General features: G+C 68.5%; 46 protein-coding genes, 1 tRNA gene, 2 pseudogenes and 2 riboswitches. Of the genes and pseudogenes, 30 read left to right on the top strand and 19 right to left on the bottom strand.

The genetic code is table 11. The annotated features are described in order from the left end of the window. Positions 1–99: 99 nt before the first annotated feature. Together Q3A80_RS16145 and Q3A80_RS16140 are read right to left on the bottom strand one after the other, a co-directional pair. Complete coding sequence (locus Q3A80_RS16145) at positions 100–1,194, bottom strand: ADP-heptose--LPS heptosyltransferase (protein ID WP_446329958.1); 1,095 nt, start codon at positions 1,192–1,194, stop codon at positions 100–102. Next, positions 1,191–2,894, bottom strand: coding sequence for a thiamine pyrophosphate-binding protein (locus Q3A80_RS16140; RefSeq protein WP_446329957.1), 1,704 nt, complete (start codon positions 2,892–2,894; stop codon positions 1,191–1,193). The genes Q3A80_RS16145 and Q3A80_RS16140 overlap by 4 nt, the downstream gene beginning before the upstream one ends. 170 nt (positions 2,895–3,064) lie before the next feature. Between Q3A80_RS16140 and Q3A80_RS16135 the strand changes: the two are divergent. Together Q3A80_RS16135 and Q3A80_RS16130 are read left to right on the top strand one after the other, a co-directional pair. Then, positions 3,065–3,321: pseudogene (locus Q3A80_RS16135) on the top strand (antitoxin PaaA2 family protein); the annotation flags it as partial. Next, positions 3,318–3,482: pseudogene (locus Q3A80_RS16130) on the top strand (type II toxin-antitoxin system mRNA interferase toxin, RelE/StbE family); the annotation flags it as partial. The pseudogenes Q3A80_RS16135 and Q3A80_RS16130, both read left to right, overlap by 4 nt. A 36-nt stretch (positions 3,483–3,518) precedes the next feature. On the opposite strand, the gene Q3A80_RS16125 reads toward Q3A80_RS16130, so the two are convergent. The 7 genes from Q3A80_RS16125 to Q3A80_RS16095 form a co-directional block, all read right to left on the bottom strand. Further along, entirely contained in the window at positions 3,519–4,907 is a 1,389-nt protein-coding gene (locus Q3A80_RS16125; protein WP_446329956.1) for an L-serine ammonia-lyase, read from the bottom strand. Positions 4,908–4,937: 30 nt separating this feature from the next. Further along, positions 4,938–6,074, bottom strand: a complete 1,137-nt coding sequence (locus Q3A80_RS16120; protein ID WP_446329955.1) for an alginate lyase family protein — start codon at positions 6,072–6,074, stop codon at positions 4,938–4,940. A gap of 153 nt (positions 6,075–6,227) precedes the next feature. Beyond that, positions 6,228–9,155, bottom strand: coding sequence for an aminomethyl-transferring glycine dehydrogenase (gcvP, locus tag Q3A80_RS16115; RefSeq protein WP_446329954.1), 2,928 nt, complete (start codon positions 9,153–9,155; stop codon positions 6,228–6,230). 61 nt (positions 9,156–9,216) lie between these two features. Further along, positions 9,217–9,597 (bottom strand): glycine cleavage system protein GcvH, encoded by a 381-nt coding sequence (gene gcvH / locus Q3A80_RS16110; protein WP_446329953.1) that lies wholly within the window; start codon positions 9,595–9,597, stop codon positions 9,217–9,219. A 138-nt stretch (positions 9,598–9,735) separates the two neighbouring features. After that, positions 9,736–10,854, bottom strand: coding sequence for a glycine cleavage system aminomethyltransferase GcvT (gcvT, locus tag Q3A80_RS16105; protein WP_446329952.1), 1,119 nt, complete (start codon positions 10,852–10,854; stop codon positions 9,736–9,738). Positions 10,855–10,940: 86 nt separating this feature from the next. Beyond that, positions 10,941–11,074, bottom strand: a riboswitch (glycine riboswitch). 32 nt (positions 11,075–11,106) lie between these two features. Beyond that, positions 11,107–11,212: riboswitch (glycine riboswitch) on the bottom strand. A 132-nt stretch (positions 11,213–11,344) separates the two neighbouring features. Beyond that, positions 11,345–11,707 carry a hypothetical protein gene (locus Q3A80_RS16100; RefSeq protein WP_040142834.1) on the bottom strand — a complete coding sequence of 121 codons (363 nt, stop codon included), beginning with the start codon at positions 11,705–11,707 and terminating at the stop codon, positions 11,345–11,347. A gap of 211 nt (positions 11,708–11,918) precedes the next feature. Continuing rightward, a complete protein-coding gene (locus tag Q3A80_RS16095; RefSeq protein WP_446329951.1) occupies positions 11,919–12,971 on the bottom strand; it encodes an oxidoreductase in 1,053 nt (350 codons plus the stop codon). Between the two features lie 246 nt (positions 12,972–13,217). Between Q3A80_RS16095 and Q3A80_RS16090 the strand changes: the two genes are divergently transcribed. Further along, on the top strand, positions 13,218–13,925 hold the full coding sequence (locus Q3A80_RS16090; protein ID WP_446329950.1) for an SGNH/GDSL hydrolase family protein: 708 nt from the start codon (positions 13,218–13,220) through the stop codon (positions 13,923–13,925). A gap of 18 nt (positions 13,926–13,943) precedes the next feature. Here Q3A80_RS16090 and Q3A80_RS16085 read toward each other — a convergent pair whose 3' ends face one another. Together Q3A80_RS16085 and Q3A80_RS16080 are read right to left on the bottom strand one after the other, a co-directional pair. Continuing rightward, positions 13,944–14,738, bottom strand: a complete 795-nt coding sequence (locus Q3A80_RS16085) for an FkbM family methyltransferase (protein ID WP_446329949.1) — start codon at positions 14,736–14,738, stop codon at positions 13,944–13,946. A gap of 48 nt (positions 14,739–14,786) precedes the next feature. Next, positions 14,787–16,226 (bottom strand): tetratricopeptide repeat protein, encoded by a 1,440-nt coding sequence (locus tag Q3A80_RS16080; protein WP_446329948.1) that lies wholly within the window; start codon positions 16,224–16,226, stop codon positions 14,787–14,789. A 404-nt stretch (positions 16,227–16,630) separates the two neighbouring features. Here Q3A80_RS16080 and Q3A80_RS16075 point away from each other — a divergent pair, with 404 nt between their 5' ends. Continuing rightward, a complete protein-coding gene (locus Q3A80_RS16075) occupies positions 16,631–18,718 on the top strand; it encodes a UvrD-helicase domain-containing protein (protein WP_446329947.1) in 2,088 nt (695 codons plus the stop codon). Positions 18,719–18,818: 100 nt separating this feature from the next. Here Q3A80_RS16075 and Q3A80_RS16070 read toward each other — a convergent pair whose 3' ends face one another. Further along, positions 18,819–19,718, bottom strand: coding sequence for a c-type cytochrome (locus Q3A80_RS16070; RefSeq protein ID WP_446329946.1), 900 nt, complete (start codon positions 19,716–19,718; stop codon positions 18,819–18,821). Between the two features lie 252 nt (positions 19,719–19,970). On the opposite strand from Q3A80_RS16070, the gene Q3A80_RS16065 reads away from it, so the two are divergent. The 4 genes from Q3A80_RS16065 (at position 19,971) to Q3A80_RS16050 (ending at position 27,465) form a co-directional block, all read left to right on the top strand. Next, positions 19,971–20,046, top strand: a tRNA-Arg gene (locus tag Q3A80_RS16065). A 517-nt stretch (positions 20,047–20,563) separates the two neighbouring features. Next, complete coding sequence (locus tag Q3A80_RS16060) at positions 20,564–22,396, top strand: O-linked N-acetylglucosamine transferase, SPINDLY family protein (protein ID WP_446329945.1); 1,833 nt, start codon at positions 20,564–20,566, stop codon at positions 22,394–22,396. A gap of 33 nt (positions 22,397–22,429) precedes the next feature. Then, positions 22,430–24,934: a tetratricopeptide repeat protein gene (locus Q3A80_RS16055; RefSeq protein WP_446329944.1), complete on the top strand. Its 2,505-nt coding sequence runs from the start codon at positions 22,430–22,432 to the stop codon at positions 24,932–24,934. Positions 24,935–24,975: 41 nt separating this feature from the next. Next, complete coding sequence (locus Q3A80_RS16050; protein WP_446329943.1) at positions 24,976–27,465, top strand: tetratricopeptide repeat protein; 2,490 nt, start codon at positions 24,976–24,978, stop codon at positions 27,463–27,465. A gap of 127 nt (positions 27,466–27,592) precedes the next feature. Here the strand turns inward: Q3A80_RS16050 and Q3A80_RS16045 are convergent, their stop codons facing one another. The 3 genes from Q3A80_RS16045 to Q3A80_RS16035 form a co-directional block, all read right to left on the bottom strand. Further along, positions 27,593–27,892 (bottom strand): flagellar protein FliT, encoded by a 300-nt coding sequence (locus Q3A80_RS16045; RefSeq protein ID WP_446329942.1) that lies wholly within the window; start codon positions 27,890–27,892, stop codon positions 27,593–27,595. A 40-nt stretch (positions 27,893–27,932) separates the two neighbouring features. After that, entirely contained in the window at positions 27,933–29,366 is a 1,434-nt protein-coding gene (fliD, locus tag Q3A80_RS16040) for a flagellar filament capping protein FliD (protein ID WP_446329941.1), read from the bottom strand. 183 nt (positions 29,367–29,549) lie between these two features. Next, complete coding sequence (locus tag Q3A80_RS16035; protein ID WP_446329940.1) at positions 29,550–30,368, bottom strand: flagellin domain-containing protein; 819 nt, start codon at positions 30,366–30,368, stop codon at positions 29,550–29,552. Between the two features lie 547 nt (positions 30,369–30,915). Here Q3A80_RS16035 and rpsU point away from each other — a divergent pair. Next, on the top strand, positions 30,916–31,128 hold the full coding sequence (gene rpsU, locus Q3A80_RS16030; RefSeq protein WP_006401410.1) for a 30S ribosomal protein S21: 213 nt from the start codon (positions 30,916–30,918) through the stop codon (positions 31,126–31,128). Positions 31,129–31,363: 235 nt separating this feature from the next. On the opposite strand, the gene Q3A80_RS16025 is transcribed toward rpsU, so the two are convergent. Continuing rightward, entirely contained in the window at positions 31,364–33,487 is a 2,124-nt protein-coding gene (locus Q3A80_RS16025) for a TonB-dependent siderophore receptor (protein WP_446329939.1), read from the bottom strand. 229 nt (positions 33,488–33,716) lie between these two features. Here Q3A80_RS16025 and Q3A80_RS16020 point away from each other — a divergent pair, with 229 nt between their 5' ends. Then, on the top strand, positions 33,717–34,952 hold the full coding sequence (locus tag Q3A80_RS16020) for a PepSY-associated TM helix domain-containing protein (RefSeq protein WP_446329938.1): 1,236 nt from the start codon (positions 33,717–33,719) through the stop codon (positions 34,950–34,952). A gap of 103 nt (positions 34,953–35,055) precedes the next feature. Here Q3A80_RS16020 and Q3A80_RS16015 read toward each other — a convergent pair whose 3' ends face one another. Continuing rightward, positions 35,056–35,658: a DNA-3-methyladenine glycosylase I gene (locus Q3A80_RS16015; protein ID WP_446329937.1), complete on the bottom strand. Its 603-nt coding sequence runs from the start codon at positions 35,656–35,658 to the stop codon at positions 35,056–35,058. A gap of 142 nt (positions 35,659–35,800) precedes the next feature. Between Q3A80_RS16015 and Q3A80_RS16010 the strand changes: the two genes are divergently transcribed. Together Q3A80_RS16010 and Q3A80_RS16005 are read left to right on the top strand one after the other, a co-directional pair. Continuing rightward, positions 35,801–36,682, top strand: coding sequence for a BadF/BadG/BcrA/BcrD ATPase family protein (locus Q3A80_RS16010; protein WP_446329936.1), 882 nt, complete (start codon positions 35,801–35,803; stop codon positions 36,680–36,682). Between the two features lie 97 nt (positions 36,683–36,779). Next, complete coding sequence (locus Q3A80_RS16005) at positions 36,780–37,613, top strand: Cof-type HAD-IIB family hydrolase (protein ID WP_446329935.1); 834 nt, start codon at positions 36,780–36,782, stop codon at positions 37,611–37,613. A gap of 119 nt (positions 37,614–37,732) precedes the next feature. Here Q3A80_RS16005 and aqpZ read toward each other — a convergent pair whose 3' ends face one another. Then, positions 37,733–38,473: an aquaporin Z gene (aqpZ, locus tag Q3A80_RS16000; protein ID WP_446329934.1), complete on the bottom strand. Its 741-nt coding sequence runs from the start codon at positions 38,471–38,473 to the stop codon at positions 37,733–37,735. A 301-nt stretch (positions 38,474–38,774) separates the two neighbouring features. On the opposite strand from aqpZ, the gene Q3A80_RS15995 reads away from it, so the two are divergent. Further along, on the top strand, positions 38,775–39,071 hold the full coding sequence (locus Q3A80_RS15995; protein WP_006489320.1) for an H-NS histone family protein: 297 nt from the start codon (positions 38,775–38,777) through the stop codon (positions 39,069–39,071). Between the two features lie 101 nt (positions 39,072–39,172). Here Q3A80_RS15995 and Q3A80_RS15990 read toward each other — a convergent pair whose 3' ends face one another. Beyond that, a complete protein-coding gene (locus tag Q3A80_RS15990) occupies positions 39,173–40,237 on the bottom strand; it encodes a glycosyltransferase family 4 protein (RefSeq protein WP_446329933.1) in 1,065 nt (354 codons plus the stop codon). Positions 40,238–40,901: 664 nt separating this feature from the next. Here Q3A80_RS15990 and flhD point away from each other — a divergent pair. The 17 genes from flhD to Q3A80_RS15905 all read left to right on the top strand — a co-directional run bounded on the left by flhD (position 40,902) and on the right by Q3A80_RS15905 (position 56,723). Then, the gene (gene flhD / locus Q3A80_RS15985; protein ID WP_014895554.1) at positions 40,902–41,222 is read left to right on the top strand and encodes a flagellar transcriptional regulator FlhD; all 321 of its coding nucleotides are present in this window, start codon (positions 40,902–40,904) and stop codon (positions 41,220–41,222) included. 96 nt (positions 41,223–41,318) lie between these two features. After that, positions 41,319–41,873 (top strand): flagellar transcriptional regulator FlhC, encoded by a 555-nt coding sequence (gene flhC, locus Q3A80_RS15980; RefSeq protein ID WP_034209584.1) that lies wholly within the window; start codon positions 41,319–41,321, stop codon positions 41,871–41,873. A 191-nt stretch (positions 41,874–42,064) separates the two neighbouring features. After that, positions 42,065–42,925, top strand: coding sequence for a flagellar motor stator protein MotA (gene motA, locus Q3A80_RS15975; RefSeq protein WP_059452624.1), 861 nt, complete (start codon positions 42,065–42,067; stop codon positions 42,923–42,925). 13 nt (positions 42,926–42,938) lie between these two features. Further along, positions 42,939–43,958 carry a flagellar motor protein MotB gene (gene motB, locus Q3A80_RS15970; protein ID WP_446329932.1) on the top strand — a complete coding sequence of 340 codons (1,020 nt, stop codon included), beginning with the start codon at positions 42,939–42,941 and terminating at the stop codon, positions 43,956–43,958. A gap of 24 nt (positions 43,959–43,982) precedes the next feature. Continuing rightward, positions 43,983–44,360, top strand: coding sequence for a response regulator (locus Q3A80_RS15965; protein ID WP_059533493.1), 378 nt, complete (start codon positions 43,983–43,985; stop codon positions 44,358–44,360). Between the two features lie 33 nt (positions 44,361–44,393). After that, positions 44,394–46,658, top strand: a complete 2,265-nt coding sequence (cheA, locus tag Q3A80_RS15960; protein ID WP_446329931.1) for a chemotaxis protein CheA — start codon at positions 44,394–44,396, stop codon at positions 46,656–46,658. 48 nt (positions 46,659–46,706) lie between these two features. Beyond that, complete coding sequence (cheW, locus tag Q3A80_RS15955) at positions 46,707–47,222, top strand: chemotaxis protein CheW (protein WP_035971390.1); 516 nt, start codon at positions 46,707–46,709, stop codon at positions 47,220–47,222. 37 nt (positions 47,223–47,259) lie between these two features. After that, a complete protein-coding gene (locus tag Q3A80_RS15950) occupies positions 47,260–49,215 on the top strand; it encodes a methyl-accepting chemotaxis protein (RefSeq protein ID WP_446329930.1) in 1,956 nt (651 codons plus the stop codon). A gap of 3 nt (positions 49,216–49,218) precedes the next feature. Beyond that, positions 49,219–50,205: a CheR family methyltransferase gene (locus Q3A80_RS15945; RefSeq protein WP_446329929.1), complete on the top strand. Its 987-nt coding sequence runs from the start codon at positions 49,219–49,221 to the stop codon at positions 50,203–50,205. Then, complete coding sequence (cheD, locus tag Q3A80_RS15940; protein ID WP_446329928.1) at positions 50,202–50,948, top strand: chemoreceptor glutamine deamidase CheD; 747 nt, start codon at positions 50,202–50,204, stop codon at positions 50,946–50,948. Before Q3A80_RS15945 ends, cheD begins: the two co-directional genes overlap by 4 nt. Continuing rightward, positions 50,945–52,036 carry a protein-glutamate methylesterase/protein-glutamine glutaminase gene (locus Q3A80_RS15935; RefSeq protein WP_446329927.1) on the top strand — a complete coding sequence of 364 codons (1,092 nt, stop codon included), beginning with the start codon at positions 50,945–50,947 and terminating at the stop codon, positions 52,034–52,036. The genes cheD and Q3A80_RS15935 overlap by 4 nt, the downstream gene beginning before the upstream one ends. Positions 52,037–52,103: 67 nt before the next feature. Next, a complete protein-coding gene (gene cheY / locus Q3A80_RS15930; RefSeq protein WP_006754880.1) occupies positions 52,104–52,499 on the top strand; it encodes a chemotaxis response regulator CheY in 396 nt (131 codons plus the stop codon). A gap of 2 nt (positions 52,500–52,501) precedes the next feature. Then, a complete protein-coding gene (gene cheZ / locus Q3A80_RS15925) occupies positions 52,502–53,233 on the top strand; it encodes a protein phosphatase CheZ (RefSeq protein ID WP_446329926.1) in 732 nt (243 codons plus the stop codon). Positions 53,234–53,514: 281 nt separating this feature from the next. Further along, positions 53,515–54,030, top strand: a complete 516-nt coding sequence (locus tag Q3A80_RS15920) for a DUF2844 domain-containing protein (protein WP_446329925.1) — start codon at positions 53,515–53,517, stop codon at positions 54,028–54,030. 16 nt (positions 54,031–54,046) lie between these two features. Further along, entirely contained in the window at positions 54,047–55,297 is a 1,251-nt protein-coding gene (locus Q3A80_RS15915; protein WP_446329924.1) for a DUF3443 domain-containing protein, read from the top strand. A gap of 162 nt (positions 55,298–55,459) precedes the next feature. Further along, positions 55,460–55,957 carry a VOC family protein gene (locus Q3A80_RS15910; RefSeq protein ID WP_446329923.1) on the top strand — a complete coding sequence of 166 codons (498 nt, stop codon included), beginning with the start codon at positions 55,460–55,462 and terminating at the stop codon, positions 55,955–55,957. Between the two features lie 385 nt (positions 55,958–56,342). Next, a complete protein-coding gene (locus Q3A80_RS15905; protein WP_446329922.1) occupies positions 56,343–56,723 on the top strand; it encodes a DUF805 domain-containing protein in 381 nt (126 codons plus the stop codon). The last annotated feature ends 179 nt before the right edge of the window (positions 56,724–56,902 follow it).

Here is a 56,902-nt window from a genome sequence, read left to right as displayed (position 1 = left end):
ATCTTTCGGGCGACACGCCGTTTTTCTGCCCGCCGTACTGAGCGCTGGCGGCGCGTCGACGCCGCCGCGCGCCCCCATCTTTCGGCGACTGCCGCGTTTCTATCCGGCTGTCGCCGCCGCGTCGCGCGGCGCCGGCCACGGCAATGCATCCCAGTCGATCGCGCGGTACGCGGCTTCGACCGCCGCGAGATCGTCCGGCCGTTCGCTGCGATGCAGCCCGTGCAAGTCCGCCGGCACGTCGAGCGGGACCGGCACGCAGTGCGGATAGTCGCGCACGCGCAGGGCCGGTTCGATCGTGGTGAAGCAGCCGAGCGTCGGCACGTCGAAGCCGTCGGCGACATGCAGCGCCGCCGTGTCGGGCGCGAACAGCACGCTCGCGCCCTTGACCCACGCAATGAAGCGCGCGGTGTCCGTCGCGTCGTCGCTCACGTCGACGTACGCGGCGTGCGCGACGGGGCCGAAGCCGACCACCGGCAGCCCGTAATGCTGCGCGAGCCGCTCGACGCACGCCGCGCGCAGCGCCGGCGGCACGCTGCGCACCGGCGTGCTCGCGTTCGGGCAGAACAGCAGGTACGGCCGCTGCCAGTCGGCCGGCAGCGCGGGCAGCGGCAGCCGCGCGAGCCAGCGATTGCGCTTCGCGGCGGCCGGCACCGCGGCCGGGTCCGCGCCGAGCGCGTCGAGGAAGAAATCGATCATCGGCAGCCGCGCGAATGCGGGCCAGTACAGGTGATTGCCGAGATCGATGCACGGCGTGCCGGCGGGCAACGCATCGGCCGCGTACGGCAGCGCGCGGGACGGCGCGACGACGTCGGCCGCGAGCGCATACAGCGCGGCGACGTAGCGCGGCGCGCGGGCCGGCCGGTACAGCGTGAAGCGCACGCGCGGATGCATCGCGCGCAGCGCGGCGAGCGCGCTCAGCCCGATCACCGAGTCGCCGAGCGCGACGCCCATGCCGTTGATCACGTGTACGTCCGTCGCGCGGTCGTAGTCGAGCCGGAACGGTCGGGAGGCGGCATGCAGCAGGCCGAGCGCCGGCGCGGCCCGCACGTGACCTTCGGCGCGCGCGCTGCCGTGCTCGATGTCGTACGGCGCGACGAGCGTGCCGTCGGGCGCGAGCAGTGTGCCGGGATGGACGAGCGCGTCGTCGTGCGACAGCACGAGGCCGGCCGGCGCGCCGTGCAGCGTCACGGTCATGCGCCGCGGGCGCGGCGGCCCTGTTCGCGGATCTGCTCGAGCGTCGCGGCCGGCGTGCTGGCCTCCTGCGGGATGCGGATCTCGATCACCGCCGGCAGCCCGCAGCTCAGCGCGCGCTCCAGTGCCGGCGCGAAATCGGCGGTGCGCTCGACCGTCTCGCCATGCGCGCCGAACGCGCGCGCATACGCGGCGAAATCGGGATTCGTGAGCCCCGTGCCATGCACGCGGCCCGGATAGTTGCGCTCCTGATGCATGCGGATCGTGCCGAAATGCCCGTTGTTGACGACGATCGCGACGATGTTCAGCCCGTACTGCATCGCGGTCGCGAGTTCGTTGCCGGCCATCATGAAGCAGCCGTCGCCGGCGAGCGCGACGACCGCGCGCGACGGATACAGCGACTTCGCGGCGAGCGCGGCGGGCAGCCCGTAGCCCATTGCGCCGCTGGTCGGCGCGAGCTGCGACCGGAAGTGCCGGTACGCGAAGTGGCGGTGCAGCCAGATCGCATAGTTGCCGGCGCCGTTGGTGACGATCGCATCGTGCGGCAGACGCTCGCGCAGCTGCACCATCACGTCGCCGAGCTGGACGTCGCCGGGCATCGGCAGCGGCGCATGCCATTCGCGGTACGCGCGGTGCGCGTCGGCGGCCGCGCCTGCCCACGCCGGTTGCGCCGGCGGTTCGAGCGCGGCGAGCGGCGCCGCGATCTCCGGCATCCCGGACACGATCGGCAGGTCGGCCGCATACACGCGGCCCAGTTCGTCCGCGCCCTGGTGCACGTGAATCAACGTCTGGCGCGTCTTCGGGATGTCGAGCAGCGTATAGCCGCCTGTCGTTGCTTCGCCGAGACGCGGGCCGAGCACCAGCAGCAGGTCCACATCGCGGATCCGCTTGCCGAGGGCCGGATTGATCCCGAGGCCGACGTCGCCCGCGTAGTTCGGATGCGCGTTGTCGAACGTGTCCTGGAAGCGGAACGCGCATGCGACCGGCAGTTGCCAGCGCTCGACGAAGGTGCGCAGGTTCGCGCACGCGTCGGGCGTCCAGCCGCTGCCGCCGACGATCGCGAACGGCCGCGCCGCGCGGGCGAGCCGCTCGCGCAGCTCGTCGAGCTGCGCGGCCGACGGCGACGCCGCGACGCGTTTCGCGGCCGGCACGACCGGCTGCGGCGCGCAGGCTTCCGACAGCACGTCCTCCGGCAGCGCGAGCACGACCGGGCCGGGGCGGCCGGACGTGGCGACGTGGAACGCATGGCTCAGGTATTCGGGAAGGCGGCGCGGATCGTCGATCTGCGCGACCCATTTGGCCATCTGGCCGAACATCCGGCGGTAGTCGATTTCCTGGAAGGCTTCGCGATCGAGGTGTTCGCGTGCGCACTGGCCGACGAACAGGATCATCGGCGTCGAATCCTGGAATGCGGTGTGCACGCCGATCGACGCGTGCGTGGCGCCGGGGCCGCGCGTGACGAACGCGATGCCCGGGCGGCCGGTCAGCTTGCCGACCGCCTCGGCCATGTTCGCGGCCGCCGCTTCGTGGCGGCAGACGACCGTCTGGATGCGCGCGGTGTCGTCCGCGAGTGCATCGAGCACGGCGAGAAAGCTCTCGCCCGGCACGCAGAACACGCGTTCGACGTGATTGGCGAGCAACGCATCGACGAGCAGTCGCGCGCCGGTGGCGGCGCGCGGCTCGAGATCCTTGGAATGCGACATGGGCTGCCGTCTCCCTGGGTAGCGGGACGTACAGCTTACGCTCGTTGGCGGGGCGCCGGTATGCCGGGCGGTGAAAAGTGTCGGAACGCGGTCAGGAGTCGGGGGCGCGCCGGGTTTGCATTGGCCGAACGGCAGGCTTGCGCGCGCTTGCGCGACCGTGAAAAGCGAGCGGTGCGGAACGGTTCGATGTGGACGCGTCGCCGTTCGATCCGGATGCGGCCGGCCGGGTGGCGCGGTCCGATCGCGCGGCGGCGTTGAAGGCCGCGCACGAGGCAGTCGCCCGCGACCGCTGGTTTCGCGAGTACGTGCAGCAGGCGCTGGACGACCCGCGTGCGTCGATTCCCGATGCCGAAGTCAGCGCCGGTTTCGCGTCACGCCGTGCGGCGCTGCGTGATCGGCTCGCGGCAGGCGCGGGGACGTTTCCTGACCCCCGCGCTGCACTGGAACCCGAACGCGTACGAAGATCGCGCCGCAATCATGGACGACATCGGCGCGCACGATCCGCAGGCCGCGCTCGAACTGGACGAACTGCTCGAACAAAGGGCCGCGGCGTTGCCGGCGCATGCCGAGCTGTATCGGCAAGGGCGGGCGACCTGTCCGCCCGCGCTGCCGCCGGATTGCGCATCAGCACTCGACGATATTCACCGCCAGCCCGCCGCGCGACGTTTCCTTGTACTTGGTCTTCATGTCGGCGCCCGTCTCGCGCATCGTCTTGATCACCGAGTCGAGCGACACGTAATGCGAGCCGTCGCCGCGCAGCGCCATGCGCGCCGCGTTGACGGCCTTCACCGACGCCATCGCGTTGCGCTCGATGCACGGAATCTGCACCATCCCGCCGACCGGGTCGCAGGTGAGGCCGAGGTTGTGCTCCATCCCGATCTCGGCTGCGTTCTCGACCTGACGCGGCGTGCCGCCGAGCACGGCCGCGAGCGCGCCGGCCGCCATCGAGCACGCGACGCCTACTTCGCCCTGGCAGCCCACTTCCGCGCCCGAAATCGACGCGTTGAGCTTGTACAGGATGCCGATCGCGGCGGCCGTCAGCAGGAAGTCGATCACGCCCTGTTCGTTCGCGCCCGGCGTGAAGCGGGTGTAGTAGTGCAGCACGGCCGGGATGATGCCGGCCGCACCGTTGGTCGGCGCGGTGACGACGCGGCCGCCGGCTGCGTTTTCCTCGTTGACCGCGATCGCATACAGGTTGATCCAGTCGACCATCGACAGCGGATCCTGCAGCGCGCGCTCGGGGTTGGCGGTCAGCGCGCGATACAGCTGCGGCGCGCGGCGCTTGACCTGGAACGGGCCGGGCAGGTTGCCGTCGGCGTCCGGGTTGCCGATCCCGCAACCGCGCGACACGCACGACTGCATCACCGCCCAGATCTTCAGCAGCCCGTCGCGCGTCTCTTCCTCGGTGTGCCACGCGCGCTCGTTTTCCCACATCAGCTGCGCGATCGACTTGCCGGTCGACTCGGTCAGCGCGAGCAGTTCGGCGCCGGTGCGGAACGGATGCGTCATCTGCTCGGCCGCGCTCAGCACCTTCGTGTTCGGCGCGCCGGCCGTCACGACGAAGCCGCCGCCGACCGACAGGTACGTGCGCTCGACCAGCACGTTGCCGTTCGCGTCGGACGCACGCAGTTTCATCCCGTTCGGATGCTCGGGCAGCGCCTGCCGGTAGAACGCGATGTTCTCCTTCAGCACGAACGGCACCGGATGCGTGCCGAGCAACGCGAGCTTTTTCGACGTGCGGACGTCTTCGAGCCGCGCATCGATCGTGTCGGGATCGACGGTGTCGGGCGCGTCGCCGAGCAGGCCGAGCATCACGCCGCGGTCGGTGCCGTGGCCCTTGCCGGTCGCGCCGAGCGAGCCGTACAGCTCGACCTTCACGGTGGCCGTCGCCTCGAGCAGCCCGTCGCGCTCGAGGCCCTGGACGAACATCAGCGCCGCGCGCATCGGTCCGACCGTATGCGAACTCGACGGGCCGATGCCGATCTTGAAGAGGTCAAACACGCTGACTGCCATTTCGATTCCTGCCTTGCTTTGAGAGTAGTGCTAGCGCGCCTGCAAGGGCAGGCACGCGGCCAGCCATGCGGGCGGCATGACGGATAGCTGGCGCGCGACGCGGGCATAGCGCCCGTCGAGCCGCGCGGCCAGATGAAAGAGTTCGGTGGCGTTTTTCGGGTCCCACTGCCCCGTGTAGCCCGGCAAGCCGGCTTCGCGGCGCTTCGCGTCGAACGGCACCGGCGAATTCACGAATTCCTCGTGCGTCTTCTCGCCGAGCGCGTACGGCACGAGCCAGTCGAGCGCGGCCGCGAGCGTCGCGCCGTTCGCGCCGCGCTCGCGCAGCCAGTTGCGGTTGAAGCGGCGCGCGGCGAGCGCGGCCGTCACCAGCGGCTGCAGGTCGTACACCGCGTAGTGCAGCGCATCGCGTTCGTCGAAATCCCAGGTCTTGCCGTCCGCGCCGATGTTGTCGGCGAGATGCTCGACGAACAGCCGCTGCGCGGCGTTCATCATCTTGCGGTCGCCGAGCGTGAACGCGGACAGCGCGATCAGCTTGATCCGATGGCTCTGCCAGTTGTTGCGCCACGTGCCGGTGAGCGGCCGCTTCTGCGCGTCGATCTGCGCGACGTAGCCGGCGCCGAGCTTCGCGATGAATGCCGCGGTCGCATTGCGGGTCTTGACCGGCAGCGCGCTCGCCGTCATGTCGTACGCGATGATCAGGCTGTCGAAGCGCGTCTCGTCGATCGGGTTGAAGCTCGGCCGATAGGTCGATACCCACGCGGACAGGAAGCGGTCGACGAGCTGCAGATAGCGCGGCGCGTTGGTCACGCGCCACGCGAGCGCCGCGTCGCGCATCAGCTCCATGTCCTTCAGCGCGTCGGCGCTCTGGTCGTAGATGCCTTCATGCGGCAGCGTGCCCTCGGTGTGCACGCGCGGCATCGCCTTCGGCTGCTCGCCGATGCGCGCGTCGACGCTGTGGATCAGCGCCTGCACGCCCGGCTCGGCTTGCGTCGTCTCGCTCGCCTGCAATGCGGGCGCCGCGCAGAAATTCATCGCCGCGCGCGCGCTGCCGGCTGCGCCGAGGCCGGCGGCGGCAAACGACAACGACGCGACGAACAGCGGCACGAAGCGGCGCGTGCGCGGCCGCGCCTGCGTTGCGCCATGGCCCGGAAACATCGGACGCACCATGCGGAACTCCTTGATTGGCTGGATCGCGTTGATGTTAGCCGGATTGGCGGGCAAGCGTGAACCGATTGGCCGGGCGGCGAACGCCAACACCGCACGCAACCGGCGGCTGCGTGCGGTGTGGTCGCGCTCGAACGCTCCGGTGCGAAACGAGCGTTACGCGTAGTCCGACATCGGCACGCACGAGCAGAACAGGTTGCGGTCGCCGTACGCGTTGTCCGCGCGGCCGACCGGCGGCCAGTACTTGTTCGTGCCGAGCGACGCGACCGGGTACGCAGCCTGCTCGCGCGAGTACGCGTGCGGCCATTCGTTCGCGGTGACGACGGCAGCCGTGTGCGGCGCGTGACGCAGCGGGTTGTCCTCGCGATCGGCGCGGCCTTCCTCGACCGCGCGGATTTCCTCGCGGATCGCGATCATCGCGGCGATGAAGCGGTCGAGTTCTTCCTGCGATTCCGATTCGGTCGGCTCGACCATCAGCGTGCCGGGCACCGGGAAGCTCATCGTCGGCGCGTGGAAGCCGTAGTCCATCAGGCGTTTCGCGACGTCGTCGACGCTGATGCCGCTCGTTTCCTTGATCGGACGCAGGTCGAGAATGCACTCGTGCGCGACCAGCCCGCCCGGGCCCGAATACAGCACCGGGTAGTGCGGCGCGAGACGCTTCGCGATGTAGTTCGCGTTGAGGATCGCGGTTTCGGTGGCAGCGGTCAGGTTCTTCGCGCCCATCATCGCGATGTACATCCACGAGATCGGCAGGATCGATGCCGAGCCGTACGGCGCGGCCGACACTGCACCGATGCCTTCCTCGCCGCGCGCGTAGCCGGTCGAGCGCTGGTTCGGCAGGAACTTCGCGAGGTGCGCGCCGACCGCGACCGGGCCGACGCCCGGGCCGCCGCCGCCGTGCGGGATGCAGAAGGTCTTGTGCAGGTTCAGGTGCGACACGTCGCCGCCGAACTGGCCCGGCGCGGTCAGGCCGACCATCGCGTTCATGTTCGCGCCGTCGACGTACACCTGGCCGCCGTGCGCATGGACGATCTCGCAGATCTCGCGGACGTTCTGCTCGAACACGCCGTGCGTCGACGGATACGTGATCATGATCGCCGCGAGATTCTTCGAGTGCTGCTCGGCCTTCGCCTTCAGATCGGCGATGTCGACGTTGCCCTGCGCGTCGCACGCGACCACCACGACCTTCATGCCGGCCATGTGCGCGGACGCCGGGTTCGTGCCGTGCGCGGACGCCGGGATCAGGCACACGTCGCGATGCGCTTCGCCGCGCGACGCGTGGTACGCGTGGATGATCAGCAGGCCCGCGTACTCGCCCTGCGAGCCGGCGTTCGGCTGCAGCGACACCGCCGCGTAGCCGGTGGCCGCGACGAGCATCGCTTCGAGCTGGTCGATCATCTCGCGGTAGCCGACGGTCTGCTCGGCCGGTGCGAACGGATGGATCCGGCCGAATTCGGGCCACGTGACCGGCAGCATTTCCGACGTCGCGTTCAGCTTCATCGTGCACGAGCCGAGCGGGATCATCGAGCGGTCGAGCGCGAGATCCTTGTCCGACAGGCTGCGCAGGTAGCGCAGCATTTCGGTCTCGGAATGGTGGCGGTTGAACACGTGGTGCGTGAGGTACGCGCTCGTGCGCTCGAGGCCGGCCGGCAGCGCGGCGACGCCGGCGAGGCCTGCGTCCAGCGCATCGACGGCCGGCGCGGTGCCGCCCGCGGCCTGCGCGAACACGGCAAGCAGGTCGGCGAGGTCGTCGCGGGTCGTCGTTTCGTCGACCGACACGCCGACTTGCGTGTCGCTCACGCGGCGCAGGTTGATGCGCTTGGCCTTCGCGAGCTCGTGGACCTGCGCGGTGCGCGCGCCGGTGTCGATCGTCAGCGTGTCGAAGAACGTGTCGTTGACGGTCGCGAAGCCGAGCTGCTTCACGCCGGCGGCGAGGAGCGCCGCGATGCGGTTCACGCGCAGCGCGATCGTCTTCAGGCCGTGCGGGCCGTGATACACCGCGTACATGCTCGCCATGATCGCGAGCAGCGCCTGCGCGGTACACACGTTCGACGTCGCCTTCTCGCGGCGGATGTGCTGTTCGCGCGTCTGCAGCGCGAGGCGCAGCGCGGGCTTGCCCTGCGCGTCGACCGTCACGCCGACGAGGCGGCCGGGCATCTGGCGCTTGAATTCGTCGCGCACGGCCATGTACGCGGCGTGCGGGCCGCCGAAGCCCATCGGCACGCCGAAGCGCTGCGTGTTGCCGACCGCGACGTCCGCGCCCCATTCGCCGGGCGGCGTCAGTACCGTCAGCGCGAGCAGGTCGGCCGCGACGACGACATGGCCGCCGGCCGCGTGGATCGCGTCGGTGAGCGCGCGGTAGTCGCGCACGTCGCCGTTCACGCCCGGATACTGGAGCAGCACGCCGAATGCGTCGGCCTGCGCGGCGTCGGCCGCCGGGCCCGTCTTGATCTCGATGCCGACCGGCAGCGCGCGCGTGCGGATCACTTCGAGCGTTTGCGGCAGCACGTCGTCGGCGACGTAGAACACGTTCGACTTCGGCTTGCCGGTGCGCTGCAGCAGCGTCATCGCTTCGGCCGCGGCCGTCGCTTCATCGAGCAGCGATGCGTTCGAGATCGCGAGGCCCGTCAGGTCGGCGACCATCTGCTGGAAGTTCAGGAGCGCCTCGAGGCGGCCCTGGGAAATTTCGGGCTGGTACGGCGTATAAGCCGTGTACCACGCCGGGTTTTCGAGCACGTTGCGCAGGATCACGGCCGGCGTGTGCGAGTCGTAATAGCCCTGGCCGATATACGAGCGGAACACCTGGTTCTTGTCCGCGAGCGCGCGCAGCGCGGCGAGCGCTTCGGCCTCGCTCTTCGGTTGCGCGAACGGGCCGAGCGGCAGCGTTTCGGCGCGGCGGATCGAGGCCGGGATCACGGCGTCGATCAGCGCGGCGCGCGACGCGAAGCCGAGCGTGTCGAGCATGGCCTGCTGGCTGGCGGCATCGGGGCCGATGTGGCGTTCTGCGAACGCGTCGTGCGTTTCGAGCGCGGCGAGCGAGAGGGGCGTGCGGTTCATCAGGCGGTCCGGGTGTTCGAGCTTCATGGCGTGACTCTGGTCCCGCGCGGGCCGGCTGCCCGGCCGCGCGCGGTTCGGGTAAGGAAAGTTAGTCGATCAGCTTGCTGTATGCGTCGGCGTCGATCAGCTTGTCGGTCGATGCGCCGTCCGCGAGCTTGATCTTGAAGAGCCACACGCCGTACGCGTCGCTATTCACTTCTTCCGGCGAGTCGGCGGCTGCTTCGTTGATGGCGACGATCTCGCCCGATACCGGCGAGTAGATGTCGGAGGCGGCCTTCACCGATTCGACGACGCCGACGGCGTCGCCCGCGCTCACCGACTTGCCGACTTGCGGCAGTTCGAGGAAGACGATGTCGCCGAGCGTGCTCTGCGCGTGATCGGTGATGCCGACCGTCAGCGTGCCGTCGGCTTCGGTGCGGATCCACTCGTGTTCGTCGGTGTACTTCAGATCGGCCGGGACGTTGCTCATCGGATGCTCCTGGATAAAAGGTGTGTTCGTTATGCTGGCGCGCCGCCGGGGCGCGCCGGGGTGTGGTTGCGCCGGGCGCCATTTCCCGGCTTCACCGGGAGGCGGCCGTGCGGTTGCTTCCCGGTCGCTTCCTGGTCGTTACGCAGCGAGGACCTTGCCGTTGCGCACGAACGGCAGTTTTACCACGCGCGCGGGAAGTTGCTTGTCTCGAATCTGCACGTGCACGGTGTCGCCGACCTGGACGGCCGCTGGCACGCGCGCGAACGCGATCGATTCCTGCATCGACGGCGAGAACGTGCCGCTCGTGATCTCGCCTTCGCCGTGCGGCGTGACGACTTTCTGGTGCGCGCGCAGCACGCCGCCCGCCTTGCCGTTTTCCTTCTGCAGGATCAGGCCGACGAACGCGGCGCGCGAACCGTCGCGCTCGAGCGCGGCACGGCCGACGAATTCGCGCGGCGCCGACAGGTCGACCGTCCACGCGAGGCCCGCGTCGAGCGGCGACACGGTTTCGTCCATGTCCTGGCCATACAGGTTCATGCCGGCCTCGAGGCGCAGCGTGTCGCGCGCGCCGAGCCCGCACGGGCGCACGCCGTTTTGCTGCAGCGCGTTCCACAGCGCTTCGACGTGCACGGCCGGGACGATGATTTCGAAACCGTCTTCGCCGGTGTAGCCGGTGCGGGCAATGGTGAGATCGCCGAACGGCGTGCCGGCGACCTGCGCGGCGTTGAACGGCTTCAGTTCGCTGGTGGCGGCGCGCGCGGCGGGCACCGTGGTCCAGACCTTTTCACGGGCGTTCGGGCCCTGCACGGCGACGATCGCGAAATCGCGGCGCGGCGCGATGGTCAGCCCGAAGCCGCCTTGGTCGTTGAGCCGGTTGAACCACGCGATGTCCTTCTCGGCCGTGCCGGCGTTGACCACCACGCGGAAGAAGTCTTCGGTGAAGTAATAGACGATCAGGTCGTCGATGACGCCGCCTTCCGGATTGAGCAGGCACGAGTAGAGCGCCTTGCCGGGCGTCTTGAGCTTGCCGACGTTGTTCGCGATTGCGTGTTCGAAGAAGGCGCGCACGCGGCTGCCGGTGAAATCGACGACGCACATGTGCGATACGTCGAACATGCCGGCGTCGGTGCGCACGGCTTCGTGTTCTTCGATCTGCGAGCCGTAGTTGACGGGCATGTCCCAGCCGCCGAAGTCGACCATGCGGGCGTTGAGCGCGCGGTGCGCGGCGTTGAGCGGGGTGTGATTCAGTGCAGTCATCGAGGCCTCAGGCAAGGCGCTTGCGCGCGGGTCAGAACGGCCATGTGCCGACCGTCGCGGCCCTGCGGCCTGCGAAGCGATCCGGTACATGCCCCTCTGTCCTCGATACCTGAGAGATTGCGCTGCGGCGACGAGCCGGCGAACGCGCGCCCCTTCGGTGGGCAGCCTGCCCGCGCCGCGTGTGCGCAGCGGGCTACTGCCGCTCTCCAGAGTGCGGGGACTGCGGCCCGCGCAATGCGCGGACGGGAATCCCCGACGCGGTCGGTCCTTTTGCCTGAGAGTTTGCGGGTGTGCCCCTTCGGCGGCGCGACCGGCGTTGCAAACGCCACGCGGTCACGCGCTCTCCCGACGCGTGCGGGCGACTGTACGCGAGCGGGTGGGCATTGTCAATTTGGGCAAAAGAATGTCGCTTCGCGACAAGCGGCGGCAAGCGATGCCGCCGTTTTTCGGGCCTGAACCGGCGCGCTGCGGGCACCGGCACGGCCCGCACTTACTCGCCGATCGCGCGCGCGGCCGTGTCGAGTTCCTGGTTCAGCACGCGCTGCTCGTCGCCGGACAGGCCGCCGTTGTGCTGCGCGGACATGTCGTTCGCTTCCTGGCGGATCACGTCGAGGCGGTGGTGCAGTTGCGCGCCGTACGGCGGCGGATAGTAGCCGCCGTTCACGCGTGCGTCGATCCGGCGGTGCAGGTTGTCGATCCGCCCCTGGACCTCCTGCAAGCGGTCGTTGGCGACGACCTGAGGATTCGGCCGGGGCGGCGGCGCCTGCCGGGCCGGCCGCTGCGGCTGCACGACACAGGCCGCGAGCGAGGAAACCAGGACGCAGCATGCCGCCGCGCGAATCAACCGTTGCATCACATTCTCCTGACGGTTTGGTGTCGGATCGACTTTTCGAGAAACGCGTCAGACCGGACGAGCGCTGACTTTCGTTCCCGCACCATTTGTAACGGAATGTTCGGGCCCGCGCCGTCGCGGCGGCCGGCGCCGTGGGCGCAGCCGCGGCCGCGACGCACGGACAGGGCGGCCGCGCTGGACCGGCACCGATCCGGCGGGCGCCCGTCGAGCGTCAGACGGTGCGGCGCACGAACGGTACCCGGCGGCCTTCGTGCTCGCTCTGCGCGGCGAGCTCGATGATCGTCATCACGTCGACCGCGTCCTGCGGCGTGACCGGGAACGGCGCGCCGTCGTGGACCGACGCGGCGAGCGCGCGGTAGAACTCCGCGTACTGGCCGTCGAGCGTCGGCACCGGGCGTTCGACCTCGACCTCGCCGTCGAGCACGCGCAGCACGCCGGGCGGGTTGCCGCCGCCGAACTCGACGTGGTCGGGCGTGAGGCCGGCCTTCAACTGGTCTTCCTGCGTGTCGAGCCCGAATTTCTGATAGCTGCCGCGCGTGCCGTGCAGCGTGAAGCGCGCGGGCTCGATCGCCGACAGCGCGCTCGCGTGCAGCGCGACGTCCTTGTCCGGATAGCCGAGCAGCAGGTGCACGAGATCGGGCGCCGTGCCGTTGTCGCGGCGCGTCTTCACCGTGGCGCTGACCGTCTGCGGCAGCCCGAACAGCGCGAGCGCCTGGTCGATCAAGTGCGGGCCGAGGTCGAGCAGCAGGCCGCCGCCGCGTGCGGGCTCCTCGCGCCAGCGCGTGCGCGGGGTCGGGCGGAAGCGGTCGAAGTGCGACTCGAACCACGTGAGCCGGCCGAGCTCGCCGGATTCGACGATGCGGCGCACGGTGAGGAAGTCGCCGTCCCAGCGGCGATTGTGGAACGGCGCGAACAGGCGGCTGCGCGCGTTCGCGAGCCGCGCGAGCGCGAGCGCTTCGTCGGCGGTGAGCGTGACGGGCTTGTCGACGACGACGTGGCGGCCGGCCTCCAGCACCTGCCGCGCGAGCGCGAAGTGCGTGTCGTTCGGCGTGGCGATCACCACGCAGTCGATGTCGTCGAGGCCGAGCAGCGTGTCGAGATCCGGGACGATGCGCGCGCCCGGATACGCGGCGCGCGCGCGATCGGACTGACCCGTCGCGATCGCGGCGACCTCGGTGCGGCCGCTCGTGGCGATCACGGGCGCGTGGAACGTCGCGCCGGCGAAACCGAAACCCATCAAACCAATCCTGAGCAATGACGACATGGCAATCCTTGGCTGCGTACGAGTGGGCAAAGCGGCGCGGCCACGGGCCGCGCGGACGGCTATTGTGGCACGACCCCACGGGCGCGAGCGGGCGTTGGCCGAACGGACGACGAAACCGGGCGCCGACGCGCAGGATCCTTGTCCGAACGGCCAACATGACCGCGCCCGGCGCGCAAATCGGCCACAATGGACCATCCCGGCGCGGCGTCCCGCGCTGCCTGTTTGCTTCGTTACCGGATCGATACCATGGGATATCCGCTTGCCACCGCCGCCCTGGGCCCGCTGCTGTTCATGCAGGGGCGGCGCGTTCGCCGCGTCACGCCGCGGCTCGCCGAGGCGGCCGGCCCGCGCGAGGGCACGGCCGGCGCGGGTGCGCCGCTGCGTGTGCTGGTGCTGGGCGATTCGGCGGCGGCGGGCGTCGGTGTCGCGGCGCAGCGCGACGCGCTGGCGGGTCAGCTCGCCCGTGCGCTCGCGGCCTCGCACCGCGTGAGCTGGAAATTGCTGGCGCGCACCGGGCTGACCGCCGAGGCGCTCGTCGACTGGCTGGCGGCCGAACCGGCGCAGCCGTTCGATGCGGCCGTGACGTCGCTTGGCGTGAACGACGTGACGGACGGCGTGTCGCCGGCGCGCTGGCGTGCCGCGCAGGCGGCGCTCGTCGATCTGCTCGCCACGCGGTTCGGGGTCGCGCACGTGATCCTGTCTGCCGTGCCGCCGATCGAGCGCTTTCCGGCGCTGCCGCAGCCGCTGGCGTGGTATCTCGGCATGCGCGCGAAGCGGCTCAACGCGACACTGGCCGAGTGGGCCGCGACGCAGCCGCGCTGTACGTTCCTGCGCGTCGCGCTGCCGCTTGAGCCGCACCTGATGGCCGCGGACGGATTTCATCCCGGCGAGGCTGCGTGCGCGACGTGGGCCGCCCGGGCCGCCGGCGCGCTCAGGGAACGCCTGCGCGCGTGACGCGGCGCGCAGCGGCCGTCAGCGCGTGCGGTTCATCCGGATCACGCCGTCGGCGCCGGTCTCGAAGCTGACTTGCCGCGCGAACGCCGGATGTTGGGCGACGAGTTCGTCGCCCATCGCGAACCACGAGTAGCCGAGCGTCTTCAGGTAGTCGAGCAGCGCGGCGCGCTTTTCCGAGAACCATTCGAGGTTCCACGCCTCGAGCAGCAGCGGCGGAAAGCCGTGCCGTTCGAGAAACGCCGTCCCGCCTTTGAGCACGTCGAGTTCGAGGCCTTCGACGTCGATCTTGATCAGCGCCGGCGACTTCGGGAAGTTCAGCGTATCGAGCCGCGCGATCGGCACGTCGTTCGGTTGCTGGCTCGCGACAGTCTCGACCGAGTTGCGGCGCAGGTTGAACTGCTCGTCGAGCGAGAAGCCGCCGATGTTGATCGAGCGCGAATAGTCGATCGCGGGCAGCGGGACGACGCCGTCCTGGTTGCCGATCGCGACGTTGAACGCGTGCACGTTGTCGAGCCGGTTCAGGAACACGTTGCCGCACAGCTGGTAATAGACGATCCGCTGCGGTTCGAACGCGTAGACCATCCCGCCCTGCGCGGCGACGCTCTTCGCGACCGGTACCGCGTACGCGCCGAGGTTCGCGCCGATGTCGAGGATCAGCGGCGCTTCCTCGTTCGCGTAGAACATCTGGCTGATGGTCAGCAGCGACGCGTCCCAGGAACCGTTGTAATAGAGGTTCGCCGAAATCGCGTCGCGGGTCGCGAACAGCAGGTAATCGGCGTTGTCGGTCTTGACGAGGTTGACTCTGGGTAGCATGGCGCGAGGTGTCAGGGTTGTCGGGCGAAGCGGGGGGCGCGGCGCGCGTCAGCGCAGATAGTTCGACCACTTCTGGTGGGCGCGGTAGTACTGCTCCTCCGTCTCCGGCAGGCCCGTTTCCTTGTACCAGGGCACGTGCTTGCAGGTGTAGCGGCCCGCGAACCGGACGCCGCAGATATGCGCGTCGCGGCGGAAGTAGCGCTTGTTGTAGACGGCGAACGTCGTATCGATCGGCGCGTTGTAGATCGGGTCGCCGCCGGCCGTCTGGCCGATGGCGTGGCGCCAGAAGTTCGCTTCCCATTCGAGGATCGTGTAGGTCCTGTCGCCGTAGCCGACCTGCGTGTCCTTCATCAGCTCCGGTTGCGAGATGTCGAGCGCGAAGCCGGCCTTGCCGGTCTGGAACGCTTCGGTCGCGTCGATCAGCTCGAACAGGAATTCGGGCGGCAGCGCGTCGTTCAGTTCGAGGTCGGGGTCCGTGACGCAGAAGAGGTCCGGCAGCCGCGCGTAGTTCTCGTCCGACAGGAACAGCGCGCGCGGCCCCGCGTTGTGCTCGAGCCGCACGACGGTCGCGTCGTCCTGTACGGCTTCCAGGAACGCGAGCATGTCCGGTGCGCTCGACGCGTTGTCGACGATCACGATGTTGCGCAGCCCGCGCGCCTTCAACTGCTCCACCATCCGGCGCGAGTACGTCGGATTGTTGAAGGTCGGGATCAGCACGGGCACCGTGGCGACGAGGCCGCCCGCGAAATGCCGGAACTGGCGGCTGCCGGGCAGCGTCGCGCAGAGCGCCGCATTTGCCGGGAGCGGCGTCGCGATCTGCACCGGTGCCGGCGCGGCCTGCGTCACGTGCGCTTCGAGTTCGGCGAGATCCCGCTGCGTGTCGGCGTCGTCGGACATCAGCGCGGCGGCCTTGCGCATCGGCGCGAGTGCTTCCGCGTGACGTTCCTGCTGAATCAGCGTGACGGCGAGCGCCTTCCAGCCGAACCCGATGTCGGGCATCCATTCGGTCAGCTGGCTCGCGATGCTTTCCGCCTGCGCGAATTGCCGCTTGTCGAGCAGCGCCGCGAGCGTGTTCATGAATTCGGTGAGGACGGCTGCCAGTTCGTCGGCGGAGGCGGACGGCGCATCGGCCGCCGCGAGCTCGAGCGACAGCGCATCGATGCCGTGTTCGCGGGCCTGCGCGACCATCGAGCGTGCCGCGTCGGTCTGCTCGTCGCGGGTCAGCGCGTCGATGCACGCGATCCAGTAGCGTCGCTGCGACGGATCGCTCGCCACCGCCGCGCGAAAGTGCCGCAGTGCGGCGTCGCGCCGGTCGAGCTGTTCGAGCACCGTCGCGAGCCGGAGGTGCGTGTCGGCGTGTTCGGGATGCGCTTGCAGGATCTGGCGGTACGCCTGCTCCGCGTCCTGAAGCGATCCGGCGGCGTGAAGCGCGGCGGCGCGGGCCAGCTCGGCCTCGGAAACGGGAGCGGCGATGGCTGTGTCGTTCATGGCGGCGGAAGTCGATGACGGCGAATGAAGGGCGGCGGCGCGCGCAGGCGCCGACGTTTCGCGTATGGTGCCGGTTCGGCCGCGCGGCCATGGTTCAAACAGAGGGGAAATTTGCTGCCTGTTCCGATGTTCGCCGTGGGTGCGCCGGCGCGCGGGCAGCGCACGGATGCGGCGCGGGGCACCGGCGCCGGAAGACGCACCGCGGGGCACCGGCAAGGACGCACGGAAAAGGGGCGCGAAGCCCGGCCGCCGCGCGATCCGCCGCGCGGCGGCATCGTCCCGCGCCGGCCGCCGCCGGCGTGTTAACATGCGCGTCCTGCCCCGCGTATCCGCCTGCATCCCGGGCCTGCCGCGCGCGGCATCCTCCCGGCGTTCCGCCGTCAACCGCAACATCATCCGTCATCATGTCCGCAGGCCTCAACCCCGCTCAGAACGAAGCGGTGCGCTACCTCGACGGTCCCTGCCTCGTGCTCGCCGGCGCGGGCAGCGGCAAGACCCGCGTGATCACGCAGAAGATCGCGCACCTGATCGAAGCGAAAGGTTTCGAGCCGCGCCACATCGCGGCCGTCACGTTCACGAACAAGGCCGCCGCCGAAATGCGCGAGCGCGTGTCGAAGCTGCTCGAAGGCAAGACGCTCACCACGCCCGGCAAGGAAGGCCGCAAGGTGCCCGTCAACCAGCTCACCGTGTGCACGTTCCATTCGCTCGGCGTGCAGATCCTGCGCCAGGAGGCCGAGCACGTCGGCCTGAAGCCGCAGTTCTCGATCATGGATTCGGACGACTGCTTCGGGATGATCCAGGAGCAGATCGGCACCACCGACAAGGGCCTGATCCGCAAGATCCAGAGCATCATTTCGCTGTGGAAGAACGGCCTGATCATGCCCGAGGAGGCGATGACGATCGCGGCCAACGAGGACGAACACCAGGCGGCGCTCGTCTATCGCAACTACGTCGCGACGCTGCACGCGTACCAGGCCGTCGACTTCGACGATCTGATCCGGCTGCCGGCCGAGCTGTTCGCGAAGAACGAGCAGGTGCGCGACCGCTGGCAGAACAAGCTGCGCTACCTGCTGATCGACGAATACCAGGACACCAACGCGTGCCAGTACGAGCTGCTGAAGCTGCTCGCCGGCCCGCGCGCCGCGTTCACGGCCGTCGGCGACGACGACCAGGCGATCTACGGCTGGCGCGGCGCGACGCTCGAGAACCTCGCGCAGCTCGGCAAGGATTTTCCGAAGCTGCACGTGATCAAGCTCGAGCAGAACTACCGGTCGACGGTGCGGATCCTGACCGCCGCGAACAACGTGATCGCGAACAATCCGAAGCTGTTCGAGAAGAAGCTGTGGTCCGAGCACGGGATGGGCGACTCGATCACCGTCACGCCGTGCAACGACGAGGAGCATGAAGCCGAATCCGTGGTGTTCCGGCTGTCCGCGCACAAGTTCGAGCGGCGCGCGCAGTTCCGCGACTACGCGATCCTGTATCGCGGCAACTTCCAGGCGCGGATCTTCGAGCAGGTGCTGCGGCGCGAGCGGATCCCGTACGTGCTGTCCGGCGGGCAGTCGTTCTTCGACAAGGCCGAGATCAAGGATCTGTGCGCGTACCTGCGCCTGATCGCGAACGCCGACGACGATCCCGCCTTCATCCGCGCCGTCACGACGCCGCGCCGCGGGATCGGCAACACGACGCTCGAGGCGCTCGGCTCGTTCGCGGGCCAGGCGAAGGTGTCGCTGTTCGAGGCCGTCTACATGGGCGGGATCGAGGCGCGGCTGTCCGCGCGGCAGCTCGAGCCGCTCAGGATGTTCTGCGACTTCATCCAGCGCCTGACCGACCGCGCCGACAAGGAGCCCGCGACCGTCGTGCTCGACGACATGATGGAAGCCATCCACTACGAGGCCTACCTGTACGACGCGTTCGACGAGCGGCAGGCGCAGTCGAAGTGGCAGAACGTGCTCGAATTCCTCGAATGGCTGAAGCGCAAGGGCACCAAGCCGGAGACGGAAGCCGTCGACGGCGAGGCCGAAGGCTTCCACAACGCGGACGGGCTCGCGGACACCGGCAAGAACCTGCTCGGCCTGATTCAGACCGTCGCGCTGATGTCGATGCTCGAGGGCAAGGACGAGGATCCGGACGCCGTGCGGCTGTCGACCGTCCATGCGTCGAAGGGGCTCGAGTATCCGCACGTGTTCCTGGTCGGCGTCGAGGAGGGCATCATGCCGCACCGCGGCGGCAGCGAGGACGACGGCCCGATCGACAGCGAGCGGATCGAGGAAGAGCGCCGGCTGATGTACGTGGCGATCACGCGGGCGCAGCGCAGCCTGCATCTGAACTGGTGCAAGAAGCGCAAGCGGGCGCGCGAGACGGTCGTGTGCGAACCGTCTCGCTTCATCCCGGAGATGGGTCTCGACGATGCGCCGCCGCCGACGCCGGAGGAGGCGCCGATGTCGCCGAAGGACCGGCTCGCGAGCCTGAAGGCGCTGCTGCAGAAGTGAGCGGCGCGGCGGCTTCCGGCCCGGCGCCCGCTCCGGCAAAACGAAACCCCCGCGATGCGCTTGCATCGCGGGGGCTTTTTCTGGCGGGACGGCGTTGCCGTTACTTCGCCGCGTTGACCATGTAGTCGACGGCCGCCTTCACGTCGGCGTCGGACGCGTTCGACCCGCCCTTCGGCGGCATCGCGCCCTTGCCGTGCAGCGCGTAGTTGTAGACGGTGTCCATCGAGTCCTTCAGGCGCGGCGCCCAGTCCTCCTTGCTGCCGAACTTCGGCGCGCCGAGCACGCCGGCTGCGTGACACGCCTGGCACACCTGCGTGTACAGCGCCTTGCCGGCCGACGCGGCGTCGGCGCTCGTCGGCGCGGCCGCGGGCTTCTCGCCCGTCTTCGGAATCGCGGCGATCGCTGCGATCGCGGCGGCGGCCTGCGCGTTCGACGCGTCGGCGCCGGATGCGCCTGCTGCACCCGCTGCGCCGCTCGCTGCCTGCGCCGCATTGGCGGCCTGCGCGGCCGGTTCGGGGAAGTTCGCGCCGTCGTTGTTCGCCATGTAGACGATCGCACGCGCGATTTCATAGTCGCTGACGTCGTCGGGGCTCGTGCCGCCGCGCGGCGGCATCGCGCCCTTGCCCGACAGCGCCGTCTTCAGCAGCGTGTCGAAGCCCTGCGAGATGCGCGGCGCCCAGTCGTCCTTGTTGCCGAACTTCGGCGCGCCGGCAGCGCCCGTGCCGTGACAGGTCACGCATACGGCCTTGTAGACTTCCTCGCCGGTCTTGTACGTGCGCGGCGCGTTGGCGTCCTTTACTTCGACCTGTGCGATCGGCGCGATCCGCGCGGCGACCTGTTGGTCGGATAGCGCGTCGGTGCCAGCGCCGGAACGGAACGCATGATTGGCATAGGTGGCAAACAGGACGATCAGTGCGATCGGGATCGCGAACGACGCGATGATGACGGCAATCAGCTGCCCGGGAGTTTTGACGGGAGATTCGTGGGGTGCTTCGCTCATGCTTGCCTCGTCTCCGTGAATAGGAATTGTGAGCGCGGTGCAACGGCAAAATGGCAGTCCAATGAAGCACGGACGATTATAGACGGAACGTTTACATCACGGCGAGCGGTGCGAAGGCGCGTGTTTACCCGCACAAATGAGGGCCGGACGCCGATTCGGCCGGCAAGGTGGACGCGTCATGGGAAACCGGGTATCCTTGCCGTCTTGCCAATGGTGGGCGGCCGGTTTATCGGGGTCGTTTCACTGTCACAGGCGCCCGTAGCTCAATGGATAGAGTACTGCCCTCCGAAGGCAGGGGTTGCTGGTTCGATCCCAGCCGGGCGCGCCAAATGGCCTGATTCCAGGCATCGTTTTTCCCGATCCGTTTTCCCGTTTCCCCGAATTCGCTGAAGCGTCGCGCACGCGCGTGATGTCGTCCGGCAGCCGTCACTGCGGAAAGCGACGTGTTCAACGCGTTCAGCATCAACTCACCGGCCACCGCGCGCGCCGGCGAACCCGAGACCCGGATCGACCGGCTACCCTCTGCCAAGCCCCCTTGTCGCCCCGCGGCGCCGACGCCCCATCCCGCGATGCGACGAATTACGGGCGTTTTGCTCGACTGATCGGCCGTTCGAAACCTCGTCGACGTCGCGACAATATCCGCCAGTTTCCTGCCGTCGGCGCCGCAGCGCCGGCCTGTCCGCGGCCGCCTTTCATGCGACCCGACGCACGCGCCCGCTGGCGCGGGCCGCGTCCGTTGCATGCCGGAAGTGCCGGCCGGGCATCGACCGGGGCAGTTTCCCCGGGCGGCCGGTTCGTCATTCACGCGTATAGCGGACCCAGCGGATCCAGCGGAAGCCCGGCCCATGAACGAACACCTCCTCGAACGCGGACCCGCAGCCGACAGCCCGTCGCGCCACGACACGCCGGCCGACGCGTTGCTGGCCACCGCGCTCGAGCATTACGACGCGGGCCGGCTCGACGCCGCCGCGCGTCTGTGCGGGCAAGCGCTGCAGCGCGAGCCTGGCTGCGCGGAGGCGCTGCACGTTCACGGACTGGTCGCGTTTCGCCGCGGCAACTTCGACGAGGCGGTGGCGGCGATCGCGGACGCGATCCGGCGCGACCCGCACGCGCGCTACTACTACAACCTCGGCACCGTGATGGCCGCGCACAACCGGCCCGCGGCGGCGGCCGAATGCTTCCGGCACGCGCTGGCGCTGCGACCGGACGATGCGGACGCGTACAACAATCTCGGCAACGCATTGCGGGCACTGAAGGACTGCGAAGGCGCGGTGGACGCGCTGGGCACCGCAATCCGGCTGCGGCCGGACCATGCGCAGGCGTACAACAACCTCGCGAACGCGATGCTCGATGCGGGCGAACTGGAGGCCGCGCTCGAAGGCTACCGGGCCGCGATCGCCTTGCGGCCGGACATCCTCGAGCCTCACGACAACCTGCTGTTCGCGCTGAACTACAGCGCCGCCGCGCCGCACGTCCATTTCGATGCAGCGCGGGCGTACGGTGCGCAGGCGGCCGCGCGCGCCGTGCCGTACCGGTCGTGGCTGACGGCCGACGGCGTGCGGCCGCTGCGGGTCGGCATCGTATCGGGCGACCTCAAGCATCACCCGATCGGCTATTTCCTCGAAAGCGTGCTGCGCGCAACCGACCGCACGCGCGTCGTGTTCGTCGCGTATCCGACCCGCGACGTCGAGGACGAACTGACGCAGCGGCTGCGCCCGCTGTTCGCAAGCTGGACGAGCATCGCCGCGCTGGGCGACGAGGCCGCGGCGCGGCGGATCCGCGACGATGCGATCGACATCCTGGTCGACGCGGCCGGCCACACGATCTTCAACCGGCTGGCGCTGTTCGCGTGGAAACCTGCGCCGGTGCAGGTCGCGTGGATCGGCTATGTCGCGACGACCGGGCTCGATGCGATCGATTACGTGCTCGGCGACCGTCACGTGCTGCCGCCCGGCGAGGAAGCGCATTTCGTCGAGCGGCCGTGGCGGCTGCCGGACAGCTACCTGTGCTACACGCCGCCGCGCGACGCGATCGTGCCGGGCCCGCTGCCGCAACTGGCCGATGGCGCGGTGACGTTCGGCTATTTCGGCAAGCTCGGGAAGATCAGCGACGCGGTGGTGCGCGTCTGGTCGAAGGTGCTCGCGGCGGTGCCCCGAGCGCGGCTGCTGCTCAAGGCGAGCGAGCTGGCCGGCGCGTACGCGGTGCGCCGCACGCGCGAGCGGTTCGCGCAGCACGGCATCGACCCGGCGCGGCTGCTGCTCGAGCCGAACGCGCCGCGCGGCGAATACCTGGCGTCGTACCGCCGCGTCGACATGATGTTGAGCCCGTTCCCGTACTCGGGCGGCACGACGACCGCCGATGCATTGTGGATGGGCGTGCCGGTGCTCGGGATCCGCGGCGACCGGTTCGTCACGCACATCTGCGAAAGCCTGCTGCAGACGGTCGGACTGGCCGACTGGGTCGCGCGCGACGAAGACGACTACGTGGCAAGAGCCGCGGCCTTCGCGACCGATCCGGCGCACCTGCGGCTGCTGCGCTCGGGCCTGCGCATGCAGCTGATCGCATCGCCGCTGTGCAACGCGCCGCGCTTCGCGCGGCATCTCGAGGACGCGTTTCACGGGATGTGGGCCGCGCGCGCGGGTCAGGCGGCGGCATCGCCCGCGCGAACGACCGACTGATCGACCGGGGCGCGCGAACGACGAAACGACGACATGCAACAGACCACCGACATACTCGGCGCCGCACTGGCGCATCATCAGGCAGGGCGGCTCGGCGACGCGAGGGCGGCTTACGAGCAGCTGCTCGCCCGTGAGCCCGCGCATCCGGACGCGCTGCATTTCCTCGGGCTGCTGACTTGCCAGAGCGGGCAGCCGGACGAAGGCATCGCGCTGATGCGGCGCTCGATCGAAGCGTATCCGAGCGCGATCTATCACAACAACCTGGGCAATGCGCTGCGCGAGCGCGGCCGGCTCGACGATGCGATCGCGCAGTACCGCGAAGCGGTCGCGCGGCAGCCGGACTACGCGGACGCGCACAACAACCTGGGCGACGCATTGCGCGAAGCGCGGCAGCTCGATGCGTCGATGCAGCACTGCGCGCAGGCGATCGCGCTGCGTCCGGACTATGCGCAGGCGTACAACAACCTGGGCAACGCGCTGAAGGATCTCGGGCAGCCGGATGCGGCGGTGCTCGCGTACGGCAAGGCGATCGAACACGCGCCGGGCTACGCGGACGCGTACAACAACCTCGGCAACGTGCTGACGACGCAGCGCAAGTTCGACGCGGCGGTGGACAGCTACCGCGCGGCCGCCGCGCTGGACCCGTCCAACCCGATCGTGCACGGCAATCTCGGCGCCGCGCTGCTCGCGCGCGGCGATCGCGACGCGGCGATCGCGGCGTTGCACCGTCGCGTCGAACTGGCACCCGCCGATGCGCAGGCGCGTGTCGATCTCGGCGGCGCGCTGCGTGACGCGGGCCGCAGCGACGCGGCGATCGAGCAGTTCGAGCGGGCGGCGGCATTGTCGCCGCTGCGCGCGGACGCGCACGCCGGTCTCGCCGACGTGCTGTACCGCCAGCGGCAGACGGCGCGCGCGGCCGAATGCATGACGCGCGCGCTCGAACTGACGCCGCGTCACGGGCCCGGCTACCGGATGCTCGGCGACATGTACCACGATCTGGGCAAGTACGACGCGTCCGTCATGTGCTATGAGACCGCGATCGAGCTCGATCCGAACGACATCGACGCGCATCATCGCTGCGCGATCGTGCTGCTGAAGCAAAACCGTCCGGACGACGCGCTGCCGCATGCGCGTGCGGCGCTCGCACTGAACGAGCGCGCGGCGCCCGCGCACATGACGCTCGGCGACGTGCTCGGCATGCTCGGCGATGTGGACGGCGAATTCGCGCATTACCGCCGCGCGGTCGAACTCGACGTGACGAATGCGACCCTGCACGACCGGCTGATCTTCGCGCTGGCCACGCATCCGTCGCTCGACCAGACGGAAACGCGGCGGGCCGCACGGCGTTTCGGCGCGTACGTCGAAGCGCATGCGCGGCCGTTCGCGCACGCCGGCTCGCGGCGAGCGGCTGACCGGCTGCGCATCGGCTGGGTGTCGGGCGACCTGGTCACGCATCCGGTCGGCATTTTCCTCGAAGGCGTGCTCGAGCATCTCGACCGGCACCGGTTCGAGCTGATCGCGTATCCGACCTCGGCGGTCGAAGACGAGACGACCGCGCGCCTGAAGCCGCACTTCGCGGCGTGGCATCCGCTCGTCGACCTGTCGGACGAACAGGCCGCGCAGTGTATCCGCGCGGACGGCATCGACATCCTCGTCGACCTGTCGGGCCACACGGCGCAAAACCGGCTCGGCGTATTCGCGTGGAAGCCCGCGCCGGTGCAGGTCACGTGGATCGGCTTCTTCGCGTCGACGGGGCTGCGTGCGATCGATTACGTGCTGGGTGACCGCCACGTGCTGCCGCCCGGCGAGGAAGCGCATTTCGTCGAGCGGCCGTGGCGGCTGCCGGACAGCTACCTGTGCTTCACGCCGCCGCACCCGGCGCTCGACGTCGGCCCGCTGCCGCAACACGAGAACGGCGCGATGACGTTCGGCTATTTCGGCAAGCTCGGCAAGATGAACGATGCGGTCGTGCGCGTGTGGTCGCGCGTGCTCGCCGCGGTGCCGGGCGCGCGGCTGTTCCTGAAGGCCGGCGAGCTCGACAGTGCGCATGCGGTGCGCCGCACGGCCGAGCGGTTCGCGCGGCACGGGATCGACGCCGGCCGGCTGACGATGGAAGGCCGCTCGCCGCGCGGCGAATACCTGACTGCGTATCGCCGCGTCGACATGATGCTGAGCCCGTTTCCGTACCCGGGCGGCACGACGACGGCGGAGTCGCTGTGGATGGGCGTGCCGGTGCTCGGGATGAAAGGCGAGCGCTTCGTCACGCACATCTGCGAGAGCGTGCTGCATACGGCCGGCCTCGGCGACTGGATCGCGCGCGACGAAGACGACTACGTCGCGAAGGCCGTGGCCGGCGCGGCCGATCCGCAACGGCTCGGCGCGCTGAGGCAGACGCTGCGCGCACAAGTGCTCGCGTCGCCGCTGTGCGATGCGCGGCGCTTCGCGACCCATCTCGGGGACGCGTTTCACGGAATGTGGATGGACGGCACGAACGCCGGCGCCGACGAGCGGGCCGCCGCGGGCGACGAATGGAATTGAGCCGCGCGGCAACGGCGGCGCGCGAACGACGAAACGACGACATGCAACAGACCACCGACATACTCGGCGCCGCACTGGCGCATCATCAGGCGGGGCGGCTCGGCGACGCGAGGGCGGCCTACGAGCAGCTGCTCGCCCGTGAACCCGCGCATCCGGACGCGCTGCATTTCCTCGGGCTGCTGACTTGCCAGAGCGGGCAGCCGGACGAAGGCATCGCGCTGATGCGGCGCTCGATCGAAGCGTATCCGAGCGCGATCTATCACAACAACCTGGGCAATGCGCTGCGCGAGCGCGGCCGGCTCGACGATGCGATCGCGCAGTACCGCGAAGCGGTCGCGCGGCAGCCGGACTACGCGGACGCGCACAACAACCTGGGCGACGCATTGCGCGAAGCGCGGCAGCTCGATGCGTCGATGCAGCACTGCGCGCAGGCGATCGCGCTGCGGCCGGACTATGCGCAGGCGTACAACAACCTGGGCAACGCGCTGAAGGATCTCGGGCAGCCGGATGCGGCGGTGCTCGCGTACGGCAAGGCGATCGAACACGCGCCGGGCTACGCGGACGCGTACAACAACCTCGGCAACGTGCTGACGACGCAGCGCAAGTTCGACGCGGCGGTGGACAGCTACCGCGCGGCCGTCGCGCTGAATCCGGGCCGCGCGATCGTGCACGGCAATCTCGGCACCGCGCTGCTTGCGCGCGGCGACCTCGACGAAGCCATCGCGACGCTGCGCCGGGCCGTCGAACTCGATCCGCTGGATCCGCAGGTTCACAACTGTCTCGGCAGCGCGCTGCGTGACGCGGGCCGGAACGACGAGGCGATCGTGCATTTCGAGCGCGTGATCGAGCTGTCCGGCGGCGACGTCGACGCGCACCTGAACCTGAGCCGCGCGCTGAAGAGCGAGAACCGGATCGAGGAATCCGTCGAGGCCGGCAAGCGCGCCATCGAGCTGGATCCGCGCCGGGCCGAAGGCTATGTGAACCTGGCCCACGCGTATTACTGGCTGGATCGCGTCGACGACGCGATCGTGCAGTACCGGCGCGCGCTCGAGTTCGATCCGGATTCGGCGGACATCCACCAGAACCTGTCGATCGCGCTGGTGCAGGCGCGGCGCGTTCACGAGGCGCTCGAGAGCGCACGCACGGCCCTCGAGCTGGACCCGGGCACGGCGCGCCGGCATGCGCACCTCGCGGACGTGCTGCGCAAGACCGGCGACGTCGACGCCGCGATCGCGTGCTATCGCCGCGCGCTGGCGTGCGATCCCGACAATCCCGGAACCTACACGTCGCTGCTGTTCTGCCTCGCGGGCCAGACCGATTTCGACCCGCAAGCGTATCTGGCCGACGCGCGCGCGTTCGGCGAGCGCATGTCGATGCATGCGCGGCCGTGGCAGCATCGGCCGGCGCCGCTGAACGGGCGCAAGCTGCGCGTCGGCTTCGTGTCGGGCGATTTCCGGCGGCACCCGGTCGGCATCTTTCTCGAAAGCGTCGTCGCGCATCTCGACCGGACGCGGCTCGAACTGGTCGCGTTCACGACCTTCGACACCGAGGACGACTACACCGCGCGGCTGAAGCCGCATTTCGACGGCTGGCACCGCATCACGGATCTCGGCACGGAGCAGACGGCCACGCGCATCCACGACGAGCGGATCGACGTGCTCGTCGACCTGGCCGGCCATACGGCGCATAACCGCCTGCCTGCGTTCGCATGGAAGCCGGCGCCGATCCAGGTGAGCTGGCTCGGCTTCTTTGCGTCGACCGGCATCGCGGAGATGGACTATTTCCTCGGCGATGCGCACGTGCTGCCGCCCGGCGAGGAAGCGCATTTCGTCGAGCGGCCATGGCGGCTGCCGGACAGCTACCTGTGCTTCACGCCGCCGCCGCACGACGTGCAGGTCGGACCGTTGCCGATGCTGCGCAACGGGCACATCACGTTCGGCTGCTTCGGCAAGCTCGTGAAGGTGACCGACGACGTGGTGCGCGTATGGTCGCGCCTGTTGCACACCGTGCCGGACGCGAAGCTGCTGCTCAAGGCATACGAGCTCGCGGTCACCGACATCTGCGACGCGACGCGGGCGCGCTTTGCCGCGCACGGTATCGGCGCCGACCGGCTGATCCTGGAGCCGGGCTCGACGCGCGACGCCTATTTCGCGACGTACAACCGCGCCGACGTGATGCTGAGCCCGTTCCCGTACCCGGGCGGCACGACGACGGCCGAATCGCTGTGGATGGGCGTGCCGGTGCTCGGGATGAAGGGCGAGCGGTTCGTCACGCACATCTGCGAGAGCCTGTTGCATGCGGCCGGCCTCGGCGACTGGATCGCGCGCGACGAAGCCGACTACATCGCGAAGGCCGTCGCGTTCTCCCGCGATCGCGGCGAACTCGCGGCGATGCGTGCCGGACTGCGCCAGCAGATGCAGCGCTCGCCGCTCGGCGACGCGAAGCGCTTCGCGCGCCATCTCGAGAACGCGTTCCACGAGATGTGGGATGCGTGGCTCGCCGGCGATCGGGGCGACGCACGGACTCGGTGACGGCGGCGGGCCGCAGCCGGCGGCCGGCGTCGTGCGGCCGCCCCAAAAAAAGAAGCCGCATCGCTGCGGCTCTTCGAGGGGAGCGCCCTGGCGGGCGTCGTTGTTGTTGTCGTGGTATGTCGCCGTATCAGCCCATCATTCCGGTCGACTGATAGCGCGATGCGGCGTCGATGCGCTGCAGCGCGAGCCGGTGATTCGTCATCAGCCGCTCGCGGCCGGCTTTCGCGCGTTCGGTGATGTCCGCGTCGAGCCGCTGGATCTCGCGAACGATCGCGAGCGCTTGCGGCGTCTGGTTCGCGTCGAGCGACATCAGCAGCGCGGCGCGCTCGTTCACGAGCGTGGCGGCGTGCTCCCATGCGTCGTGCGAGACGGCGTCCGCGAGCGCATGGGTGAGCGCCAGCGCGCGGGTCAGCGAAGAATGTTCCATGGCGAGAGCTCCGGATGGGCAGCGGCCGGGGGCCGGTCCGTCACTTGTTGGTGGCGAGCGTGCCGGCGCTGTTCGAACCGCCGAACAGCTGCGTCAGGTACTGCTGGTTGTTCTGCATCTGCGTCATCAGCGTGTTGAGCGCGGTGAACTGCGCGTTGTACTGGGCCGTGAGCGCGGTCTGGTAGTTCTGCAGCTGCGTCGCCTGATCCTGCAGGTTGGACAGGTCCTTGTTCAGCGACGCCGTGCGCTGATCGATCAGGCCGCCCGTCGCCGAATACGAATTCGTGAAGTTGTTCAGCGTGACGCCGACACCGTTCGTCGAGTTGAAGAGCGCGGAGACGGCCGAGCTGTTGGTCGTGAGCGCGGTCTGCAGCTTCGTGCTGTCGACCGTCAGCGTGCCGTCGGTGTTCAGGTTGATGCCGATCGACGACAGGCTGTAGGTCTTGCCGCCCGTCGTGACGCCGCTGCTGAGCGCGGTCGCGAGGCCGTTCGTGATCGAGTTCAGCATCGCGTCGCCGAGCAGCGGGCCGGCCGTCGAACCCGACGACGTGGTCGTGTACGACGACAGGCTCGACGCCGTCGTGACGAAGCTCGAGTACGCCTTCGCGAAATTGTTGATCGCCGTCGTGATGCCGGTCGTGTCCTGCGCGATCGTGAGCGTCTGCGTCGTGTTGACCGCGGCCGCGCTCAGGTTCAGCGTGACGCCGGTCATCGCGTTGGAGATCTGGTTCGTCGCGCTCGTCACGGTGCTGCCGGCGATCGTGATGTTCGCGTCCGCGGCGGGCGTCACCGTGGTGTACGCCGACTGGGTCGAGTCGAGCTTGCTGTTCAGGCCCGCGCCGGCGGTGATCGACACCGTGTTCGCGGCGCCCGTGCTGTTCGACGAGATGACCAGGTGCTGGCCGTCGGACGCATTGATCACCGTGGCCGTCACGCCCGGGTTGTTCGATGCCTTGTTGATGTTCGCGGCGATCGTCGCGAGCGTGTCGGTCGACGAGACCGACACCTGCATCGAACCGCTGCCGACGCCGACCGTCAACGTGCCGCTGCCGATCGTGTCGGACGACGTGATCGCCGGCGACGAGATCGAGTTGGCGGTCGCGACCGCGTTGACCTTCACCGTGTACGTGCCGGCCGCCGCGCCGCTCGCGGTGGTGGCGGTGAGGCCGGAGCCGCTGGCCGTCGCGGTCAGTGCCGACAGCGTCGTGCCGTCGGTGAGGCCCTGCAGCGCCGTTTGCAGCGCCGCGAGCTGCGACTTGATCTGCCCGATCGCGGACAGTTCGGTGTTGTCGGAGGTCTGCTTGTTCGTGAGCGCGACCGATTGCGCGGTGGTTTTCGCGGTGACGAGCGCGGAGACGAGCGAATTGACGTCGAGCGACGACTTCGTCGAGCCGCTGATGATGGACTGCGCGGCCTGCTGGAGCGCGGTATTCAGGTCGCTGGTGGACGTGGTGGTGGTGGTCGTCGAGGTCATTCGGGGGCTCCGGTCTGCGTGCCCGGACAGGGTCGGGCGAAGCGCGCGTCGGTGTCGAACAAGCGCGCAACGGGAGGCGAGCCTCCCGGATGCGCGATGAAGGGGCGCGGGCGCCGGACCGAGGTCGCGGCGCCCGTGCCGGCGGACGGCGCGTCGCGAGACGCGCGCCGCCGGTGGCGGGTATTAACCCAGCAGCTTCAGGACCTGCTGCGGCAGCGAGTTCGCCTGTGCCAGCACCGAGATGCCTGCCTGCTGCAGCACTTGCGCCTTGCTCAGGTTCGCCGTTTCCGTCGCGAAGTCCGCGTCGGTGATCTGCGAACGGGCTGCCGACATGTTGGTCGACTGCGTCTGCGTGTTCGTGATCGCCGACTGGAACGTGTTCTGCGTTGCGCCGAGCGTTGCCTGGAACGTGTTGACCTTCGTCAGCACTGCGTCGATCGAGCCCATCGCTGCCTGCGAATCCGACACGCTCGACACCGTCAGCGCGCTGATGCCCAGGTTGTTCGAGTCCCAGCTCTGCGAGCCGAAGTTCGCTGCGATCGTCTGGCCGTTGACCGCGCCGATCTGGAAGCTGACCGTGCCCAGGCCTTGCAGCACCGACTGGCCGTTGAACGTCGTTTGCGTCGCGACGCGCGAGATTTCCGTCAGACGGGTCGACACTTCCGACTGCAGGTTTGCACGTGCGTTGGAGTCGAGCGAACCGTCGCCGGCTTCGACTGCCAGCTGGCGGATACGCTGCAGGTTGTCGACGATCGACTGGAGCGCGCCGGCCGTGGTCTGCACCATCGAGATGCCGTTGTTGGCGTTCGACACGCCCTGGTTCAGCGCGTTGATTGCGGCGGTCTGGGTCGTCGCGATCGCGAGGCCGGCTGCATCGTCTGCCGCGCTGTTCACGCGCTTGCCCGACGACAGGCGGTTGATCGCTTGCGACAGCGCGTTCTGCGAGCCCGACAGGTTCGTCTGCGTCGACAGCGAAAGGATGTTGGTGTTGATGTTCAGCATTTGCTTCCTCGTTTTGGAAAATGCCTGAGTACAGACAGGATCAGGTTCGTTTTCGGCGTTGCGCTTTATCGCGAGTGGCGCTGCCCGCCTTTCCTGGTTGACGGCGGCACCCGGCGAAAACTTTAGAGGGATGTTCGAGGAAATTCGGGACTGAAGGGGCGGGTTCGCGCGAAGTCCGCGCCGGACAAGGCCGGCCGCGATTTCGGGCGGTGCCCGCGACGGCCTCGTCGGGCATCGTTCGCGTCCGGCCTGCGCAGGACGGCGGCGCGGGACCGACAAAAGGATAGTTTTGTCTGTGATTTCCTGATATGATGGCGGGCTGAATTGAGATTTTCTGTCAGGCCTATGCCGTTACGGCATTCCTGCTGGCAGTCAAACGCGGCGCTGCACGCGGCTTGTGAAGCGTACTCGCGGTGCTTTCCGCCTCTCTTTTCCGGCCTCCGAGGCCGTATTTCCGCTCGTTTCGCCTGTTGTGGGAACGCCCGGATGGCCGGTGCGTGGCGCTTGGCCGCTACGTTTTTGACCGTTTAAGCAATTTAGGAACGACATGACGACGATTCTTCTGAAAGAAAACGAGCCGTTCGAAGTGGCGATTCGCCGCTTTCGCCGTGCTATCGAAAAAAATGGCCTGATCGCTGAACTGCGCGAACGCCAGTCCTACGAAAAGCCGACCGCAGTCCGCAAGCGCAAGAAGGCAGCAGCCGTCAAGCGCCTGCACAAGCGTCTGCGCAGCCAGATGCTGCCGAAGAAGCTCCACTAAGAGCGTCTGACGGTTCGCCGCGAAACGGCGGAGTGTGCTTCGAAAGAAGCCGCTCCGCCGTTTTGCTTTTCCGGGCCGGAAAAACGGCTTTCGTGGCGTTCGGCTATGGTGTGTCGGGCTTTGACGGCAGGTGGCGCGCGCGCAAGGGCCCAATCGTCAGGACCGGCGGCGGCGCTCTCTGCCGGCGCCGGCCGGTTCGCCCGGGCACCGGCTTTCGGCGCGCCGCCCGGTTCGCTCAGAAGTCGATCTTCGCGCTCACGCTCACCGTGCGCGGATCGCCCGGCTTCACGTAGTCCGCGTACTGGTATTCCCAGTAGCGGCGGTTCAGCACGTTGTCGACCGACGCGCGCAGCGTCACGTCGTGGCGGCCGACTCGCGTCAGGTAGCGTGCGCCGGCATTGACGACCAGGAAGCCAGGTGCATCGAGTCCGCCGGCCGCGCGCAGCGGCGTCGCGCCGGTGAACTTCGCGTCGACGCCGAGCGTCAGCCCGGGCACGCCCGGCACCGCATAGCCGACGTCGCCCGCGAGCACGAAGCGCGGTGCGCCCGCGACGCGGTTGCCGTTGTTGCCGGTCCCTTTCGCGTACCACGCGTCGAGCAGCATCGCGTCGAAGCCCGCGTTCCAGCGCGCGCCGAGTTTCGCGCGCGCGCCGAACTCGACCCCCTGGATCACCGACTCGCCGTCCTGCACGTAGACGTTCGCGGCATTCGCATATTCGGCGCTGCGCTCGATGCGGAACAGCGCGGCCGTCGCGCTCCAGCGCGCGTGCTCGCTCTTGATTCCCAGTTCGTACTGCCTGCTGCGCAGCGGCTTCAACATCTGGCCCGCATTCGCGTAAATGTCGTTCACGCGGCTGCCGGGCTCGAGCGATTCGGCGTAGCTGGCGTAAGCGGTCGTGGCGGGCGCGAGCTTGAACATCACGGCGAACGTCGGCGTCACGACGCCTTTCTGGCTGTAGCCGGGATCCTCGGCGCCGCTCGGCTCGAACGAGCGTTGCGCGTAATTCATATAACGCACGCCGGCAAGCACCGACCAGCGCCGGGTGAGCTGCACGGTGTCGCTCGCGAACAGCGACTTCTGCACGATTTCGCTCGTGCGGTACTGGACGAAGCCGTGCGGGCTGTCGTAGCGGTACGGGTTCGGCGCGTAGAGGTTGCCGGTGCCGAGCGGCACGAACACGCTGTTCGCCGAATAGTCGTTCGCCTGCTTCTGCCACGCCGCGCCGAGCACGATCTGGTGGCTGAACGGCCCCGTGCGGACCTTGCCTTCGACCATCGCGCGCCACTGGCTGAAGCGGTGATCCTCCATCCCGACGTAGCGGCTGTCCGAATAGTTGCCGGCCGCATCTGCCAGCGTCAGCGTGCTCTCGTTGCGGCGGCGCGTCGCCTTGCTGTAGCTGTACGCGACGTCGAGCTGCCAGTCGGGCGCCAGCTGGTACTGCAGCCCGGCCGTGTAGAGCTGCAGGTTCGTGTTCAGATACTGGTCCTTGCCGCCGAGGTTCGTCGTGCCGCCGCTGATCGTCGCCGGCAGCGCGCCGCCCGGGTAGCTGCCGGTGAAGATCGACGGCGTCTGGCCGGTCGTGCGGCGATCCTGGTACAGCGCGCCGAACGTCACCGACAGATTGCGCGTCAGGTTCGCCTGCAGCGCGAGCGACACCGCATCGCGGCGGATGTTGCCGTCGTTGTAGGTCTTGCCTTCCTCATGCGTCGCGTTCAGCCGCGCGCCGAACATGCCGTTCGGCCCGAAGCGCTGTCCGACGTCGACGTGCTCGGTCCAGACGTTCGTGCTGCGATAGCCGACGTCGACGCTGCGCACCGACTCCGCGCCGGGCTGCTTCGTCACGTAGTTGACCACGCCGCCCGGTGTCACGAAGCCGTACAGGAAACCGCCGAGCCCCTTCAGCAACTCGACGCGCTCGAGCTGCTCGTACGGCATCGTGATCCCGTACGTGACGAACGGCAGTCCGTCGATCTTGTAGCCGTTCTGCCAGTCGAGCTGCATGCCGCGCACGGTCATGTAGCTCGCCCATGCGCTGTACGCGCCGCTGTTGTCGGACACCGACGCATCGTTCGCGAACACGTCGCCGAGCTTGTACGGCTGGCGCGCCTCGAGCTCCTCGGACGTGACGATGGTCGTCGAGAACGGTGTGTCGAGCTGCCGCCGCGTGCCGAGCGCGCCGGCCGAGATGTCGTCGGTCAGGTGCTGCGGCGAATCGTGTGCGGCCGTGATGTTGAGGGCCGGCAGCGTGGCGGCGTCGCCCGGTGAATCGTCGGCGTGCGCGAGCGACGCGGCGAAGCAGGCGAGGGCCGCGGCCAGACGGCGCGGGCGTACGGGAGGGCTGGCGAGGCGGACGGTCATGGCGGCGGATTAAAAATGCAAGTAAGAATCATTCGCATTGCGTTAAAATGTCGCGCATCGTATCAAAACCCGCGGAACACGCAACAATTCCATGCCGCACACAAGGACTTCCGCCCGTGCTTCGCCACGGCGGGACGGCCGTCGTGCGGCGCTGACCTTCCATGACCTGCATCCCGTCGATCCGGGGCCGCCGTGTGTGCCGGCCCGCTTTCCCCGCGCGGAGCGCGCAATGAATGCGCTGTTGCGACCGCTGCTCGTCCGTCTGCATCGCTGGTTCGGCCTGGCCATCGCGTTGTTCCTGTTCGTCGCGGGGCTGACCGGCGCACTGATCGCGTGGGACCACGAGCTCGATGCTGCGTTGAATCCGGATTTTTACGTCGCGCATGGCGACGGTGCCCCGCTGGCGCCGCTCGAACTTGCGGCGCGTATCGAGGCCGCCGACCCGCGCGTGCAGGTGACCTACCTGCCGCTTGCGGTCGAGCCGGGGCACACGCTGCAGGCAGGCGTGATGCCGCGCACCGATGCGGCGACCGGCCATACGCCCGTGCTCGATTTCAACCAGATCGCCGTCGATCCCGCGACGGGCACCGTGCAGGGGCGCCGCGAATGGGGCGCGCTGTCGCTCGCGCGGCTCGAGCTGATGCCGTTCATCTACCGGCTGCACTACTCGTTGTTCCTGCCCGCGTATGGCGGGATCAATTTCGGCTTCTGGGTGATGGGCATGGTCGGCATCGTGTGGGCGATCGACTGCCTGGTCGCGCTCGTGCTCGCGTTTCCGAACCCGAAAAGCTGGCGCAAGTCGTTCGCGTTCCGCGTGCGGCGCGGCGGCTACCCGCTCGTGTTCGACCTGCATCGCTCGGGTGGCGTGTGGGTGTGGGGGCTGTTGCTCGTCGTTGCAGTTACATCGATCTCGATGAACCTTGCCGTGCCGGTCGTGCGGCCGCTGGTGGCGCTGGTTTCGCCGCTGGCCGAGACGCCGTACACGAATCCGGAGCATTTCCCGCCGGCGCCGCCGGGCAGCCGCGTGCTGCCGCGCGAGCAGATCGTCGCGCTCGCGCGCGCGGCCGGACGCGAGGCCGGGATTGCCCCGCCGCCCGGCGCGCTGCTGTTCGCGCCGGCGATGAACGTGTATGCGGTCGGGTTCTTCACGCCGGGCAACGATCACGGCGACGTCGGGCTCGGCAACGCGTGGCTCTACTGGGATGCGGTGACGGGCAAGCCTGTCGCCGCGCAGGTGCCGGGTCGCGGCTCCGCGGGCGACCTGTTCATGCAGGCGCAGTTTCCGCTGCACTCGGGGCGGATCGCCGGCATCGCGGGCCGTATCGCGGTGAGCGCGCTCGGTATCGTCATCGCGATGCTCAGCGTGACGGGCATCTGCATCTGGGTGAAGAAGCGCAGCGCGCGCGTGCGGGCCGCGCGCGGCGTGCGGACGGCGGCGCCGGCATCGTCACGGGCGGCGCGCTGATGTGAAGGCGTGCTGACTTGCGACACTCACGCATGGACGCACGGTGGTCCGATGGCGCACAGCTGCGCCAATCCGGCAAAACGGCCCGGAGGGCGCGTCGCCGTCAGCCCGCCTTCCGGTGCCGCGCGGTCTGCTTGCCGCCGAGTGCCGCACATTTCGCATGACACGGGCAGCCGGCCTCGTGGTCGTTGACCATCCCGGTCGCCTGCATCAACGCATAGCAGATCGTCGAGCCGACGAACTTGCAGCCGTATTCCTTCAGCGCCTTGCTGAGCGCGTCCGACTGGGCCGTCGATGCGGGAGCGTCGCGGTACGACGGCCATGCGTTCTGGACCGGCGTGTGATCGACGAACGACCACAGGAATTGGGCGAGCGACCCGTGATCTTCCCGGATGCGCTGCACGGCCCGTGCATTGGTCACCGCGGATTCGATCTTCGCGCGATTGCGCACGATGCCGGGATTCTCGAGCAGCTTCTCGATGCGCTTCGGCGTGAAGCGCGCGACCGCGTCGACATCGAAGTCGGCGAACGCCTCGCGATAGCCGGCCCGCTTGTTCAGGATCGTCGACCACGACAGCCCCGCCTGCGCGCCTTCCAGGATCAGCATTTCGAACAGATGGCGATCGTCATGCGACGGCACGCCCCATTCGGTATCGTGATAGTGAGCATCCGCTTCCGTCTTCACCCAGTTGCACCGCTGCGACATCGTCAGCCTCGTTCCAGTGTCGATTTCGATCGTGTGAGCATAGCGGAACGCCCATTTGCGGGGTAGCTGGCCGAACGGCAGATGGGCGCGCGGCGCCGATCCGGTTAAGCTTGGCGCCTGTTCGAATCAGCGGGATCAACGCATGACGGCATTACTTTTTGCGATCGGCATCGACGGCGGCGGCACCGGTACTCGCGCAGTGCTGGCAGACCGGCACGGGCGCGAGCTCGCGCAAGGGCGCGGCGGCCCGTCCGGGCTCGGTCTCGGCATCGAGCGTGCGTGGGCATCGATCGGCGCGGCGTGTGCCGACGCCTTCACGCGGGCCGGGGTCGCGTTCGACTGGTCGCAATGCGCGCTCGGTTGCGGGCTCGCGGGCGTCAACAACGCCGCATGGCTCGCCGCGTTCCGCGCGCAGGCGCCGCTCGGCGCGCTCGCGGTCGAGAGCGATGCGTATACGACCGTCGTGGGTGCGCACGGCGGCGCGCCGGGGCTCATCGTCGCGCTCGGCACCGGCAGTATCGCAGCGGCGCTCGACGCGGCAGGCGCATGCCGCATCGCGGGCGGCTTCGGCTTCCCGTCCGGCGACGAGGCGAGCGGCGCATGGCTCGGCGTGCGCGCGCTTGCGTACGCGCAGCAGGCGCTCGACGGCCGCGTGCCGCGCGACGCGCTGGCCGACGCACTGCTCGCGGAAACCGGCGCGAACGATCGCGACGCGCTCGTCCAGTGGTCGTGCGACGCGAACCAGACGATCTACGCGCGCCTCGCGCCGATCGTGCTCGCGTACCGCGACCATCCGTACGCCGCGGGGCTCATCGCGCAGGCCGGTGACGAGATCGGCAAGATGATCGACGCGCTCGATCCGCAGCACGCGCTGCCGGTTGCGCTGTGCGGCGGGCTGGCCGACGCGCTCGCGCCGGCCGTGCCGGCGCGTCACGCGGCCCGGCTGCGCGCGCCGCTCGACGACTCCGCGCATGGCGCGTTGCGGCTCGCGCTGCAGGCGCTGGCGGCGGCAGAGGCGGGTTGAAGCGGGCCGAGGGCTTCGCGCAACCGCCCGGCGCGCATCCGCCCGCGACGTTAAAATGGCGTTCCCGCAGCATGCTGCGCGCCATTCACCCGTCCCCATGTACAAAGTCATCGCCACCGATCTCGACGGCACCCTGCTGAACAGCGACCACCAGCTCGATCCGTACACGATCGAGACCGTCCGCCGGCTCGACCGCGACGGCGTGCAGTTCGTGATCGCGACGGGGCGCCACTACGCGGACGTCGCCGGCATCCGCGACGTGCTGGGCATCCGGCCGTACCTGATCACGTCGAACGGCGCGCGCGTGCATGCGCCGGACGATACGGCGATCCATGCGCAGGACATCGATCCCGCAATCGTCCGCGGCCTCGTGCAACCGGGCGTGGCGGGCGCGCACGGGCGCGTGATCGTCAATCTGTTTACCGACCGCGGCTGGCTGATCGACCGCGAAGCGCCGCACCTGCTCGAATTCCACCAGGATTCCGGCTTCCGCTACGAGGTGATCGACATGGCCGCGCACGACGGCACGGACATCGCGAAGGTGCTGTACATCGGCGAGCCGGCCGATCTGGCGGCGGTCGCCGAACAGATGCGCGTGCAGTTCGGCGATGCGCTGTACGTCACGTACTCGCTGCCCGACTGCCTCGAAGTGATGACCGCGAACGTGTCGAAGGGCCGCGCGCTGCGCGCGGTGCTCGCGCGGCTGGGCGTCGACGCCGGCCACTGCGTCGCGTTCGGCGACAACATGAACGACATCGACCTGCTCGAAACGGCCGGTCATGCATTCATGATGAACAACGCGAATCCCGACCTGATCGCGCAATTGCCGCATATCCCGCGGATCGGCAACAACTTCGACGCGGGCGTCGCGCGCCACCTGCGCACGCTGTTCGCGCTCGAGGACACCCTCGACGGCGTCGCCGCGTCCTGAGCCGACGCCTGCGCCGGCAATGAAAAACGGGCGCCAGCGGCGCCCGTCCAAATTACCTGCCTCGATATTGTTCGACAGCGTGAGGCTCGCTGCTCTGCTCGCATGACCCCGTAGCGTTTTTATTCGATGGTGCGAGCGGATGCGGGCAGCAGGTCGGCGGCATCGTCGCGCCCTGCGATCAGCGGGTAGACGATCCCGGCAATCGCCGCGCCGATGATCGGCGCGATCCAGAACAGCCACAGCTGGCCGATCGCGTCGCCGCCGACGAACAGCGCGGGGCCGGTCGAGCGGGCCGGGTTCACCGACGTGTTGGTGACCGGAATCGAGATCAGGTGGATCAGCGTCAGGCACAGGCCGATCGCGATCGGCGCGAAGCCGGCCGGCGCACGCTTGTCGGTGGCGCCGAGAATCACGAACAGGAAGAAGCCCGTCATCACGACTTCGCAGATGAACGCCGCGCCGAGCGAGTAGTGGCCGGGCGAGCGCTCGCCGAAGCCGTTCGTCGCGAAACCGCTGCCGACGACGTCGAAGCCCGGCTTGCCGGTCGCGATCAGGTACAGCACGAACGCACCGAGCGTCGCGCCGACGACCTGCGCGACGATGTACGGCGCGAGATCGCGCGCCGGGAAGCGGCCGGCGACGGTCAGGCCCACGCTCACGGCCGGATTCAAATGGCAGCCCGAAATGTGGCCGATCGCGAATGCCATCGTCAGCACGGTCAGGCCGAACGCGAGTGCGACGCCGGCAAACCCGATGCCGAGGCCCGGAAAGGCGGCGGCCAGCACGGCGCTTCCGCACCCGCCGAGCACCAGCCAGAACGTGCCGAATACCTCTGCAGCCAGACGCTGAGAAAGATTCATGTAGGGACCTCGTTCAAGTGGATTGAAGACAAACGGCCGGGCGCCTGATTTATTCCGACGCCCGGAATTGGTCTGGATTATAGGAAATGAATCGGGTTCGGGAGGGTCAACGATTGTTAAATTTGAATGCCGGACGAATGGCCTTTATTAGAATAAGTCCGCATTCTCGATATAGCCGAATCGGTTAAAGATGGCAGCATTAATTTCGAAGAGCAGGGCGGCGGTGCCGATGACGTAACGGGGTGTTGGCGTTCCGGGCGGACTCGCCGGAGCCGCATCATGGAAAAGAGGGAGTCGAAAAATGTCTCAATACGCGAAACTCAAGGCGCAGATCGCCGATCTGCAGGCCCAGGCGGACGACGTGCGCCGCCAGGAAGTGGCGGCGGTGATCGCCGACGTCCAGCGGATGATTGCCGAATATGGACTGACGGCCCAGGATCTGGGCTTCGCGGAGCGAGCGCGGCGCGGTCGTCCGCCGAAAAAGGCGCCGCTGCCGCCGAAATACCGCGACCCGAAGTCGGGTGCGACCTGGAGCGGCCGCGGCAAGCCGCCGAATTGGATCGTCGGGAAAAACCGCGATCGTTTCCTGATCGAATGACCGCGCAAAAAGAAAGAGCCGCATCGACGATGCGGCTCTTTGGTTTTTCGACGCCGATTTCGGCGCGAATTTTACCGGATATTTCCTGACGGATTTCGGCGTCAGGCGCCGGCGACTTGACGCAGGGTCGGCTGTTTTGCCGCCGCGCAAAGCGTTTCGTAAGTTTCGACGTAACGCCGCGCCATCGCTTTCGAGCTGAAGCGCGTATCGAAGCGCGCGCGGATCGCCGCGCGCGACAGGCTGTCGATCCGGTGCAGCGCGCCGACCGCGCCCTGTACGTCCTCGACGATGAAGCCGGTCACGCCGTCCTCGATCACTTCCGGCACCGAGCCGCGATTGAACGCGACGACCGGCGTGCCGCAGGCCATCGCCTCGATCATCACCAGGCCGAACGGCTCCGGCCAGTCGATCGGGAACAGCAGCGCCTTCGCGCCCGACAGGAACGCCGGCTTCTGCGCCTCGTTGATTTCGCCGATGAATTCGACGTGCGCTTCGCCGAGCAGCGGCTCGATCACTTCCTTGAAGTAGTCGGCGTCCGCCTTGTCGACCTTCGCGGCGATCTTCAGCGGCAACCCGCTTTGCGCGGCGATCCGGATCGCGGTGTCGACGCGCTTTTCGGGACAGATCCGGCCGAGGAACGCGAGATATTCGGGCTTCACGTCCGGTTGCGGCGTGAGCAGCGTGTCGGGCAGCCCGTGATAGACGGTGCCGGCCCACGCGGCCTGCGGCAGCGGCTTGCGCTGCGAATTCGAGATCGACACGACCGGCGCGTCCGGGAACGCGTCGAACACCGGCTGCAGCTCGGGCAGATCGAGGCGGCCGTGCAGCGTCGTCACGTAAGGCGTGTCGAGACGCGACATCAGCGGGAACGGCAGGTAGTCGAGGTGAAAGTGCAGCACGTCGAATTCGTGCGCGACACGGGCGACCTGCTCGATCAGGCGCATATGGGGCGCCATCGAGTCGCGGATCGACGGATCGAGCCGCAGGGCACGCGGCCACGCCGCCTCGAGGCGGGCGGACGTGACGGAATCGCCGCTCGCGAACAGCGTCACGTCGTGGCCGAGCTCGACGAGCGCCTCGGTCAGGTAGGACACGACACGCTCGGTGCCGCCGTAGAGTTTCGGCGGGACAGCTTCGTAAAGCGGCGCGATCTGGGCAATACGCATGGGCGTTCTCCAGTGTCGACCAGCGCGGGCGCTCGAGTGCGCATGCTGGTCCGATGCGGGTTGCGGAACTCGCCGACGCACGCTTTGTGCGGTGCGTGGCCGGGCCCGTGGCGGGATACGCGGGGCGCCGGACGGCAAGCTGCGGGGCGGGGCGGCGCGGCTCACGCCGCCGCCCATTGGAGTCCATTATCGGTATCGCCTTCAGGGGTTCGAGTGTTTTTTCAAACACTTAAGGCTTGTTACACGATGAAATACGCGAAAACCCCGATAAAAAGGGCGGGGAAACATGTAGCGAGATGGACGCAACTATTGTTGCGCTATTGTGAAAAACCACTATAATTTTTACCGATTCGATCTCCGGCAGCCTTGCCGGACGGCCTTCCCCGGATTCGTCCCATGTGGAACCACATTGCAGACGTATTCGCGCCCCAGTTGTTTTGCCGTTTGTCCCCTTTCAATTCGCCTTGTCGGAAAAATTCCTACACGGTTTACAGACAAATCCTGCATGGCATACGCCACTTCGCTGATACCGGCATAAATCCCGTTTGGCCAAAATTCGCCCTGTAAGACTGATAAACGTGCCGACACGGGGCCAGCAAGCGCCTGATCGAGCAAACGTTTTCATAACATGAAAGGCCAAAGCAAAGCTCTTAACGGGGGAATCATGAGCGCCACCAGCGAAATGCTCAGTGAGATCAAAGAGGTCAACCTGTCGTACCTCCTCCTCGCGCAGCGCCTGCTGCGGGAAGACAAAGCGATGGGCATGTTCCGCATGGGCGTGTCCCAGGAACTGGCCGACGTGCTCGCGAACCTCACGCTCGCCCAGACCGTGAAGCTCGCCGCGTCGAACCAGATGCTGTGCCGTTTTCGCTTCGACGATCACGCGCTGCTGTCCTCGCTCGCCGACAAAGGTCGCAGCGACGTCGTCACGCACGCGCACTCGGCCATCCTGATGGCCGGGCAGCCGGTCGAAAGCGTCCGCTGATCCTTCCCTGCCGTTGCGTTCGTTCCGGCGCGTCGCGCCGGCGGGCGGCGTATCGGCCATTCATCCGAACAAACGTCACGCGGACGATTTTTCACCATGGCAAGCAAAAGCGTCGTGATCGAGGTGAAGGAAATCACCCTCGCCATCGAACTGATCGAACTGGGCGCCCGGCTGCAGCTGCTGGAGGCGGAAACGAGCCTGTCGCGCGACCGCCTGATCAAGCTGTACAAGGAACTGAAGGGCGTGTCGCCGCCGAAGGGGATGCTGCCGTTCTCGACCGACTGGTTCATGACGTGGCAGCCGAACATCCACTCGTCGCTGTTCTACAACATCTACCGGTTCATGCAGGACCACGGCCGCTGCGAGCCGATCCAGTCGATCGTGAAGGCGTACCGGCTCTATCTGGAGCACGTGAACCTGTCCGGCGACGAGGCCGCGCTGAGCCTCACGCGCGCATGGACGCTGGTGCGCTTCTTCGACTCGGGGATGCTGCAGATGACCCCGTGCACGCGCTGCGGCGGCCACTTCGTCGCGCATGCGCATGATCCGCATCAAGGTTTCGTGTGCGGCCTCTGCCAGCCGCCGTCGCGCGCGGGCAAGACCCGCAAGGCCGCCGCCGCGCGCGCGGAGCTGGCCGCCGCCGCGGCCTGAGCGCCGGGCCGGCCAGGGCAGGGCCCGGCGGGGGCGGCATCCGGACGGCCGCCGCACGCCGCGCGCACCGGCCGCGGCTTGCTGGTAAACACCGCCGTGCCGCCACGGCACGGCCGCGAAAGTTTTCCTGCCGACTGCCGTAAACCTGATTAACGGCGGTCTCCCCGCCGGTCATTCGTGAGGGACAGGCAGTGCTGATTATCGTGGGAACACTCGTGACGCTGTTGTCCGTCTTCGGCGGTTATGCGCTGGCAGGCGGGCATCTGGGCGCATTGATCCAGCCGGTCGAGATCCTGATGATCGCCGGCGCGGGTGTCGGCGCGTTCATCCTCGGCAACGGCATGAAGACCATCAAGGGGACGCTGCGTGTGCTGCCGACGCTCTTCAAGGGCTCGAAGTACACGAAGGACGTCTATATGGAACTGATGGCGCTCCTGTACGTGCTGCTCGCGAAGGCGCGCAAGGAAGGCACGCTGACGCTCGAGGCCGACATCGACGATCCGGACAAGAGCCCGATCTTCACGCAATACCCGAAGATCCTCGCCGATCGCCACATCGTCGAATTCCTGACCGACTACCTGCGGCTGATGGTCGGGGGCAACATGAACGCGTTCGAGATCGAGAGCCTGATGGACGAGGAGATCGAGACGCACCACGCGGAAGGCGAAGGCCCGGCGCACGCGCTGATGCGCGTCGGCGACGCGATGCCGGCGTTCGGGATCGTCGCGGCCGTGATGGGCGTGGTGCACACGATGGCATCGGCCGACAAGCCGCCCGCGGTGCTCGGCGCGATGATCGCGCAGGCGCTGGTCGGCACGTTCCTCGGGATCCTGCTGTCGTACGGGCTGATCGGGCCGCTCGCGAGCCTCGCGGAGCAGCGCGTGGCCGAATCGACCAAGATGTTCCAGTGCATCAAGGTGACGATCCTCGCGAGCCTGAACGGCTACGCGCCGGCGATCGCGGTCGAGTTCGGCCGCAAGGTGCTGTTCTCGACCGAGCGTCCGTCGTTCACGGAGCTCGAAGAGCACGTGCGCCGCGTGAAGGCGAAGTGACGCGGAGCGTTCGATGAGCAAGAGCAAGGATCGCGCGATCGTCGTGAAACGGGTGGCCCCGCAGAAGAAGGGCCATCACGGCGGCGCATGGAAGCTCGCGTATGCAGACTTCATGACCGCGATGATGGCGTTCTTCCTGCTGATGTGGCTGCTGAGCTCGGTCACGCCGGTGCAGCTGAAGGGGATCGCCGAATACTTCAACACGCCGCTGAAGGCCGCGCTGTTCGGCAGCGGCGATCGCAGCTCGCAGGACTCGAGCGTCATCAACGGCGGCGGCCGCGATCTGTCGAGCGTCGATGCCGGCACGCTGCGCCGCACCGACGGTTCGACCAATCTCGCCGACCGCATCGCGAAGGCCGGCGACGACAGGACGCGCTCGCAGGCGCAGGGCGCGCAGGACCGGCTCGAGCAGGCGCGCCTGCACGACCTGCAGATCAAGCTGATGGCGGCGATCGAGGCGAATCCGACGCTGCGCCAGTTCAAGCAGCAGATCCGCATCGATTCGACGCTGATGGGGCTGCGCATCGAGATCGTCGATACGCAGAAGCGGCCGATGTTCGCGATGTCGAGCGACCACGTGGAGCCGTACATGCGCGACATCCTGCGCGAGATCGGCAAGACGCTGAACGACGTGCCGAACCGGATCATCGTCCAGGGCCATACCGACGCGGTGCCGTACGCGGGCGGCGAGGGCGGCTACAGCAACTGGGAGCTGTCGGCCGACCGCGCGAACGCGTCGCGCCGCGAGCTGATCACGGGCGGCATGGACGAGGCGAAGGTGCTGCGCGTGCTCGGCCTCGCGTCGACCCAGAACCTGAACAAGGCCGATCCGCTCGATCCGGAAAACCGCCGGATCAGCGTGATCGTGCTGAACCGCAAATCCGAAGACGCGCTGATGCGCGACGACGCGACGACCACGACGCTGTCGGCCGACGCCGCGGGTTCGAAGCAGCTCGCGCAGCAGCTCGGCGGCGCGGCGCCGGCCGCGCGGCCGGCGCTCGCGAACGCCGTCGCGGTCGCGCCGAAACCCTGACGTTTCAACGATTCCGAGACAGACATGATCCGAACCATTCTCGCCATCGACGATTCCGCGACCATGCGTGCACTGCTGCAGGCGACGCTTGCGCAGGCCGGCTACGACGTGACCGTGGCGCCGGACGGGGAAGCCGGCTTCGACATGGCGGCCACCGTGCCGTACGACCTGGTGCTGACGGACCAGAACATGCCGCGCAAGAACGGGCTCGAGGTGATCGCCTCGCTGCGCAAGCTCACCGCGTATGCGGACACGCCGATCCTCGTGCTGACGACCGAAGGCAGCGACGCCTTCAAGGACGCCGCGCGCGACGCGGGCGCGACCGGCTGGATCGAAAAGCCGATCGACCCGGCAGTGCTGATCGACCTGGTCGCGACGCTGTCCGAGCAGACCGCCTCCTGACACGAACGCGACGAATCCAACCGGTGACCGGGCATGACTCTCGACATCACGCAGTTCTACCAGACCTTTTTCGACGAAGCGGACGAGCTCCTCGCGCAGATGGAGCAGCTGCTGCTGAACCTCGACGTCGGCTCGCCCGACCCCGAGGATCTCGCCGCGATCTTCCGCGCCGCGCATTCGATCAAGGGCGGCGCGGCGACGTTCGGCTTTTCCGCGCTGACCGAAACGACCCACATCCTCGAATCGCTGCTCGACCGCGCGCGCAACCATGAGCTGACGCTGACCAAGGAAATGGTCGACGCGTTCCTCGAGACCAAGGACGTGCTGTCCGACCAGCTGGTCGACTACCGCGCCAGCGCGGAACCCGATGCGGCAGCTGCCGCGGCGATCTGCGCGAAGCTCGAACGGCTGAAGGCCGAGAGCGGCGCGGGTGCGCCCGCGGACGTCGCGCCTGTCGCGCCGGCCGCTCCGGCCGCCGACGCCGCACCGATGCCCGCGCCTGCCGCCGGCACCGACCGCGCGCCCGATCACGTGGTCGAACAGGCGGTCGCGGCCGCGCATCCGGCGGCCGATGCCGGTGCCGGCGCGGACGGCCCGCACCTGAAGATCACGCTGGTCGGCGTCGACGCGAAGGACCAGGCGCTGCTCACCGAGGAGCTCGGCAATCTCGGCCGGATCGTCGGTCGCGAGGAAGCGGGCGCGGACCTGACGCTGTGGCTCGAATCGGACGTGCCGTCCGACGACATCGTCGCCGTGTGCTGCTTCGTGATCGACGACAGCCAGATCCGCATCGGGCGCGGCACCGCGCCGGCCGCACCGGCGGCGCCTGCCGCTGCCGCTGCTGCGCCGGCCGCCGCGGAACCGGCCGCCGCACCGCCGGCCGCGCGGGTCGAAGTATTCGCGGACGCAGCGGGCGCCGCACCGGCCGCCGCCGCACCGCAGACGCAAGCGCAGCCGCAGCCGCAGGTCCAGGCGCAAGCGCAGCCGGGCGCTGCCGCGCAACCGGCGCCGCAGCCGCACGCCGAACCCGCCGCGCAGGCGGGCGCGCACCACGACGACAAGCGTCCGCGCCCGGCCGCCGCCGCAGCGGGCGCGGAAGGCAGCTCGATCCGCGTCGGCGTCGAGAAGGTCGATCAGCTGATCAATCTGGTCGGCGAGCTCGTGATCACGCAAGCGATGCTCGCGGAAACCGCGAGCGCGTTCGATCCGGCGCTGCACGACCGCCTGTTCAACGGGATGGCGCAGCTCGAGCGCAACGCGCGCGACCTGCAGGAAGCGGTGATGTCGATCCGGATGATGCCGATGGATTACGTGTTCAGCCGCTTCCCGCGGCTCGTGCGCGACCTCGCCGGCAAGCTCGGCAAGCAGGTCGAGCTCGTCACGTTCGGCCAGGCGACGGAACTCGACAAGAGCCTGATCGAGCGGATCATCGATCCGCTCACGCACCTCGTGCGCAACAGCCTCGACCACGGGATCGAAACGGTCGACAAGCGCGTCGCCGCCGGCAAGGACGGCGTCGGCCAGCTCGTGCTGTCGGCCGCGCATCACGGCGGCAACATCGTGATCGAAGTGAGCGACGACGGCGCGGGCCTGAACCGCGAACGGATCCTCGCGAAGGCCGCGAAGCAGGGCATGCAGATTTCCGAGAACATCAGCGACGACGAAGTGTGGCAGCTGATCTTCGCGCCGGGCTTCTCGACCGCCGAGACGGTGACCGACGTGTCGGGCCGCGGCGTCGGGATGGACGTCGTGAAGCGCAACATCCAGTCGATGGGCGGCCACGTCGAGATCTCGTCGCAGGCCGGCCGCGGCACGACCACGCGGATCGTGCTGCCGCTCACGCTCGCGATCCTCGACGGGATGTCGGTGAAGGTCGGCAGCGAAATCTTCATCCTGCCGCTGAACTTCGTGATGGAGTCGCTGCAGCCGTCGATCGACGACATCTACACGGTCGGCAACGGCGAGCGCGTGGTGCGCGTGCGCGGCGAATACCTGCCGCTCGTCGCGCTGCACGAGGTGTTCTCGGTCGACGACGCGCGCACCGATCCGACCCAGGGGATCGTCACGATCATGGAAACCGAAGGGCGCCGCTTCGCGATGCTGATCGACGAGCTGGTCGGCCAGCAGCAGGTGGTCGTGAAGAACCTCGAAACCAATTACCGCAAGGTGCACGGCATCTCGGCGGCGACCATCCTGGGCGACGGCAGCGTCGCGCTGATCGTCGACGTCGCGGCGCTGAACCGCGAAACCCGTGCGACGCACGGCGCCCGAGCCGGCGCCGAGCTCGCGATCTTCTGACTCTCGCCATTCAACCGATTGGGGGCAAACGTGTCCGCTGAAGTTCAAATGATCAATCCGGCCGCGGCGAACGCGGCCACCAGCCGCCGCGATGCCGAACACGGCGATGCGACGGGCCAGGAATTCCTCGTCTTCACGCTCGGCGACGAGGAATACGGGATCGACATCCTGAAGGTGCAGGAAATCCGCGGCTACGACAGCGTCACGCGCATCGCGAACGCGCCGGACTTCATCAAGGGCGTGATCAACCTGCGCGGGATCATCGTGCCGATCGTCGACATGCGGATCAAGTTCCATCTCGGCCGCGTCGAGTACGACCACCAGACCGTCGTGATCATCCTGAACGTGTCGAACCGCGTGGTCGGGATGGTGGTCGACGGCGTGTCGGACGTGCTGACGCTGCAGACCGACCAGATCATGCCGGCGCCGGAATTCGGCGCGACGCTGACGACCGAGTACCTGACGGGCCTCGGCACGGTCGACGGCCGCATGCTGATCCTGATGGACATCGAGAAGCTGATGTCGAGCCGGGAAATGGCGCTGATCGAGACGCTCGGCGCGTAAGCGCGCCGCGCGCGCAGGAACTTCGGGAGAATCCGCAATGTTGCATAACTGGTCGATCCGCACGACGCTCACCGCGGTCGGACTCATCCTCGTGTGCCTGGCCGCCGCGGTCGGCGGGCTCGGCCTCTACGCGCTCAATCACGCGAGCCGTTCGCTCGACGAGATCGCGCACGTCGACCTGCCGGCGATTCACACGCTCGACGACACGTCGTCGTACCTGCTGCGCGCACGCGTGTCGCTCGACCGCTTCCGCTCGCTGACCGAAGCCGGCAACACGGCCGATGCCGCGAAGGTGCTCGAGCGCGCGCAGGAGCTGTTCACGAAGTCGAACCAGAACTGGCAGGCGTTCCAGTCGACCGCGAAGTCCGGCGTCGAGCAGGCGCTCGTCGACGAACTTGCCGCGCGCTACGCGACGATCGTGAAGGAAGGCGTCGAGCCGGAATTCGCGGCCGCGCGCGCCGGCGACATGGCCGCGTATCACGCGGTCGCCGACACCAGGATCAGCCCGATGTTCGTCGCGTACGACCAGGCCGCGTCGGCGGTGATCGCGTCGCTGCAGAAGCGCGCGGAAGAGCGCCAGGCCGCGACGCAGTCGCAGATCTCGATGATGGTCGGCCTGATCGCGGCCGGCATCGCGATCGCGTTCGTCGTCGTGATCGCGATCCGCTTCGCGCTGCGCGGCCTGATCGTGAAGCCGCTGGAAGACGCGATCGCACACTTCGAGCGCATCGCCGGCGGCGACCTCACGCAGCCGGTAAACGTGTTCAGCACCAACGAGATCGGCCGACTGTTCGGCGGCATCAAGCGGATGCAGGACGCGGTGACGACGATGGTGCAGGCCGTGCATCGCGGCACCGAATCGATCGACGTCGGCGCGCGCGAGATCTCGACCGGCAACACCGACCTGTCGCAGCGCACCGAGGAACAGGCCGCGTCGCTGCAGGAAACCGCATCGAGCATGGAGCAGCTGACCGGCACCGTGCGCCAGAACGCGGAGAACGCGCGGCAGGCGAGCCAGCTCGCGGTCAACGCGTCGGACATCGCGACGCAGGGCGGCGAAGTGGTCGGCCAGGTCGTGTCGACGATGCAGGACATCGCGGCGAGCTCGGGCAAGGTCGTCGACATCATCGGCACGATCGAAGGGATCGCATTCCAGACCAACATCCTCGCGCTGAACGCGGCGGTCGAAGCCGCGCGGGCCGGCGAGCAGGGCCGCGGCTTCGCGGTGGTCGCGGGCGAAGTACGCTCGCTCGCGCAGCGCAGCGCGAGCGCCGCGAAGGAAATCAAGCAGCTGATCGGCGATTCGGCCGAGAAGGTCGAAAGCGGGTCGGCGCTGGTCGCGCGCGCCGGTTCGACGATGGACGAGATCGTGCAGGCCGTGCGGCGCGTGACCGACATCATGGGCGAGATCAGCGCCGCGTCGGACGAGCAGTCGACCGGCATCGAGCAGGTCAACCGTGCGGTCGGCCAGATGGATTCGGTCACGCAGCAGAACGCGGCGCTCGTCGAGCAGGCCGCGGCGGCCGCCGCGTCGCTCGAGGAGCAGACGCGCCAGATGAAGGCGATCGTGTCGGAATGGCGCGTCGCAGGCGGCATCGCGCACGCGCCGGCGCGCGGTGCCGTGCGCGCGGCCGCGCACGTGCCGACCGCGGCACCGGCATTGCCGTCCGAGAGCCGTCACGACGCCGCACCGGCCGCTCAGCCGGCGCCGCATGCGGCGGCGCAGCCGGCGGCACGCCGCGCGGCAGCCCAGCCGCATGCCGCGGCACCGGCGTCGAGCAGCCACGACACGAAGCGCACGAGCGACTCTGCCGCGCGTGCACCGAAGGATGCGCCGGCCGCCGGCGGCTACGGCCCGCGCCTCGCGAAGACGGCGGCCGCACCGGCGCACAAGCCGGCCGACAAGCCCGCGCTGGTGCGTCCGGCGCTGAACGGCGAGAAGCCGGCGCTGGCCACGGCCGGCGCGTCCGACGACGACTGGGAGACCTTCTAAGCCATGCCGTCCGCGCGCGCACCGTCTCGATCCGATGCACCGGAAGCCTCGCCCCGCGCGGGCGAGCCCGGGCGCGACTTCGCGTTCACCGGCGCGGATTTCGCACGCATCCGCGCGCTGATCCATCAACGCGCCGGAATCTCGCTGTCCGAGCACAAGCGCGACATGGCGTACAGCCGGCTTGCCCGCCGATTGCGCGCCCGCGGCCTCGACACGTTTCGCGACTACCTGGACCTGCTCGAGCAGGAGGACGATCCGCTCGAGTGGGAAGCGTTCACCAACGCGCTGACGACGAACCTGACCGCGTTCTTCCGCGAGTCGCACCATTTCCCGATCCTCGCCGACTTCGTGAAGGCGCGGCCGGCGCCGGTATCGGTGTGGTGCTCGGCGGCGTCGACCGGCGAGGAGCCGTATTCGATCGCGATCACGCTGATCGAGGCGCTCGGCGAATCAGCCGCGCGCGGCGCGTCGATCCTCGCGACCGACCTCGACACGCAGGTGCTCGCGAAGGCCGAGGCCGGCATCTACACGTACGACCAGGTCAAGCACCTGAGCCCCGAGCGGCTCAAGCGCTTCTTCCTGAAGGGCACCGGCGCGCAGGCCGGCCGCGTGAAGGTGCGCCCCGAACTGCGCGCGATGATCCGCTTCGAGCAGCTGAACCTGACCGATGCCGACTACGGGATCGGCAAGCCGTTCGACGCGATCTTCTGCCGCAACGTGATGATCTATTTCGACAAGCCGACGCAGGGGCAGGTGCTGTCGCGCTTCGAGCCGCTCGTGAAGCCGGGCGGGCTGCTGTTCGCCGGGCATTCGGAGAATTTCACGTACGTCACGCAGGCGTTCCGGCTGCGCGGGCAGACCGTGTACGAACTGACGCGCGATGCGGCGCACGGCCTGCGCACGCGCGGCGCGGCCGCGCCGGCCGCGGTGCCGCCGCGGATGACCGCACGCGTCGCGGGCGGCGCGCCCGCTTACGGAGAGCGCGGATGAGCGGCCTGCCGATCGCGACCAATCGCTACTTCGACAACCACTTCGAACGCCCCGGCGTGAAGCTGCTGCCGAACGAGTTCTACACGACGTCCGAGGACATGGTGCTGATGACCGTGCTCGGCTCGTGCGTCGCCGCGTGCCTGCACGACCCGTTCGCGGGCATCGGCGGGATGAATCACTTCATGCTGCCCGACGACGGCGCGGATGCCGGTGCGGCCGCGTCGGACTCGATGCGCTACGGCGCATACGCGATGGAAGTGCTGATCAACGAACTGATCAAGGCCGGCGGGCGCCGCGAGCGCATCGAGGCGAAGGTGTTCGGCGGCGCGGCCGTGCTGGCCGGGATGACGACCATCAACATCGGCGACCGCAACGCGGATTTCGTGCGCCGCTATCTGGCGCTGGAACGCATCCGGATCACTGCCGAGGACCTGCAGGGCGTGCATCCGCGCAAGGTCGCGTTCATGCCGCACAGCGGCCGCGCGATGGTGAAGAAGCTGCGGCTGCAGGTGCCGGGCGTGACCGAGCGCGAAGCCGCGCTCGCGCGCGAGGCCGACCGCCTGCGCGCGGCCCGGCCGCGCGCGCACGTCGAGCTGTTCGCGGCGCCGCGGCCGGCCGCGCCGCCGCCGGCGCGCCCGCGCATCGAGCTGTTCGGCGCGCGCGGCGGCGCAGGCGCGCAGCCGGCCGGCGCGAAGACCGGCAGCCCTTATGCGGCCAACCTTTCGAGAAAGCAGGAGGCATGACCGCAGTGCAGAAGATCAAAGTGTTGTGCGTCGACGATTCGGCGCTGATCCGCAGCCTGATGACGGAGATCATCAACAGCCAGCCCGACATGACGGTGTGCGCGACCGCGCCCGATCCGCTCGTCGCGCGCGAGCTCATCAAGCAGCACAATCCGGACGTCCTGACGCTGGACGTCGAAATGCCGCGCATGGACGGCCTCGACTTCCTCGAGAAGCTGATGCGCCTGCGGCCGATGCCGGTCGTGATGGTGTCGTCGCTGACCGAGCGCGGCTCGGAAATCACGCTGCGCGCGCTCGAACTCGGCGCGGTGGATTTCGTCACGAAGCCGCGCGTCGGCATTCGCGACGGCATGCTCGACTACGCGGAAAAGCTCGCGGACAAGATCCGCGCGGCCTCGCGCGCGCGCGTGCGCCAGACGCCGCAGCCGCAGGCCGCCGCGCCCGCGGCGGGCGGCCAGCCGGCCGCGCCGATGGTCAACAACCCGCTCGTCAGTACCGAGAAGCTGATCATCATCGGCGCGTCGACGGGCGGCACCGAGGCGATCCGCGAGGTGCTGACGCCGCTGCCGCCGGATGCGCCGGCGGTGCTGATCGCGCAGCACATGCCGCCCGGTTTCACGAAATCGTTCGCGCAACGGCTCAACGGGCTGTGCCGGATCGCGGTGAAGGAAGCCGAGCACGGCGAGCGCGTGCTGCCGGGCCACGCGTACATCGCGCCCGGCCATGCGCACCTGCTGCTCGCGAGAAGCGGCGCGAACTACATCGCGCAGCTGTCCGACGAACCGCCGGTGAACCGCCACCGGCCGTCGGTCGACGTGCTGTTCCGCTCGGCGGCGCAGCACGCGGGCAAGAACGCGATCGGCGTGATCCTCACGGGGATGGGCCGCGACGGCGCGGCCGGCCTGCTGGACATGAAGCGCGCGGGCGCCCACACGTTCGCGCAGGACGAGGCGAGCTGCATCGTGTTCGGGATGCCGCGCGAGGCGATCGCGCTCGGCGGCGCGGACGAGATCGCGCCGCTTGCCGAGATGAGCCGGCGCGTGATGGCGCGACTGGCGACGATGGGCGACCGCGTGCAGCGCGTCTGAATGAAATGTCACCGGGCACGTGCGATGCTGCGTGCCCCGACGGTAACGAATCTGCAAAGGAACGACGATGGACAAGAGCATGAAAATCCTGGTGGTGGACGATTTCCCGACGATGCGCCGGATCGTCCGCAACCTGCTCAAGGAACTGGGCTACACGAACGTCGACGAAGCCGAGGACGGCGCGGCCGGTCTCGCGCGGCTGCGCGGCGGCGGTTTCGACTTCGTGATCTCGGACTGGAACATGCCGAACCTGGACGGCCTCGCGATGCTGAAGGAAATCCGCGCCGACGCGACGCTCACGCACCTGCCGGTGCTGATGGTCACGGCCGAGTCGAAGAAGGAGAACATCATCGCGGCCGCGCAGGCCGGCGCGAGCGGTTACGTCGTGAAGCCGTTCACGGCCGCGACCCTTGACGAGAAGCTGAACAAGATCATCGACAAGATGGCCAAGGCCGGGAGCTGAACGTGAACGAGCCGATCCATGCGGCGCTCGCCGGCGCGGCGATCAACGCCGACGGCCACGCCGAAGGCGCCGATTACGCGAGCGACCGGATCCTTGCGCGCATCGGCCACGTCACGCGCACGCTGCGCGATTCGATGCGCGAGCTCGGGCTGGACAAGCACGTCGAGCGCGCGGCGGAAGCCGTGCCCGACGCGCGCGACCGGCTGCGCTACGTCGCGACGATGACCGAGCAGGCGGCCGAGCGCGTGCTGAACGCGATCGAGATCGCGAAGCCGATGCAGGAGCGCATCCACAACGAGGCCGAGGCGCTCGACGCGCGCTGGGCGCAGTGGTACGCGGCGCCGATCGAGCACGCGGAAGTGCGCGAGCTGATGCACGACACGCGCACGTTCCTGCACGCGCTGCCCGAGGCCGCATCCGCGACCAGCGCGCAGCTGCTCGAGATCATGCTCGCGCAGGACTTCCAGGATCTGACCGGGCAAGTGATCAAGAAGATCATGGACATGGTCTACCTGATCGAGCAGCAGCTGCTCACCGTGCTGGTCGAGAACATCGCGCCCGAGCGGCGCGAGCAGTTCGCGGCCACCGCCGCCGCGCTCGCGGCCGAGCAGATCAGTGCGACCGGCAGCCCCGAGTCGTTGCTGAACGGGCCGCAGATCGCACCGGAAGGCAAGTCCGACGTCGTGCAGGACCAGGCGCAGGTCGACGACCTGCTCGCGAGCCTCGGCTTCTGACGCTGTCCGCCGTATCGCATGGCATCGGCGCCGCTCCCCGTCGCGGAGCGGCCGATGCGCATGGCTTGCGCCATGTTTCCCGCCCGCGCCCGCGGCGTGCGTCCCGCACGCGATGTTGCGTCGCATCATGCTGCGACGAATTGACACTCCGACACACTCCGCAGGCATACTACGCGTCAGCAGCAACGAAGCGTCATTCTTAAGACTTTAATTTGTTGACCGGCGGCGCCGGATCTGCTTGCAGGCCGCCGGGTAACGAAGCCAGTCCCTTGGGGGGGAACGTGAAGCTGAAACGCTTGGGCTGGGCCGTCGCGCATGCGGCGGCTGTAACGGGTGTGCTGTGGTCGGTCCACGCACACGCCGAACTGGGCGGCGCGCCGATGTCGCCGCCGGCGGACGATCATGCCGCCACCGTGCGCGCGATGCAGCGCGCGATGCGCTCGGCCGACGGCGCACAGGCGAGCGCCGCCGCGAACACTGCCGCGTACACCGTCCGCGAGATCACGCTCGGATCGGGTACCGTCATCCACGAATACACGACTGCCGGCGGCACCGTGTTCGGCCTCGCGTGGCGCGGGCCGAGCATGCCCGACCTCGAGTCGCTGCTCGGCAACTATTTCCCGCAGTACACCGCCGGCGTCCAGGCGGCGCATGCGGCGCGCGGCTGGCGCGCGCCCGTGTCCGTCAATACCAGCGGCCTCGTGATCCGGACGGGCGGCCACATGGGCGCGTTCGCCGGCCAGGCATGGCTGCCGAACGCGCTGCCTGCCGGGCTGACCGGCACCGACATCCAGTGACAGCGGGAGAGCGATCTTGCGAATTCCTCGTACATTCAAGCGCTGGCTCGGCCTGCTGAGCCTGGCAGCTGCGACCGCGATGCTCGTGACGGCCTGCGGCGGCGGCGGCGATGACAACGGCGGGAGCGGCGGCAACGGCGGCGGTTCCAGCGTGTCGGACGGCAATACGGCGAACACGGCCGTGATCACGGTCGGCACCGGCGTCGCGCATGTCATCAACATCCCGACCGTCAGCGTGAAGATCTGCGTGCCGGGCACGTCGAACTGCCAGGTGGTCGGCAATGTGCTCGTCGACACCGCGTCGTACGGGCTGCGACTGGTCGGCAGCAGCGTGTCCGGCGTGCTGAACAGCCTGCCGCAGGTGACGAGCGGCGGCGCGCCGGTCGCCGAATGCGGCAAGTTCGTGTCGAGCTATACGTGGGGCTCGGTGCGTACCGTCAACCTGTCGATCGGCAGCGAGCAGGCGAGCGCGCTGCCGGTGCAGATCATCGGCGATCTGGGCACGACCAACGTGCCGAGCTCGTGCTCGAACGGCGGTGCGAGAACGTCGGCCAACACCGCGAGCGACCTCGGCGCGAACGGCATCCTCGGCATCGGGCCGGCGCCGCTCGACTGCGGCACGACCTGCGCGACGTCGACGTCGGCGACGTACAACAACTACTACGCGTGCCCGAACGGCAATTCGAGCTGCACGGTCGCGCTGGTGCCCGTCACGCAGCAGGTCGCGAACCCGGTCCATCGCTTCGCGACCGACAACAACGGCGTGATCGTGCAGATGCCGAACATCTCGAACAGCGGGCAGGCCGGCGCGACGGGGCTGCTGACGTTCGGGATCGGCACGCAGAGCAACAACGCGCTCGCCGCATCGACGGTGCTGACGTCGACGACGACCGGCGACGTGAGCGGGACGTTCCTCGGCAGCAGCGTGACCGCGTTCTTCGATACCGGCTCGAACGCATACTTCTTCAACGATTCGGCGCAGAAGACCTGCTCGACCAACACGCAGTTCTACTGCCCGGCGTCGCCGACCACCTATACGGCAACGCTGACCGGCCAGAACGGGACGACGGGCGGCGTGTCGATGCCGGTCGCGAACGCCGATTCGCTGTTCGCGAATTCGTCGACGTTCGCGTTCAACGACATCGCCGGACCGTTCGGCTCGGACGGCTGGCTCGATCTCGGCATGCCGCATTTCTACGGCAAGACGATCTACTTCGGGATGGACAAGACGTCGAGCGGCGGCGCGAAGCCTTACGTCGCGTTCTGAACGCGCCCGACGCGCAGTAGCCGAAAGGGGGCGAGCGATCGCCCCCTTTTTTTTGTCCGTCTTCGGGTCCGCCCTACGGGGCGGGCCGACCCGACATCCCGTTCCAGCGCCTACGATATAAGACCGGCACCGGTGCCGGCACGACATCGAGGAGACAGCGCCATGAGCCAGCGTATTCAACGCATCACGCCGTTCCTGTGGTTCGATCGCGACGCCGAAGCCGCCGCGAACTTCTACGTGTCGGTGTTCGACGACGCGCGCATCGTGCACGTCGCCCGTTACGGCAAGTCCGGCGCGCAGGCGTCGGGGCAGGCCGAGGGGGCGGTGATGACGGTGTCGTTCGAACTGGACGGGCAGGCGTTTCTCGCGCTGAACGGCGGCCCGGCGTTTCCGCTGACGCCGGCCGTGTCGTTCGTCGTCAATTGCCGCGACCAGCACGAGATCGACCGCTACTGGGCGGCGCTGGCCGAAGGCGGCGACGAGCGCGCGCAGCAGTGCGGCTGGCTGCGCGACCGCTTCGGCGTGTCGTGGCAGGTGGTGCCCGTGCAGATGCCCGAACTGATGGCCGGCGACCCGGCACGCGCCGAGCGCGTGATGGCGCAGGTGATGAAGATGAAGAAGCTCGATCTTCGCGTGCTGGAGCAGGCGGCGGCCGGTTAGCGCGGCGGCTGCCCGCCGCCGGCCGGGGCGTGCGGCGCGCGCGCGGCTTGCGGCGGAGGTGCGGCCCGCTCGCCGCACCTGTAATCGGCCGCCCGGTAAATCGAGTGTCGAACGATCGCGCCGATTATCGAGCGCAATGCGTTTCATTCGGTTGTAATCAAACGATGGACTATCGGGCTGTTAATTCTGTCAGGACCCGATGATTATTAAAATGGCGTGAAACGCAAGGCGACGCTGCCGCATCGGGCCGTTGCGTCGGCCTCTGCGCGATTTTGAACAGAATGGGGCAGCCGCTGCGAGAAAACGAATGCCATGCACTGAAATTCAAATTTATAATGCCCGCGTTGTTTCCGGGGTCGCCGATATAAAACATGAGGGCAATAACATGAATTTCACCGAAGCCATTCGTTCCGTATTCAACCAGTACGCGAAATTCGAAGGCCGCGCGCGCCGCGCGGAATACTGGTACTTCGCGCTGCTCACCGGCATCGTGTCGATCGCGTGCCAGGTACTCGCGGCCGTCGGCCGCGAAACCGGCGCGATTTCGCTGCTGCTGGCGCTCGTCGCGCTCGCCGTGTCGCTCGCGCTGGTGCTGCCGAGCCTCGCGGTCACGGTCCGCCGGCTGCACGATACGGGGCGCTCGGGCTGGTTCCTGCTGATCGCGTTCATTCCGATCGTCGGCGGGATCCTGCTGCTCGTGTGGATGTGCTCGCGCGGCACCAACGGGCCGAACCGTTTCGGCTCGGATCCGATTCCCGCGATCTGAGCGCCGGCCGCCCTTGCGCGACGCCGTCGCGCCGGGGCGGCCAGATTCAAGTTCGCCGCTTCATCCGTCCGTGCACGACTTCACAGCCTCACGGCTTCACCGCCTCACCGTCTCACCGCCTCACCGCCTCACCGTCTCACCGCCTCACCGCCTCACCATCTCGCCGTCCTACCGCTTCA

The organism is Burkholderia sp. SR8, from assembly GCF_052851275.1.
The sequence above is the reverse complement of the archived record's forward strand: the minus strand, read 5'-3'. Positions and strand labels throughout refer to the sequence as shown.

What these genes read in the sequence shown, in the direction of transcription:
- Q3A80_RS16145 (WP_446329958.1), bottom strand. Translation starts at nt 1,194, where the DNA reads ATGACCGTGACGCTGCACGGCGCGCCGGCCGGCCTCGTGCTGTCGCAC.
- Q3A80_RS16140 (WP_446329957.1), bottom strand. Translation starts at nt 2,894, where the DNA reads ATGTCGCATTCCAAGGATCTCGAGCCGCGCGCCGCCACCGGCGCGCGA.
- Q3A80_RS16125 (WP_446329956.1), bottom strand. Translation starts at nt 4,907, where the DNA reads ATGGCAGTCAGCGTGTTTGACCTCTTCAAGATCGGCATCGGCCCGTCG.
- Q3A80_RS16120 (WP_446329955.1), bottom strand. Translation starts at nt 6,074, where the DNA reads ATGGTGCGTCCGATGTTTCCGGGCCATGGCGCAACGCAGGCGCGGCCG.
- gcvP (WP_446329954.1), bottom strand. Translation starts at nt 9,155, where the DNA reads ATGAAGCTCGAACACCCGGACCGCCTGATGAACCGCACGCCCCTCTCG.
- gcvH (WP_446329953.1), bottom strand. Translation starts at nt 9,597, where the DNA reads ATGAGCAACGTCCCGGCCGATCTGAAGTACACCGACGAACACGAGTGG.
- gcvT (WP_446329952.1), bottom strand. Translation starts at nt 10,854, where the DNA reads ATGACTGCACTGAATCACACCCCGCTCAACGCCGCGCACCGCGCGCTC.
- Q3A80_RS16100 (WP_040142834.1), bottom strand. Translation starts at nt 11,707, where the DNA reads ATGCAACGGTTGATTCGCGCGGCGGCATGCTGCGTCCTGGTTTCCTCG.
- Q3A80_RS16095 (WP_446329951.1), bottom strand. Translation starts at nt 12,971, where the DNA reads ATGTCGTCATTGCTCAGGATTGGTTTGATGGGTTTCGGTTTCGCCGGC.
- Q3A80_RS16090 (WP_446329950.1), top strand. Translation starts at nt 13,218, where the DNA reads ATGGGATATCCGCTTGCCACCGCCGCCCTGGGCCCGCTGCTGTTCATG.
- Q3A80_RS16085 (WP_446329949.1), bottom strand. Translation starts at nt 14,738, where the DNA reads ATGCTACCCAGAGTCAACCTCGTCAAGACCGACAACGCCGATTACCTG.
- Q3A80_RS16080 (WP_446329948.1), bottom strand. Translation starts at nt 16,226, where the DNA reads ATGAACGACACAGCCATCGCCGCTCCCGTTTCCGAGGCCGAGCTGGCC.
- Q3A80_RS16075 (WP_446329947.1), top strand. Translation starts at nt 16,631, where the DNA reads ATGTCCGCAGGCCTCAACCCCGCTCAGAACGAAGCGGTGCGCTACCTC.
- Q3A80_RS16070 (WP_446329946.1), bottom strand. Translation starts at nt 19,718, where the DNA reads ATGAGCGAAGCACCCCACGAATCTCCCGTCAAAACTCCCGGGCAGCTG.
- Q3A80_RS16060 (WP_446329945.1), top strand. Translation starts at nt 20,564, where the DNA reads ATGAACGAACACCTCCTCGAACGCGGACCCGCAGCCGACAGCCCGTCG.
- Q3A80_RS16055 (WP_446329944.1), top strand. Translation starts at nt 22,430, where the DNA reads ATGCAACAGACCACCGACATACTCGGCGCCGCACTGGCGCATCATCAG.
- Q3A80_RS16050 (WP_446329943.1), top strand. Translation starts at nt 24,976, where the DNA reads ATGCAACAGACCACCGACATACTCGGCGCCGCACTGGCGCATCATCAG.
- Q3A80_RS16045 (WP_446329942.1), bottom strand. Translation starts at nt 27,892, where the DNA reads ATGGAACATTCTTCGCTGACCCGCGCGCTGGCGCTCACCCATGCGCTC.
- fliD (WP_446329941.1), bottom strand. Translation starts at nt 29,366, where the DNA reads ATGACCTCGACGACCACCACCACCACGTCCACCAGCGACCTGAATACC.
- Q3A80_RS16035 (WP_446329940.1), bottom strand. Translation starts at nt 30,368, where the DNA reads ATGCTGAACATCAACACCAACATCCTTTCGCTGTCGACGCAGACGAAC.
- rpsU (WP_006401410.1), top strand. Translation starts at nt 30,916, where the DNA reads ATGACGACGATTCTTCTGAAAGAAAACGAGCCGTTCGAAGTGGCGATT.
- Q3A80_RS16025 (WP_446329939.1), bottom strand. Translation starts at nt 33,487, where the DNA reads ATGACCGTCCGCCTCGCCAGCCCTCCCGTACGCCCGCGCCGTCTGGCC.
- Q3A80_RS16020 (WP_446329938.1), top strand. Translation starts at nt 33,717, where the DNA reads ATGAATGCGCTGTTGCGACCGCTGCTCGTCCGTCTGCATCGCTGGTTC.
- Q3A80_RS16015 (WP_446329937.1), bottom strand. Translation starts at nt 35,658, where the DNA reads ATGTCGCAGCGGTGCAACTGGGTGAAGACGGAAGCGGATGCTCACTAT.
- Q3A80_RS16010 (WP_446329936.1), top strand. Translation starts at nt 35,801, where the DNA reads ATGACGGCATTACTTTTTGCGATCGGCATCGACGGCGGCGGCACCGGT.
- Q3A80_RS16005 (WP_446329935.1), top strand. Translation starts at nt 36,780, where the DNA reads ATGTACAAAGTCATCGCCACCGATCTCGACGGCACCCTGCTGAACAGC.
- aqpZ (WP_446329934.1), bottom strand. Translation starts at nt 38,473, where the DNA reads ATGAATCTTTCTCAGCGTCTGGCTGCAGAGGTATTCGGCACGTTCTGG.
- Q3A80_RS15995 (WP_006489320.1), top strand. Translation starts at nt 38,775, where the DNA reads ATGTCTCAATACGCGAAACTCAAGGCGCAGATCGCCGATCTGCAGGCC.
- Q3A80_RS15990 (WP_446329933.1), bottom strand. Translation starts at nt 40,237, where the DNA reads ATGCGTATTGCCCAGATCGCGCCGCTTTACGAAGCTGTCCCGCCGAAA.
- flhD (WP_014895554.1), top strand. Translation starts at nt 40,902, where the DNA reads ATGAGCGCCACCAGCGAAATGCTCAGTGAGATCAAAGAGGTCAACCTG.
- flhC (WP_034209584.1), top strand. Translation starts at nt 41,319, where the DNA reads ATGGCAAGCAAAAGCGTCGTGATCGAGGTGAAGGAAATCACCCTCGCC.
- motB (WP_446329932.1), top strand. Translation starts at nt 42,939, where the DNA reads ATGAGCAAGAGCAAGGATCGCGCGATCGTCGTGAAACGGGTGGCCCCG.
- Q3A80_RS15965 (WP_059533493.1), top strand. Translation starts at nt 43,983, where the DNA reads ATGATCCGAACCATTCTCGCCATCGACGATTCCGCGACCATGCGTGCA.
- cheA (WP_446329931.1), top strand. Translation starts at nt 44,394, where the DNA reads ATGACTCTCGACATCACGCAGTTCTACCAGACCTTTTTCGACGAAGCG.
- cheW (WP_035971390.1), top strand. Translation starts at nt 46,707, where the DNA reads ATGATCAATCCGGCCGCGGCGAACGCGGCCACCAGCCGCCGCGATGCC.
- Q3A80_RS15950 (WP_446329930.1), top strand. Translation starts at nt 47,260, where the DNA reads ATGTTGCATAACTGGTCGATCCGCACGACGCTCACCGCGGTCGGACTC.
- Q3A80_RS15945 (WP_446329929.1), top strand. Translation starts at nt 49,219, where the DNA reads ATGCCGTCCGCGCGCGCACCGTCTCGATCCGATGCACCGGAAGCCTCG.
- cheD (WP_446329928.1), top strand. Translation starts at nt 50,202, where the DNA reads ATGAGCGGCCTGCCGATCGCGACCAATCGCTACTTCGACAACCACTTC.
- Q3A80_RS15935 (WP_446329927.1), top strand. Translation starts at nt 50,945, where the DNA reads ATGACCGCAGTGCAGAAGATCAAAGTGTTGTGCGTCGACGATTCGGCG.
- cheY (WP_006754880.1), top strand. Translation starts at nt 52,104, where the DNA reads ATGGACAAGAGCATGAAAATCCTGGTGGTGGACGATTTCCCGACGATG.
- Q3A80_RS15910 (WP_446329923.1), top strand. Translation starts at nt 55,460, where the DNA reads ATGAGCCAGCGTATTCAACGCATCACGCCGTTCCTGTGGTTCGATCGC.
- Q3A80_RS15905 (WP_446329922.1), top strand. Translation starts at nt 56,343, where the DNA reads ATGAATTTCACCGAAGCCATTCGTTCCGTATTCAACCAGTACGCGAAA.